The sequence below is a fragment of the Streptomyces sp. NPDC104096 genome (genome assembly GCF_055584385.1).
In genome coordinates this window covers 1-54550 of sequence record NZ_JBVJMD010000019.1, presented here as the reverse complement: position 1 = coordinate 54550, position 54550 = coordinate 1, and the positions used below count along the sequence as shown (strand labels likewise).

General features: G+C 71.2%; 59 protein-coding genes and 2 pseudogenes (1 of these 61 cut by a window edge). 37 read left to right on the top strand and 24 right to left on the bottom strand.

What is annotated here, in order from left to right:
- Window positions 1–336: the 5' end (the start) of a methyltransferase domain-containing protein gene (locus ACZ60B_RS20720; RefSeq protein ID WP_469388936.1), read on the bottom strand. It extends 1170 nt beyond the left edge of the window; 336 of the gene's 1506 nt are visible here — the first part of the coding sequence; the start codon lies at window positions 334–336; its stop codon lies beyond the left edge, outside the window.
- A 163-nt stretch (window positions 337–499) separates the two neighbouring features.
- Window positions 500–1102: a hypothetical protein gene (locus ACZ60B_RS20715; RefSeq protein ID WP_469388934.1), complete on the bottom strand. Its 603-nt coding sequence runs from the start codon at window positions 1100–1102 to the stop codon at window positions 500–502.
- Between the two features lie 124 nt (window positions 1103–1226).
- Between ACZ60B_RS20715 and ACZ60B_RS20710 the strand changes: the two genes are divergently transcribed.
- Entirely contained in the window at window positions 1227–2579 is a 1353-nt protein-coding gene (locus ACZ60B_RS20710) for a tetratricopeptide repeat protein (protein WP_469388932.1), read from the top strand.
- Between the two features lie 152 nt (window positions 2580–2731).
- Here the strand turns inward: ACZ60B_RS20710 and ACZ60B_RS20705 are convergent, their stop codons facing one another.
- On the bottom strand, window positions 2732–4330 hold the full coding sequence (locus ACZ60B_RS20705; protein ID WP_469388930.1) for a TROVE domain-containing protein: 1599 nt from the start codon (window positions 4328–4330) through the stop codon (window positions 2732–2734).
- Window positions 4331–4698: 368 nt separating this feature from the next.
- On the opposite strand from ACZ60B_RS20705, the gene ACZ60B_RS20700 reads away from it, so the two are divergent.
- Window positions 4699–5262 (top strand): dihydrofolate reductase family protein, encoded by a 564-nt coding sequence (locus ACZ60B_RS20700; protein ID WP_469388928.1) that lies wholly within the window; start codon window positions 4699–4701, stop codon window positions 5260–5262.
- A gap of 99 nt (window positions 5263–5361) precedes the next feature.
- Here ACZ60B_RS20700 and ACZ60B_RS20695 read toward each other — a convergent pair whose 3' ends face one another.
- Complete coding sequence (locus ACZ60B_RS20695; protein WP_469388926.1) at window positions 5362–6615, bottom strand: AMP-binding protein; 1254 nt, start codon at window positions 6613–6615, stop codon at window positions 5362–5364.
- Window positions 6616–6813: 198 nt separating this feature from the next.
- On the opposite strand from ACZ60B_RS20695, the gene ACZ60B_RS20690 reads away from it, so the two are divergent.
- Window positions 6814–8037, top strand: a complete 1224-nt coding sequence (locus ACZ60B_RS20690; RefSeq protein ID WP_469388924.1) for an oxygenase MpaB family protein — start codon at window positions 6814–6816, stop codon at window positions 8035–8037.
- Between the two features lie 287 nt (window positions 8038–8324).
- On the opposite strand, the gene ACZ60B_RS20685 is transcribed toward ACZ60B_RS20690, so the two are convergent.
- Window positions 8325–8552: a hypothetical protein gene (locus ACZ60B_RS20685; RefSeq protein ID WP_469388922.1), complete on the bottom strand. Its 228-nt coding sequence runs from the start codon at window positions 8550–8552 to the stop codon at window positions 8325–8327.
- On the opposite strand from ACZ60B_RS20685, the gene ACZ60B_RS20680 reads away from it, so the two are divergent.
- Window positions 8527–9132 carry a GlxA family transcriptional regulator gene (locus ACZ60B_RS20680; RefSeq protein WP_469388920.1) on the top strand — a complete coding sequence of 202 codons (606 nt, stop codon included), beginning with the start codon at window positions 8527–8529 and terminating at the stop codon, window positions 9130–9132. The genes ACZ60B_RS20685 and ACZ60B_RS20680 overlap by 26 nt on opposite strands.
- A 356-nt stretch (window positions 9133–9488) precedes the next feature.
- Here ACZ60B_RS20680 and ACZ60B_RS20675 read toward each other — a convergent pair whose 3' ends face one another.
- Complete coding sequence (locus ACZ60B_RS20675) at window positions 9489–10529, bottom strand: porin PorA family protein (protein WP_469388918.1); 1041 nt, start codon at window positions 10527–10529, stop codon at window positions 9489–9491.
- Between the two features lie 340 nt (window positions 10530–10869).
- Between ACZ60B_RS20675 and ACZ60B_RS20670 the strand changes: the two genes are divergently transcribed.
- From ACZ60B_RS20670 to ACZ60B_RS20655, 4 genes and pseudogenes are all read left to right on the top strand, one after another.
- Entirely contained in the window at window positions 10870–11217 is a 348-nt protein-coding gene (locus tag ACZ60B_RS20670) for a DUF1330 domain-containing protein (protein WP_469388916.1), read from the top strand.
- Window positions 11218–11268: 51 nt separating this feature from the next.
- Window positions 11269–11499, top strand: a pseudogene (locus ACZ60B_RS20665) (DUF3500 domain-containing protein); the annotation flags it as partial.
- Window positions 11457–11609, top strand: coding sequence for a hypothetical protein (locus ACZ60B_RS20660; protein WP_469388914.1), 153 nt, complete (start codon window positions 11457–11459; stop codon window positions 11607–11609). The pseudogene ACZ60B_RS20665 and the gene ACZ60B_RS20660, both read left to right, overlap by 43 nt.
- 37 nt (window positions 11610–11646) lie before the next feature.
- Entirely contained in the window at window positions 11647–12177 is a 531-nt protein-coding gene (locus ACZ60B_RS20655; protein WP_469388912.1) for an SMI1/KNR4 family protein, read from the top strand.
- A 67-nt stretch (window positions 12178–12244) separates the two neighbouring features.
- Here the strand turns inward: ACZ60B_RS20655 and ACZ60B_RS20650 are convergent, their stop codons facing one another.
- Genes ACZ60B_RS20650 through ACZ60B_RS20635 form a run of 4 tightly spaced genes read right to left on the bottom strand, consistent with a single transcriptional unit; the run spans window position 12245 to window position 14320 of the window.
- Window positions 12245–12718: a GNAT family N-acetyltransferase gene (locus ACZ60B_RS20650; protein ID WP_469389083.1), complete on the bottom strand. Its 474-nt coding sequence runs from the start codon at window positions 12716–12718 to the stop codon at window positions 12245–12247.
- A gap of 29 nt (window positions 12719–12747) precedes the next feature.
- Window positions 12748–13170, bottom strand: a complete 423-nt coding sequence (locus ACZ60B_RS20645) for an arsenate reductase ArsC (protein ID WP_469388910.1) — start codon at window positions 13168–13170, stop codon at window positions 12748–12750.
- Window positions 13171–13199: 29 nt separating this feature from the next.
- The gene (locus ACZ60B_RS20640) at window positions 13200–13943 is read right to left on the bottom strand and encodes an aquaporin (protein ID WP_469388908.1); all 744 of its coding nucleotides are present in this window, start codon (window positions 13941–13943) and stop codon (window positions 13200–13202) included.
- Window positions 13940–14320 (bottom strand): ArsR/SmtB family transcription factor, encoded by a 381-nt coding sequence (locus ACZ60B_RS20635; protein WP_469388906.1) that lies wholly within the window; start codon window positions 14318–14320, stop codon window positions 13940–13942. The genes ACZ60B_RS20640 and ACZ60B_RS20635 overlap by 4 nt, the downstream gene beginning before the upstream one ends.
- Window positions 14321–14399: 79 nt before the next feature.
- On the opposite strand from ACZ60B_RS20635, the gene ACZ60B_RS20630 reads away from it, so the two are divergent.
- The gene (locus ACZ60B_RS20630; RefSeq protein WP_469388904.1) at window positions 14400–14879 is read left to right on the top strand and encodes an ArsI/CadI family heavy metal resistance metalloenzyme; all 480 of its coding nucleotides are present in this window, start codon (window positions 14400–14402) and stop codon (window positions 14877–14879) included.
- 126 nt (window positions 14880–15005) lie between these two features.
- On the opposite strand, the gene ACZ60B_RS20625 is transcribed toward ACZ60B_RS20630, so the two are convergent.
- Both ACZ60B_RS20625 and ACZ60B_RS20620 read right to left on the bottom strand, forming a co-directional pair.
- Window positions 15006–15164 carry a BBE domain-containing protein gene (locus ACZ60B_RS20625; RefSeq protein WP_469388902.1) on the bottom strand — a complete coding sequence of 53 codons (159 nt, stop codon included), beginning with the start codon at window positions 15162–15164 and terminating at the stop codon, window positions 15006–15008.
- A 417-nt stretch (window positions 15165–15581) separates the two neighbouring features.
- Window positions 15582–16187, bottom strand: a complete 606-nt coding sequence (locus ACZ60B_RS20620) for an NADPH-dependent FMN reductase (RefSeq protein ID WP_469388895.1) — start codon at window positions 16185–16187, stop codon at window positions 15582–15584.
- A gap of 151 nt (window positions 16188–16338) precedes the next feature.
- Between ACZ60B_RS20620 and ACZ60B_RS20615 the strand changes: the two genes are divergently transcribed.
- The gene (locus tag ACZ60B_RS20615) at window positions 16339–17187 is read left to right on the top strand and encodes a helix-turn-helix transcriptional regulator (RefSeq protein ID WP_469388885.1); all 849 of its coding nucleotides are present in this window, start codon (window positions 16339–16341) and stop codon (window positions 17185–17187) included.
- 101 nt (window positions 17188–17288) lie between these two features.
- On the opposite strand, the gene ACZ60B_RS20610 is transcribed toward ACZ60B_RS20615, so the two are convergent.
- The 4 genes from ACZ60B_RS20610 to ACZ60B_RS20595 form a co-directional block, all read right to left on the bottom strand.
- A complete protein-coding gene (locus ACZ60B_RS20610) occupies window positions 17289–18500 on the bottom strand; it encodes a S8 family peptidase (protein ID WP_469388879.1) in 1212 nt (403 codons plus the stop codon).
- 387 nt (window positions 18501–18887) lie between these two features.
- Window positions 18888–19469 (bottom strand): sugar O-acetyltransferase, encoded by a 582-nt coding sequence (locus ACZ60B_RS20605; RefSeq protein WP_469388877.1) that lies wholly within the window; start codon window positions 19467–19469, stop codon window positions 18888–18890.
- A 95-nt stretch (window positions 19470–19564) separates the two neighbouring features.
- On the bottom strand, window positions 19565–19888 hold the full coding sequence (locus ACZ60B_RS20600) for a hypothetical protein (RefSeq protein ID WP_469388875.1): 324 nt from the start codon (window positions 19886–19888) through the stop codon (window positions 19565–19567).
- Window positions 19889–20129: 241 nt separating this feature from the next.
- The gene (locus ACZ60B_RS20595) at window positions 20130–21047 is read right to left on the bottom strand and encodes a LysR family transcriptional regulator (RefSeq protein ID WP_469389081.1); all 918 of its coding nucleotides are present in this window, start codon (window positions 21045–21047) and stop codon (window positions 20130–20132) included.
- A 137-nt stretch (window positions 21048–21184) separates the two neighbouring features.
- Between ACZ60B_RS20595 and ACZ60B_RS20590 the strand changes: the two genes are divergently transcribed.
- From ACZ60B_RS20590 to ACZ60B_RS20515, 16 genes and pseudogenes are all read left to right on the top strand, one after another.
- Window positions 21185–21268 carry a putative leader peptide gene (locus ACZ60B_RS20590; RefSeq protein WP_350760414.1) on the top strand — a complete coding sequence of 28 codons (84 nt, stop codon included), beginning with the start codon at window positions 21185–21187 and terminating at the stop codon, window positions 21266–21268.
- A 153-nt stretch (window positions 21269–21421) separates the two neighbouring features.
- Complete coding sequence (gene sfnG, locus ACZ60B_RS20585) at window positions 21422–22537, top strand: dimethylsulfone monooxygenase SfnG (protein WP_469388873.1); 1116 nt, start codon at window positions 21422–21424, stop codon at window positions 22535–22537.
- 85 nt (window positions 22538–22622) lie between these two features.
- Window positions 22623–23177 (top strand): NADPH-dependent FMN reductase, encoded by a 555-nt coding sequence (ssuE, locus tag ACZ60B_RS20580; protein ID WP_469388871.1) that lies wholly within the window; start codon window positions 22623–22625, stop codon window positions 23175–23177.
- Window positions 23178–23182: 5 nt separating this feature from the next.
- Entirely contained in the window at window positions 23183–24367 is a 1185-nt protein-coding gene (locus ACZ60B_RS20575; protein WP_469388869.1) for an SfnB family sulfur acquisition oxidoreductase, read from the top strand.
- Window positions 24368–24394: 27 nt separating this feature from the next.
- Window positions 24395–25534, top strand: a complete 1140-nt coding sequence (locus ACZ60B_RS20570) for an LLM class flavin-dependent oxidoreductase (protein ID WP_469388868.1) — start codon at window positions 24395–24397, stop codon at window positions 25532–25534.
- A gap of 65 nt (window positions 25535–25599) precedes the next feature.
- A pseudogene (locus tag ACZ60B_RS20565) lies at window positions 25600–26072 on the top strand (GlxA family transcriptional regulator); the annotation flags it as partial.
- 440 nt (window positions 26073–26512) lie between these two features.
- Window positions 26513–27517: an amino acid ABC transporter permease gene (locus tag ACZ60B_RS20560; RefSeq protein WP_469388866.1), complete on the top strand. Its 1005-nt coding sequence runs from the start codon at window positions 26513–26515 to the stop codon at window positions 27515–27517.
- Complete coding sequence (locus ACZ60B_RS20555) at window positions 27514–28323, top strand: amino acid ABC transporter ATP-binding protein (RefSeq protein WP_469388864.1); 810 nt, start codon at window positions 27514–27516, stop codon at window positions 28321–28323. The genes ACZ60B_RS20560 and ACZ60B_RS20555 overlap by 4 nt, the downstream gene beginning before the upstream one ends.
- 116 nt (window positions 28324–28439) lie before the next feature.
- On the top strand, window positions 28440–29240 hold the full coding sequence (locus tag ACZ60B_RS20550; RefSeq protein ID WP_469388862.1) for a GNAT family N-acetyltransferase: 801 nt from the start codon (window positions 28440–28442) through the stop codon (window positions 29238–29240).
- A complete protein-coding gene (locus ACZ60B_RS20545) occupies window positions 29237–29326 on the top strand; it encodes a putative leader peptide (protein WP_450665554.1) in 90 nt (29 codons plus the stop codon). Before ACZ60B_RS20550 ends, ACZ60B_RS20545 begins: the two co-directional genes overlap by 4 nt.
- Window positions 29327–29401: 75 nt before the next feature.
- A complete protein-coding gene (locus ACZ60B_RS20540) occupies window positions 29402–30655 on the top strand; it encodes an LLM class flavin-dependent oxidoreductase (protein WP_469388861.1) in 1254 nt (417 codons plus the stop codon).
- 19 nt (window positions 30656–30674) lie between these two features.
- Window positions 30675–32048 carry an NtaA/DmoA family FMN-dependent monooxygenase gene (locus tag ACZ60B_RS20535; RefSeq protein ID WP_469388859.1) on the top strand — a complete coding sequence of 458 codons (1374 nt, stop codon included), beginning with the start codon at window positions 30675–30677 and terminating at the stop codon, window positions 32046–32048.
- A complete protein-coding gene (locus ACZ60B_RS20530; protein WP_469388858.1) occupies window positions 32045–33136 on the top strand; it encodes an LLM class flavin-dependent oxidoreductase in 1092 nt (363 codons plus the stop codon). Before ACZ60B_RS20535 ends, ACZ60B_RS20530 begins: the two co-directional genes overlap by 4 nt.
- A 14-nt stretch (window positions 33137–33150) precedes the next feature.
- Entirely contained in the window at window positions 33151–34278 is a 1128-nt protein-coding gene (locus ACZ60B_RS20525; RefSeq protein WP_469388856.1) for an LLM class flavin-dependent oxidoreductase, read from the top strand.
- A 118-nt stretch (window positions 34279–34396) separates the two neighbouring features.
- Window positions 34397–35581, top strand: coding sequence for an acyl-CoA dehydrogenase family protein (locus tag ACZ60B_RS20520; RefSeq protein WP_469388854.1), 1185 nt, complete (start codon window positions 34397–34399; stop codon window positions 35579–35581).
- A 68-nt stretch (window positions 35582–35649) separates the two neighbouring features.
- Window positions 35650–35922 carry a GNAT family N-acetyltransferase gene (locus ACZ60B_RS20515; protein ID WP_469388852.1) on the top strand — a complete coding sequence of 91 codons (273 nt, stop codon included), beginning with the start codon at window positions 35650–35652 and terminating at the stop codon, window positions 35920–35922.
- Between the two features lie 70 nt (window positions 35923–35992).
- Here the strand turns inward: ACZ60B_RS20515 and ACZ60B_RS20510 are convergent, their stop codons facing one another.
- Complete coding sequence (locus ACZ60B_RS20510) at window positions 35993–36304, bottom strand: NIPSNAP family protein (protein WP_469388850.1); 312 nt, start codon at window positions 36302–36304, stop codon at window positions 35993–35995.
- Between the two features lie 289 nt (window positions 36305–36593).
- On the opposite strand from ACZ60B_RS20510, the gene ACZ60B_RS20505 reads away from it, so the two are divergent.
- Window positions 36594–37937: a hypothetical protein gene (locus ACZ60B_RS20505; protein WP_469388848.1), complete on the top strand. Its 1344-nt coding sequence runs from the start codon at window positions 36594–36596 to the stop codon at window positions 37935–37937.
- A 96-nt stretch (window positions 37938–38033) separates the two neighbouring features.
- Here ACZ60B_RS20505 and ACZ60B_RS20500 read toward each other — a convergent pair whose 3' ends face one another.
- Window positions 38034–38948, bottom strand: coding sequence for a LysR family transcriptional regulator (locus ACZ60B_RS20500; protein ID WP_469388846.1), 915 nt, complete (start codon window positions 38946–38948; stop codon window positions 38034–38036).
- A 107-nt stretch (window positions 38949–39055) separates the two neighbouring features.
- Here ACZ60B_RS20500 and ACZ60B_RS20495 point away from each other — a divergent pair, with 107 nt between their 5' ends.
- A complete protein-coding gene (locus tag ACZ60B_RS20495) occupies window positions 39056–39901 on the top strand; it encodes an oxidoreductase (protein ID WP_469388844.1) in 846 nt (281 codons plus the stop codon).
- An 89-nt stretch (window positions 39902–39990) separates the two neighbouring features.
- Here the strand turns inward: ACZ60B_RS20495 and ACZ60B_RS20490 are convergent, their stop codons facing one another.
- Window positions 39991–40920, bottom strand: coding sequence for an ADP-ribosylglycohydrolase family protein (locus ACZ60B_RS20490; RefSeq protein WP_469388842.1), 930 nt, complete (start codon window positions 40918–40920; stop codon window positions 39991–39993).
- A 369-nt stretch (window positions 40921–41289) separates the two neighbouring features.
- Here ACZ60B_RS20490 and ACZ60B_RS20485 point away from each other — a divergent pair, with 369 nt between their 5' ends.
- Window positions 41290–42258: an SGNH/GDSL hydrolase family protein gene (locus ACZ60B_RS20485; protein ID WP_469388840.1), complete on the top strand. Its 969-nt coding sequence runs from the start codon at window positions 41290–41292 to the stop codon at window positions 42256–42258.
- Between the two features lie 138 nt (window positions 42259–42396).
- On the opposite strand, the gene ACZ60B_RS20480 is transcribed toward ACZ60B_RS20485, so the two are convergent.
- Window positions 42397–42825 carry a VOC family protein gene (locus tag ACZ60B_RS20480; protein WP_469388838.1) on the bottom strand — a complete coding sequence of 143 codons (429 nt, stop codon included), beginning with the start codon at window positions 42823–42825 and terminating at the stop codon, window positions 42397–42399.
- A 239-nt stretch (window positions 42826–43064) separates the two neighbouring features.
- Here ACZ60B_RS20480 and ACZ60B_RS20475 point away from each other — a divergent pair, with 239 nt between their 5' ends.
- Window positions 43065–43919, top strand: a complete 855-nt coding sequence (locus ACZ60B_RS20475) for a carbon-nitrogen hydrolase family protein (protein ID WP_469388837.1) — start codon at window positions 43065–43067, stop codon at window positions 43917–43919.
- A gap of 100 nt (window positions 43920–44019) precedes the next feature.
- Here ACZ60B_RS20475 and ACZ60B_RS20470 read toward each other — a convergent pair whose 3' ends face one another.
- On the bottom strand, window positions 44020–44577 hold the full coding sequence (locus ACZ60B_RS20470; protein WP_469388835.1) for a hypothetical protein: 558 nt from the start codon (window positions 44575–44577) through the stop codon (window positions 44020–44022).
- 128 nt (window positions 44578–44705) lie between these two features.
- Between ACZ60B_RS20470 and ACZ60B_RS20465 the strand changes: the two genes are divergently transcribed.
- Both ACZ60B_RS20465 and ACZ60B_RS20460 read left to right on the top strand, forming a co-directional pair.
- Window positions 44706–45365 carry an MSMEG_1061 family FMN-dependent PPOX-type flavoprotein gene (locus ACZ60B_RS20465; RefSeq protein ID WP_469388833.1) on the top strand — a complete coding sequence of 220 codons (660 nt, stop codon included), beginning with the start codon at window positions 44706–44708 and terminating at the stop codon, window positions 45363–45365.
- Between the two features lie 253 nt (window positions 45366–45618).
- On the top strand, window positions 45619–47169 hold the full coding sequence (locus tag ACZ60B_RS20460) for a carboxylesterase/lipase family protein (RefSeq protein ID WP_469388832.1): 1551 nt from the start codon (window positions 45619–45621) through the stop codon (window positions 47167–47169).
- Between the two features lie 78 nt (window positions 47170–47247).
- On the opposite strand, the gene ACZ60B_RS20455 is transcribed toward ACZ60B_RS20460, so the two are convergent.
- Together ACZ60B_RS20455 and ACZ60B_RS20450 are read right to left on the bottom strand one after the other, a co-directional pair.
- Complete coding sequence (locus tag ACZ60B_RS20455) at window positions 47248–47928, bottom strand: NADPH-dependent F420 reductase (protein ID WP_469388830.1); 681 nt, start codon at window positions 47926–47928, stop codon at window positions 47248–47250.
- A gap of 119 nt (window positions 47929–48047) precedes the next feature.
- Entirely contained in the window at window positions 48048–48392 is a 345-nt protein-coding gene (locus ACZ60B_RS20450) for an LLM class flavin-dependent oxidoreductase (RefSeq protein WP_469388828.1), read from the bottom strand.
- A gap of 137 nt (window positions 48393–48529) precedes the next feature.
- Here ACZ60B_RS20450 and ACZ60B_RS20445 point away from each other — a divergent pair, with 137 nt between their 5' ends.
- From ACZ60B_RS20445 to ACZ60B_RS20425, 5 genes are all read left to right on the top strand, one after another.
- A complete protein-coding gene (locus tag ACZ60B_RS20445) occupies window positions 48530–49195 on the top strand; it encodes an RNA polymerase sigma factor (protein ID WP_469388826.1) in 666 nt (221 codons plus the stop codon).
- On the top strand, window positions 49188–50141 hold the full coding sequence (locus ACZ60B_RS20440) for a CU044_5270 family protein (RefSeq protein ID WP_469388824.1): 954 nt from the start codon (window positions 49188–49190) through the stop codon (window positions 50139–50141). Before ACZ60B_RS20445 ends, ACZ60B_RS20440 begins: the two co-directional genes overlap by 8 nt.
- A gap of 94 nt (window positions 50142–50235) precedes the next feature.
- The gene (locus ACZ60B_RS20435; RefSeq protein WP_469388822.1) at window positions 50236–51501 is read left to right on the top strand and encodes an FAD-dependent monooxygenase; all 1266 of its coding nucleotides are present in this window, start codon (window positions 50236–50238) and stop codon (window positions 51499–51501) included.
- 114 nt (window positions 51502–51615) lie between these two features.
- Entirely contained in the window at window positions 51616–52101 is a 486-nt protein-coding gene (locus tag ACZ60B_RS20430) for a DUF1269 domain-containing protein (RefSeq protein ID WP_375983820.1), read from the top strand.
- A 181-nt stretch (window positions 52102–52282) separates the two neighbouring features.
- Window positions 52283–53611, top strand: a complete 1329-nt coding sequence (locus ACZ60B_RS20425) for a hypothetical protein (protein ID WP_469388820.1) — start codon at window positions 52283–52285, stop codon at window positions 53609–53611.
- Window positions 53612–53644: 33 nt separating this feature from the next.
- On the opposite strand, the gene ACZ60B_RS20420 is transcribed toward ACZ60B_RS20425, so the two are convergent.
- Entirely contained in the window at window positions 53645–54493 is an 849-nt protein-coding gene (locus tag ACZ60B_RS20420; protein ID WP_469388818.1) for an aldehyde dehydrogenase family protein, read from the bottom strand.
- Between the last annotated feature and the right edge of the window lie 57 nt (window positions 54494–54550).

Genomic DNA, 54550 nt, shown 5'->3' with positions numbered 1-54550 from the left:
CACGAATCGCAAGGTGATCAGGTCGTAGCCGTCGGCGTGCAGGGGTCCCCCGTCGTCGTCGCCTTCGATGTCGAGGCGAAGCCAGCGAACCGTCTCTCCGTAGCGCGCGCCGGCCTCGGCGAGAGCGGTCGCGGACCAGTCGACGGCGTCCACGGAGTAGCCGAGGCCGGCCAGATGAGCCGCGAGCTCACCGACCCCGCAGCCGACGTCGAGGGCCCGTCCCTCGGCCGGTGGCGGTGCGTGAGCGGCCAGCAGTAGACGTTCGCTGTCGCCGAGCCGGCGATAACGGACACCGTCGGCGTAGCCGCGGTCCCATTCCTCCTGTGTGGTGAACATGTGTGGGCACGTCCCTTCCCGGTGGCGGCGGTCTGCGGACATGTCCTTCCCCGGTGGCGGCGGTCTCAAGAAAGACCGTCGAGCCCACCACGCGCGGTGCGCGGCGGCCGACGAGGTCGCGCATGGCTTCGCCGTGCTCCAGATCCGCCGGATCGAGATCCGGTCAGTGACCGCCGCTCGGGGGCTCACAATTGCTGCCGTCGGGGTAGCCGCCGAAGGCGTCCGCCTCGGTGGAGGCACTGGTCATCGTGCCCTCCACGCACCAGGGCGAGACGCCGATGTCGATGAGGAAGCCGACCCCGGCGGCCGACCCGCCCTGGTAGACCTGTGTCTTGTCGGCGGAGTAGCCGAGGCTGGTGAGCGCCTTGCGGACGCTGTCCGGGGCGAAGTCGCCCCGCTCGCGCAGCGGTTCGAGCACGTCCTTGACGCGTGCGACGGCGGCGAGTCCGTTGCAGCGATTCTGGCCGTGGAGCGGGATGGGCACCCTGAAGCCGTGGTTCTCGGCGTAGTGGTCGACCGGCAGTTCGGTCGACGAGGGAGTGGCCGCGAGCGTGGGTTCCGTCGGCCCGGGGCTGGGGCTCTCGCCGGGGCAGGTGAAGTCGACCGGTGTGCTGGGCGTGGATCTGACGGTCGGCGTTCGATGCGAACTCGGGTACGCGTCGGCGGAGTCCCCCGCCCGCTCGGTTCCGCACCCGGTCGCCGACAGGACCAGCACCGCCGACGTCAGCATCCCGAGCCGGGCTCTCGTCTTCCCTCGCGTCGTCATCTTCCCATCCTTTCCTGCCGCTCGCCGGGCGTCCTGAGTACTGGTACTCATGATCGCCTCGTGGCCTTCGGCGTCGCACCGGGCACCGGCGGGGTGTCAGACAGAGGCATTACGGTACGTCGCTGTGGACGCTGCCGATCTTGACTACCGGGCCCTCACACGGACGGGCTGCATACCGCCGCATCTGGTCTCCCGCCTTCTCGAACTCGGCCATGCCGAGTCGGTGGGGCATTGGGCCGGCCGGGGGGAGTGGTTCTGCGCGCGGGAGTGGGCGCGGCTGCTCGGTGAACAGGGCTCGCAGACCGAAGCGTTGGAGATACTCGCCCCGTACCTTGCTACGGACTGGTGGACGGCCACCACGACCACGGCGGAACTGCTGGAGAGCTGGGGGCGGACCGACGAGGCGATCGTGTTGACTCGGTCCCGTATGGAGCGCGGGCATCCGCATGCCCTGGAGTTCTGCACGAGATTGCTCGCCCGGCACGGCCGGAACGACGAGGCGTTCAATCTGCTGCGGCCACACATCGACGACGACTCCCTCGCCACGGCCCTGGTCGACGTCGCGGCGGGCGCCTGCCGCGACGAGGAGGCCGCGGCACTGCTAGCCGCCCGCATCCCGGACGGGCACCGTTGCGACACGCCGTGGTGCTGCCGCGGCCTCGATCCCGACACGGCGATCGGTCTGCTCGCCGTGATCCGCGAACGCCAGGGGCGCATCGACGAAGCCATCGCCCTGCTCCGGACCCGGAACATCACCTCGGTCAACGGCCAAGACCAACTGGCCGAACTGCTGGCCCGGCACGACCGGACCGAAGAACTGCGTGCCTACGCGGCAACCGACGTGCTGGGGTGCGCTACACGGCGCCTGTCGGCACTGCTGGAGGAACGCGGGGACGTGGAGGGCGCGATCGCCGTGTCCCGACAGTTCGACGACTCGTCCGCGTATCGGGGAATCATGACGGCAGATCTCGCGCAGCTGCTGGCGCGGCACGGTCGTGGGGGCGAGGCGATCGAGGTGATGCGAGCCCTGGCCGATCGAACGGGCCAGGCCGTCGACTGGATCCTCCACGCGCTCTGCACCCTCTGTGCCGAAGAAGGCCGCCCCGAGGACGGTCTGGCCCACCTCGACGCTCTCCTGGAACGCCCGGGCGAGGAGGAGTGGGACCTGTTCTGGATCCGGCTTCCGCTGCTGGCCGCCTGCGGCGGCGTCGACGAAGCGATCGAACGGGCCCGGGCTCACCCCGAGGGCGGCACGTGGTACGCGGCGCCACACATCGCCGAACTGCTGGCCGACGCCGGTCGCACCGAGGAGGCCGTAGCGGCGCTACGACCGCACACCCCCGCGAACAGTCACGAGCTGGCCGGATACCTCATCGACCTCGGCCACGTCGAAGAGGCCGTGGCAGTCCTTCACCAGGCCAAGCCCTCGCCACCACAGTCCTCGACCGTCGCCTGGAGCGAGGAGCCTCCGTTCTGAAGCAGTCGGTGCATCAGGCCCAGCCGCCGACCGCGCGCGTTACGCGACCGAGGAAGAAACGGCAGCCCATGCGGGCGCGTTCCTCGAAGAACACGCCCTCGACGCCGCCGGGCCCGCCCTTCGGGCGGACGACGCCACTTTCGAAACACGCCCTAGAACTCCTCGGCGGTCCACGGCCAGGTGGCCTCGCGGCCGGCCTCGATGAGGCCGACCATCCGGAACGCGGCGTCCGTGAGGCCGCCGAAGGTGTGCCGGTGCGGGCCCGTCGGGCCGTGGGCGGGCCGGTATCCCGCAAGGTTCCAGGTGTAGACCGGGATGTCGGCTGGGACCGATTGCGCCGGTCCGCCGTGGCAGCAGTGGGCCGCCTGTTCGTCGGTGACGATCAAAACCCGGTCGTGCCCCCGGTAACGGGCCCGCACCGCCTCCGTGGTGTTGGTGCCGCCCAGATCGTGGAACCGCTCCAGCACCCCGAGCACCGGCTCGCCCTCCTCGAACGACACCTGAGCGCTGTTCGAGCCGAACTCCACCAGATCCGCCCGCTCGGCGCGCATGGCCAGCGCGGTGCCGAACACGGCCGCCGCGTCCGCCCGGGTCAGCCTGGACCGCTCGGAGACGGTGTCGAAGAACATCGAGCCGGAGCGGTCCACCAGGATCAGGGTCCGTCCGGGCAGGGGCGGTACGTTGGCCAGGGAGTGGCCCAGCGCCTGCTCCAGCGCGGCCGCCCAGCGTCGCGACGGCGCGTGCTGGTAGGCGGCCAGGTAGCGGAAGGGGAACTGCCGGGACCGGGACACCTCGGCGGCGTCCGAGAGCCGGGCGGCCACCTGGGCCGCGACATCGTCGGAGACCCCCGCCTCGTCGAAGTTCCGCAGGTTCCGCAGGAGCGCCATCGGCCCCATCGCCGGGATCACGGCCTCCCAGACAGCGGCGTCCAGCGGTCCCTGGAGCCAGCCCGCCAGGGCCTCCCACGTCATGCCCGCCGCGGCCAGCCGCTCGGAGCCGCCCGGCCCCGTCACCAGAGCGCGCCGCTCGTCCGCAGCCGACTCCATCAGCGCCCGATGGGCGGTCAGCAGACGGTCGGAGGAAGGCGGAACGGCCCGCTCCGGGTGGTGGCGGCGGTCCAGGGCGTACCGGAAGAGCGCACCCTGCCAGGGCTTGTCCGGGTCGGGGGAGGCGTGCACCAGGTTGAGTACGTCGCCGAAGCGCAGGCCCTTGGACGCGGTGTCGTACTTGAGCAGGGACCGCGACGTGTACAGACGGCGTACGCCGTCGGCGACGCCCCGCTTCACCGGCTGCGGCACGTTACGCCCGTACGCCGAGATCCAGTGGGCGAGCAGTTCACCGGGCTCGTCGGCGCGCTGGAGCACCGAGTCGATCACGGACCGGTTGGACGGGCCCCCGGACTTTCCGGCCTTGAGCCGGGCGTGCACGTACGCGGCGGCGCCCACCAGGGAAGCCGTGCGCATGTTGCCCTCGCCGCGCAGCCAGCGCAGCAGGCCGGCCGTCCACTCGGGGTCCTGGAGAGCGAGTTCACCGACGAGACGGACGTACCGGTCGTCCCGCTCCGCACCGCTCTCGTAAAAGGTCCGCTGGGAGACGAAGTTGCCGACCGCGAGGAGGAAGAGCTCCTCACGGGGCTCACGGGCGAAGGCTTGGCCGCCCTCGTAGGTGCAGACGGGCGGCCAGGACTGGTGACCGAGTCCTGGTGGACGCAGGGAGACGGCGGCCGCCGAGACATGCGGGGCCACGAGCATCTCGGACCAGATCTTGGAGACGCGTGGGGCGTAACGAGGCAGCGAATCCCCCTGGATTCAAAGGAATGGACGGCCCCGGCCACACGGTCCGACGGGGCGAAGGCGCCCGCGCCTGCCGAGATCAGAGGTGGCGGCGGCGTAACTTGGTTTCGAAAGGAAGTAGCCGCAGCCGAGCGCATCGGAGGCGCGGTCGCGACACCAACGTACAAGCGCCACCGGATCGCGCACCATCGATTTATGCGGGCCCGCGAACCTGCCCGGCGCTCGGACGCCAGGCGGGCGGTTGTTCCGGGTGTCCCGCGAACCGCGATGAGTTCCGCGGCGTTTGGCGGTCTTACTGTCGAATCCGCGACCGAGGAGGACTTCCGATGCGCAGCGTGACCTATTCGATGAGCGTCTCACTCGACGGCTACATCGTCGGGCCGGACGGTGGCTTCGACTGGTCGGAGCCCGACGACGAGGTCTTCCGTTTCTGGATCGACGATATTCGGGACGTCGGCGTGCACCTGCTGGGACGACGGCTGTACGAGACGATGCTGTACTGGGAGACCGCCGACCAGGATTCCTCGCTGGACGACGCCCAGCTCGAGTGGACCGCGCTCTGGAAGCCGCTCCCGAAGGTGGTGTTCTCGACCACGCTGTCGGAGGTGCAGGGCAGCGCCCGTCTGGCCTCCGGCGGCGTGGCGGAGGAGATCGAGCGGTTGCGGTCCGAGCCGGGGGAGGGTGAGATCGCGATCGGCGGCGCGACGCTCGCCGCCGAGGCGGCCGCGTCGGGTCTGATCGACGAGTACCGGGCCGTCGTCTACCCGGTGCTGGTCGGCGGCGGCATTCCGTTCTTCCCGCGGAGTGAACGTCGGGTGGATGTCGAACTCGTCGACACCCGTACCTTCGGTTCGAAGTTCGTCTACCTCCGCTACCGCGTGGTCCGCTGAAGGCCGACCTTGATGGGTCTGTCCGTGACGGGGTCGGTCCGCGACGGGTCTGCGGAGTCTGTCGACGACGGGTCCGTCCGTGCGGGGTGCCTGCCGGGCCTACGGCTCCGCGTCTGCGTGGCCGGGCCCACAGGGCCGTCCGACCGGGCCGGCCGCGAACGTTCTGGGGGTGCCGACCGTCGCCGCGCCGGTGGTCCCGCTCAGCTCCCACGCCTCGTACACCGGCAGCCCCACACTCGCCAGGAACTCCAGGACACCGGTGGGAATCGGCGCCGCGCCGCTGAAGGCCCGGTGACATGCGTCGAGGCCGAGGAAGGCCCGCAGGGGCAGCAGCACCTGTCGGTCGAACTCCTCCAGCGCGCCGGCCGTCTCGGCGGAGACCTCTTCGCCTGCCGAGCGAAGGCGGTACGCGTGCAAAGCGGTTCGCTGGGCCTGCGCGACGGCCGTGGCACGGTCCGCGGGAAGGGCCGCGATCCGCGTCAGCAGGTCGCCGGCGAGCTTCTCCCAGAGCCGGGGGACGCCGAAGACGTCGTGGGGGCGCACCGCGAGCAGCGTGGGCAGGAGTCGGTCGTCGTCCGGGCAGATGGTGACGTGCCCGGCGTTGTGGATGGGCAGGTGGATCCCGAGCACGCGCTCGGTGAAGTGTCCCGTCGGCAGATGGGCGACGGTCCGCGGATGATCCGGGACGGGGGCGAGCCGGTCCAGCATCGCGAACTCGTGGATCACGTCGCGGTGGGAGAGCACCGCGCCCTTGGGGCCGTCGGGGGAGTCCGAGGTGTACACCAGGGCCAGCGGCTGGTCGGGAGCGGCGGCGTCGGTGAGCGCCTCGAACGCGGCCTCGTCGGGCGGCAGCGCGTTGCGTACGGCCGCGTAGCCGACGAAGCGCGGGTCGTCGGCCGGATCGTCGCTCCCGTCGAGTACGACGACGGCGCGAAGGTGCGGCAGGTCGTCCAGTACCGGCCGTCGGCGCCGTAACTGCTGCTCGTCCTCCAGGACGATGACCGTAGCCGCGCTGCGCCGGGCCAGGGCGCCGAACTGCTCGGTGCTCAGTGTGTCGTACGTACTGCACGGCAGTGCGCCCAGGTGCACGGCGGCCAGGTCCGTGACCCAGTGCTCGGGCCGTCCGGACATCGCGACGAGCAATCGGTCGCCCCGACGCAGGCCGAGCGCGGCCAGGCCGCGGGCGAGGGCCGCGACCTCGGAGCGCAGCTGGGCCCAGGTCAGGGTTTCCGCGTCCGGGCCGGGGTCGGTGGTCAGTGCGGGCCGTCCGGCGAACTCCCGCGCGTTGCGCCGCAGTAGCGCGGTGATCGTCAGCTCCTCGACGTACGGGTGTAGCGGCTCTGCTGTGGTCACGGCGGGTTCCCTCCATCACGAAACCGTGTGCGGACGGTGCGCGGCGAGCTCACAAGACCCGGGAGACCACAGGCGTCTCCCTGGTTCGGTGAAGACTCTGGCGCTCTTGCCCGGCCTGTGCTCCCCTAGGGGTGATACGAGGAGCCTCAATGTGTTTCATCGTATCAAGTCATCGAACTCGAGGAGGAGTTCAGCGCAATGGACGCGATCAGCAGGCGCAAGATGTTGATGACAGGAGGGGCCCTGGGGGCCCTCGGGGCGCTGGGTCTGGCCACGCCTGCCAACGCCCGGACCCTGTGGACCTGGGCGCCGGACACGTCGGTGGCCGGCTCCGGATCGGGGCTCGACCCGCAGTGGGTGTGGGACGAGGAGGCCGACCCGGTGCTCGCGGCCGTACTCGACCGCGGCAACGTGTCCGCGATCAACGAGCAACTGGCCACCTGGACCCGCAACGACCAGGAGCCGCCCGCCGGACTCCCGTCAGACTTAAGGGAGTTCATGGACCACGCCCGCCAGTTGCCGTCCTGGGCGGACCGGGCGAAACTCGACCGCGCCTCCCGGATCAACTCGAAGAAGGGGATCTACATCGGAGCGCTCTACGGCCTCGGCAGCGGCCTGATGAGCACCGCCATACCCCGGGAGTCGCGCGCCGTCTACTACTCCAAGGGCGGCGCCGACATGAAGGACCGCATCGCCAAGACGGCGAAACTCGGCTACGACATCGGGGCCACGGACGCCTACCTGCCGCAAGGCTCGATGATCGTGACCGCGGTGAAGACGCGGATGGTGCACGCGGCGGTACGCCATCTGCTGCCGCAGTCCCCGGCCTGGACCCAGACCAGCGGCGGCCAGACGATACCGATCAGCCAGGCCGACATCCTGGTCACCTGGCACAGCCTCGCCACGTTCGTCATGCGCAAGATGAAGGAGTGGGGTGTCCGGGTCAGCACCGACGACGCGGACGCGTATCTGCACGTATGGCAGGTCAGCGCCCACATGCTCGGGGTGCGCGACGAGTACATCCCGGCCTCCTGGGACGCGGCCAACGCCCAGTCCAAGCAGCTCCTCGACCCGGTGCTCGCCCCCACCCCCGAGGGCAAGGCGCTGACCGACGTCCTCCTGGGCATCGTGGCGCAACTCGACCTCGGTCTGACCCGTCCCCTGATCAGCGCGTTCTCCAGGTACACGCTCGGCGACCGGATCGGCAACATGATCGGCCTCTCCCAGGAGCCGATCCTGGAGCCGCTGATCGCGACGGCCTGGCCGCTCCTGGTGGCCTTCCGGGAGGGCCTGATCCCCCTTCCCGCGATCCCGGCGATCGCCTGGACCGTGGAGGAGGCGCTGCGCCAGTTCGTGCTGTTCTTCCTCAACGAGGCGCAGCCGATCGCCATCACGATCCCGGACATGAACCGCCCTGCCTGAACATCCTCGCCCGAACCGCACAGCAACCCCGACACCCCGGTGCCGTACCTCTGCCGGGCCCCGTCCGCTGCCAGGGGCGGCCGTCAACCCCACCGCCCACCGCCCCTGGCAGCACTCCCCGACCTGGTACGCAGGCCTTGGCCGAACCGACGTGGGCGATGAAGCGCGGACCCTCGGTCCGATGCGCGCCTCCGCAGCGCGCGGGACCGTGCGGCGAACGTCGAGCACGTCGCGCACCTCATGTCCAGGTGTGGGCGGGCCGGGAGCTCCGGCCCTCGCACCGCGGATCAGACCGCCACCAGCGCCGCCGCGACGTCCTCCGTGTACGAGAACGAATGCGCCGCGTCGGGATCGCCGTGGACGAGGGCCAGTTCACCCTCGCGGACCCGAGGCGCGACCGGCAGCGTGAACGCCGAGACCGCTCCAGGGCCCAGGTACTGGCCTGCTCGCACTTCGGTGACCCGCAGCCGCCCCTCGTCGTGGGCGTCCTTGCGGGAGGCGGCCGCCGAGGGCAAGCGTGTCGCCTCGATCTGCAGTGGTGCCTTCGTCCTCGCCCAGGCCGGGCTCCTCGACGGCCGTGTCGCCACGACCCACTGGACCCTGGCCGAGGAACTGCGGCGCGCCTTCCCCGCGGTGCGCGTGGACGCCGACCGGCTGTTCGCCGAGGACGGGCCGATCGTCACCGGTGCGGGCTCGGCCGCCGGGATCGACCTGTGCCTGCACCTGATCGGTTCCGACTACGGCGCGGCCGTGGCCGACGCGGCGGCCCGCGCCGCCGTTGTCACCCCGGTGCGCCACGGCGGGCAGGCGCAGTTCGTGCATACCCCCCTACCGGCCGGGACCGACTCCTCGTTGGACGCGGCCCGCATCTGGGCACTGCGACATCTGGACCAGTCGATCTCCCTGCGCGATCTGGCCGGTCGGGCCAAGGCCAGTGTGCGGACCCTGACCCGCCGCTTCACGGCCGAGACCGGTGTGACCCCGTTCCAATGGCTGCTCCAGCAGCGGCTGTTGCGGGCCCGCGAGCTTATGGAGACCACCGATCTCACCGTCGACCACGTGGCCGACCGCAGCGGCCTCGGCTCCGGCGAGTAGATCCGCCGGCATCTGAGCCACCGGATCGGCGTGACCCCGGCCGCCTACCGAAGCGCCTTCGCGCACCGCCCGAGGGTGAAGACCGGTCAGTGACCGTGCGCGCCCGGGTCCGGAAGTGGCGTTCGTAGGTGGTCGCTTGCGAAACACCCGGGCTGGTCGCTTGTGAAACACCCGGACTCCGGCGGTCCACCTGTGGTGGCCACCGCCAAGTCGCACGTCTCACGTCTCACGCCCGCTCACCGAACCGGGCGCCCGGGACCGGGCCCAACAGGTCGTCACCGCCTACGGGACGGGGCTCGTCACCCCGCCTCGCCGATGCCGTCCCGTACGGTGCGCAGGAGCCTGACCGCAGCGGGTCAGGCGGTCGACGCCGGTGCGCCCTCGTGCTCGTTCCCGGTCGGCTCGCGGCCGGCGACCGGGCGGCGGGCGAGCCGAATCGCGAGGGCCGCCAGCAGGATCGCGACGGCGAGCAGACCCAGCGGGATGCCGGTGCTCAGCCACCACCACACACGCTCTGCGGTGGCGGCGTCGTGAGCCTGCTTGTGCACCGAGGCGTCGATGCCCTTGACGGCGACGTCGGTCACGGGGAACAGCGTGACCGGGCCGCCCGCGCCCTCCGTCCGGGCGAGCACCGTCTGGTGGAGGGCGCCGTTCAGAGCCAGACCGGTGCTCGCGTCGACCCAGCCGGTGCGCACGGTGGTGGAGGTGTAGGTGAGGGGGACGGTCTCGGGCAGTGCGGCGAGCACCGCCTTGTCGGGCTGTCGGGCCGCGGGCAGCGCGGCGGAGAGGGCCGTCACCGCGCTGCGGGGGAGCGCCTTGGGCAGGACGTCGACGGTGGCGGGATCGGCGAGGGAGCCCGTGGCCTTGACGTCGTACCGGTAGGCGTCGCGGCCGTTCACCGACTCCTGTCCGGTGTACCGGGCGGGCACCGTCTTGCGGATGCCGGTGTCCCAGAAGCGGTAGTCGCGCCTCTCGGGGTCCAGCGGCCAGGAGAACACCAGGCCCGTGTGCTTCTCGGCGCCGGAGCCTGCGGGCGCCGGGCGATCCGCGAGAGTGCGCCGGTCCACCGCCCAGACGTGCTTGGCGGAGTTCAACGGCTTGCCGTCGGGACCCCGCAGCACCGCGTCGTCGAGGACCACGGCGGTGCTGCCATCGGTGTCCTTGACGGCGATGCGCCAGTCCAGGGTGACCGGCAGATCCGTGAGGAACGCATGGGTTTGATCACCGGCCGCCAGGGCCGGGGCGTTGAGCAGGGATGCGGTGCCCTTGTAGTGGAACGTGGTGTCGGCGCCGGACGGTATCTGGTGCAGGTCGGGATAGACGGCGAACCGGGTGAGCGCCGACGCGGCCACCAGGACCGCGGCCGACCCGGTCAGAATCCAGCTGCTCTTGCGCATGGCGTTCTCCTCGGGACGGGATGCCGATGGGCTGCCACTCGACGTGCTGTGCTTTCATCCGTACTTAGCGAGCGCTAGGTAAATTATGAGCAACGCGTCGAGGGGTCAACACTTCGCGCGAACTCCAACTGCCCGGTTTTCAAGCGCTACTTGGTGACACTCACCCAACAAGTGATCCTTTTCGGAAGAGGGGCATTCCTAGCGATCGCTAGTTAAGACCGCGCGTCGCGCATCAGCGGTCGCCACGAGTGCGGGACCCCTGGCCGGTGGGCCGTCACCCCGGGCGCTCTCGCATGCCATGATCGGTGACGTACGGAGCCCGACCGAAGGGAAGGACACCATGCCCGCCTATGCGATAGCGCACCTGCAAGAGGCCACCCCGGTCCCGGAGATCGCCGAGTACATCGAGCGCATCACCGCCACCCTCACACCGCACGGCGGCCGGTTCCTGGTGCACGCCGCACAGCATGAGGTGAAGGAGGGCAGCTGGCCCGGGCACGTCGTGGTGATCGGTTTCCCCGGGATCGCCGAGGCGCGGGCCTGGTGGGACTCGCCCGCGTACCAGGAGATCGCACCACTGCGCTCGCGGCACATCGAGGGCGACATCATCCTGGTCGAGGGCGTCCCCGAGAGCTACGACCCGGCTACGACCGCCAAGGCGATGCGGGAGAGCCTGCCGGCCGAGTAGTCCCAGGTCCGGGCCCGGCGCAACGGCGTCGGGCCCGACCGGTCGGAACTCGACGCGACCTACGTCTCGTACTCCGGCAGCTCCGCCCTGAGCAGCCAGGGTGACTACGTGCGCATCGACGGGCCCGGCGTCCGGGCCGAGTTCGTCTGCCGGAACGGCGTGGTCTACCGCAATCGGGTCCACTGCCACACCGTGTACCGCCACCACACCCGCGACTACGGCGGAGAGTTCTCGTTCCGATGGACCGCCCACCGCTCCCGCTGTCATCGGCACTGCGCATGACGGTCGGGGTCGCGGTGGCGGTACTGGCGGCGCTGCTCCTGACGGCGCCGGCCGCCGCGCATCTCATGGCGCACTCGCTGCTACTGCTCGACGCCGCCGGTCAGGGATGAGGCCGGACGCCCGCAGCCCGCTCGTATGATGCCGGGCATGGCGCGCTTCGAGGACCTCTGCGGCTCCCTGTGGGACACCGACGGCGAGGCCGTCGTCCAGCCGCCGCTGACGGACGAGGCGATCGTGGAGGCCGAGCGGCTGCTGGACGTCACGCTGCCCGCTTCCCTGCTCGACCTGCTGCGTCATCGCAACGGAGGCGTGGTCGCGGAGAGCCGCGACGCCTTCCCGACGAGCGAGCCGACGTCGTGGAGCGCCGACCACGTTCCGTTCGACTTCGTGATGGGCATCGGCGGCCGTGAGGGCACGCTCTCCCTGCTCGACAGCCCGTACCTGATCGTGGAATGGGGACTTCCGGGCGCGGTGGTCCTGGTGTCCGCCGCCGGCGCGGCGTGCTTCATCGGGCTCGACTACCGAGCCTGCGGCCGGCACGGCGAACCCTCGGTCGTCTGGTTCGACGCGGACCGCGGTACCGAACTGACCCTCGCCCCGGACTTCCGCTCCTTCGTCGAAAGGCTCGTCCCCGCGGGCGACTTCGAGAACGAGGACGAGGAAGAAGTCCCCGACTGAGCCCCGCCGGTGCCAGGGCTCCGGAAACCCCGCGGGAGGCGGTCTCGGGGCGGCCGACCTGCCGCGCCTATGCGACAGCAGGACTGCGGCGCTCGATCAGCACCACGTCGCGCCAGACGCCGTGGTGCTTGCCGATGCGCTCGCGCGTGCCGATGACGCGGAATCCGGCCCGCTGGTGGAGGGCCAGGCTGCCGGTGTTCTCGGGGAAGACGCCGGACTGGACGGTCCAGACGCCCGCCGCCTCGGTCGAAGCGATCAGGGCGCTCAGCAGCGCCGAGCCGATGCCGCGGCCGCGGGCGTCGGGATGGACGTACACCGAGTGCTCGACCACCCCCGCGTAGACGCACCGGTCCGACACCGTCACCGCCGCGACCCAGCCGAGTACCCGGCCCGAGTCGTCGACGGCGACGTGCCGGTGGCCGGGCAGCTTGGTGGCGTCGAAGTGTTCCCAGGTGGGCGCGGTCGTCTCGAAAGTGGCGTTGCCCTCGTCGATGCCGAGTTGGTAGATCGTCAGGACCTCGGTGGCGTGTTCGGGGCCCATGGCCGTGATGCGCGGGCCGGGCGGAACGCTCACGCTCGGCCCACCGGGGCGATCTCGTCGATCAGTTCGCGGACGCGCTTTTCGATCTCGTCGCGAATGGGCCGCACGGCGGCGACGCCCTGCCCGGCCGGGTCCGGGAGCTCCCAGTCGAGGTAACGCTTGCCGGGGAAGACCGGGCAGGTGTCGCCGCAGCCCATCGTGATGACGACGTCCGAGGCGTGCACGGATTCGACCGTGAGCACCTTCGGGACCTCGGCCGAGACGTCGATGCCGACCTCGGCCATGGCGTCGACGACGGCCGGGTTGACCGTCGTGGCGGGAGCGGACCCGGCGGAACGCACGTGGACACGTTCGCCCGCGAGATGGGTGAGGAACGCGGCGGCCATCTGGGAGCGCCCGGCGTTGTGCACGCAGACGAAGAGCACGGACGGCCGTTCGGCAGGGATGTTCATGGCGGTTGCGCTTTCTGGCGGCGGGCCGGTCAGGGGAGTACGGGGGCAGCGAGTTCGGGTTCGCCCTGGGGACCGGCGGGGGCGGCTGGTGCCGGTGCCGACTGCCCGAATATCGCGCGCAACAGTCCCAGCCCCATTGCGGCGCCCAGCAGTTGGGCCGCGATGAACGGGCCGACGGAGCCGGGGGAGATTCCGGCGAAGGTGTCGGTGAAGGCCCGCCCGATGGTGACCGCGGGGTTCGCGAAGGAGGTCGACGACGTGAACCAGTACGCCGCGCCGATATATGCGGACACGGCCACGGGTGCGTGGCGGGCCTGACCGGTGCGGGCCAGGCCGAGGATCAGCAGGACGAGCCCGGCGGTCGCGACGACCTCGCCCAGCCACAGATGACCGGCGAAGCGGTCGTGGGTGGACCACTGCGCGAGCGGCCTGCCGAACATCGCGTCCGCCAGGACCGCACCCGCGACGGCTCCCGCGACCTGGGCCGGTATGTACGCGGCGGCCTCACGCGCGGTCGGTCCGCCCCCGGTGCGGCGGCCGTCGACCCAGGCGGCGAGGGTGACGGCCGGGTTGAAGTGCGCTCCGGACGCCGGCCCCAGGAGCAGGATCAGCACGCCCAGGCCGAAGACCGTGGCCAGTGAGTCGGCGAGCAGTCGCACGCCCACGTCATGGGTCAGTTCGGTGGCTTGGACGCCGGAGCCGACGACCACCGCGACCAGGGCGGCGGACCCGACCGCCTCGGCGGCGACCCGGCGGCCCAGCGGGACGCTCACGCGGTCGCCCCGGCCGTGCTCGATGTCCGCAGGAAGGCGGCGAGCCGGTCGAGGGTGGCGGGCAGCGCCCAGTAGTAGACCCAGGTGCCGCGTCGCTCGCAGTCGATCAGACCGGCCTGCCGCAGCAGCTTGAGGTGGTGCGAGATCGTCGGCTGGGACAGCTCGAAGGCCGGGGTCAGGTCGCAGACGCAGACCTCACCGCCCGCCCGCGACGCGATCATCGACAGCAGTCGCAGGCGCACCGGGTCGCCCAGGGCCTTGAACAGCCTGGCCAGTTCGGCCGCCTGCCCGTCGTCCAGCGGGGCGGTCACCAGGCCGGGGCAGCATGCGCCGCTCTCGTCGTCCTGGCCGAGGACCACAAGTTCTTGCTTTGACATACGTCTATGTTGACATCCTTCGATACAGACCGCAAGGTTGCATCGATAAACGTCAATGCAAGTCGATGGGAGCCCAGTGATGTCCCGTGCTCAGCTCGCCCTGCGGGTCGGCGACCTGGAAGCGTCGATCGCCTTCTACTCGAAGCTCTTCGGTACCGAACCGGCCAAGCGGCGCGAGGGCTACGCCAACTTCGCCATCACCGAGCCCCCGCTCAAGCTCGTCCTGATCGAAGGCGGCCCTGGTGAGGAGACCCGGCTCGACCATCTCGGCGTCGAGGTCGAGTCCACCGACCAGGTCCACGCCGCCACCGGCCGCCTCAAAGACGCGGGCCTGGCCGCCTTCGAGGAGAACGACACCTCCTGCTGCTACGCCCTCCAGGACAAGGTTTGGGTGCACGGACCCGGCCGGGAACCGTGGGAGGTCTATGTCGTGAAGGCCGACGCGGACACCCTCGGAAAGAGCGCCGACCCCGACCCCGCCGGTGCCACCGGCGACGGCTGCTGCGCCGACCGGGCCACCGGACCTGCCGCCGAGTCGGCAGGCTGCGGCTGCGGATGAACCGGCGGTTCACGGGCTTGCCGCTGTCCCGTGAACGAGAGAGCCGTCCGGCGAAGCGCCTGCCTGTGACAGGCGGGCATGGCGGAGCCCCCTCACCGCTCGGCAGGGGGCTCCATCAGTGCTCGCTCAGCAGACCGCGGGCGGGATGCTCTGGTCGTACTGGAGGACGTTCTGCGGGTCGTACTTCGCCTTGATCCTGCGCAGGCGGGCGAAGTTGTTCGGCCAGTAGGCGGTCTCCCAGTCCTGCGTGCCGATGTTCGGCACGCTGACGTAGGCGCCGTCCACGTACGGGCGCAGCTTCTGGCTGAACTCGGCGATCCAGGCCTGGGCCTGCGGGGTGAGCGGATCGCAGATGCCCGGCTGGTCACTGCGCTTGCCCCAGCCGACACCCGGCTCGGCGTAGAAGAGCGCGTCGCGGTGCGGGAACGCCGTCCCGCCGCGGGGGCTCTTCCTGACCGCCCCGCCGAACGCCTGGACGAAGTAGTTGCTGTCGTCCGTGGGCGCCGTTGGCGCGTCCTGGGCCGTCCAGGCTGACGCTCATGCTGATCCGGTGGCGGGTGAACGCCTCGCACCAGGCGTCGTCGATCAGGGTGGCATCGGTCTGTACGGCGTGAGTGACCCGGTCGTCGTCACCGCCGCCCCTGGGGCCGAACCGGACGATCTGCTGCCTCGCTCGCGATCCGGGCTCGCGCCGAAAAGGCCCTACCGGCCCGCGATCTGCGGGCGGTCGCGGCGAGCGTCGTGCAGGACCGAACCCCACCAGAGCAACTGGTCGAGCATGGTCCTGGCGGCGTTCTCGGGGCCCTGCGGGTCCCGGAGCGTGCCGTCGGGGGCGAAGAGGAGGTAGTAGCTGGGGAAGGAGACGTAGTCGCGCACGGTGTGGGCGTGCAACTCGTTGAAGACCTGGCGCAGTTGCTCGATCGCCAGCAGCCCGCCGCTGAGGCCGCTGTAGCCGACGAAGCCGATCGGCTTGGCCTTCCACTGGGTGTAGTGCCAGTCGATGGCGGTCTTGAGGGAGGCCGGGAAGCTGCGGTTGTAGTCGGGCGTCACGATGACGACCGCGTCGGCGGCGTCGAGCCGCCGGGTCAGTTCGGCCATGCCCTCGGGACGCGGCGGGTCGGGCTGCATGGCCGGCGATGTGGGCGGCAGTGCGAGCGGGAGGTCGACGTCCGCCAGATCGATCAGGCTGATCGTGAACTCGTCGTGGCGCTTGGCCTGTTCGACGAACCAGTCGGCCACCACCGGGCCGAAGCGGCCTTCCCGGACACTGCCGACGATCACTGCGAGATTCAGTCGTGCACTGGACATGGCTGTGCTTCTCCTACGAAGGGGTCGGTGCCGCCCCGGGCCGGGGCGTGCGCTCCACGGTGTCGGAGAGGCGGAGGACGAGGGAGACCGGGCGGAGGGTGGTAGGGACAGGGCCACGATCCGCCGGGGCCGCCGGTGCTACGTTCGAGGAATGAGCGACAGCGAGCTCGGTCTCTTCCTGCGGCTGCGCCGGGAAGCCGTCACACCGGCCGAGGTGGGACTGCCCGCCGGGCCGCGGCGCCGTACGCCGGGACTGCGCCGCGCGGAAGTGGCGACGCTCGCCGGGATGAGCGTCGAGTACGTCACCAGGCTGGAGCAGGGGCGCGACCGCAGGCCCTCGGTGCAGGTGCTGGCGGCCCTGGCGGACGCGCTGCTGCTCACCCCCGGTGAACGGGTGCATCTGCACCGGCTCGCCAAGGGGGCCGACCCCGGCTTCAGCTGCCGGGGCGGGGCGGGACCGAACAGGGCGGTCAGGCCCACGGTGCGGGCGCTGCTGGAGCGGCTGGAACCGGCGCCCGCCGTGCTGGTGAACCGGCTGAGCGAGATACTGGCCTGCACCGACGGGTACCGGCGGCTGGCCGAACCGCTCGGCATGCTGGACGGGGTCCGGCCCAGTCTCGCCCGCTTCGTCTTCACCGACCCGCGGGCACACACGGTCTACCCGGACTGGGACACGGTCGCCGACGAACAGGTCGCGTCCCTCAAGCAGGGGCCGGGGCGAACCGACGCCCAAGTAGGCACGCTGATGGACGAGTTGACGGTGTCCTGCGGGAAACCGTTCGCCGAGCGGCTGCGGACGCTACCGGGGCTGCCGCGGGCGAACGGGGTCGTGCGCATGGTCCATCCGCAGGTGGGAGAGGTACGGCTGGCGTACGAAACCCTCGGCCTGCCCGCCGACGACGACCAGCACCTCGTCGTCCACCTGGCGGCCGACGAGGCGAGCGCCGCCGCCCTCGACCGTCTCACCGGCCGCCGCCCCGGGGCCTTGCGGGCGGTCTGAGCGGTACCGCCGCCGCCCGCGAGGCGCCCGGCCGGAAGTTCCCGGCCGGGCGCCTGAGGGAGCCGCTGGTCATGCGATGCCTATGGCGTCGGTGACGCGGTCTACTGCGTGAGCTTCAGCAGCTTGTTGGGCGAGCCCGAGCCCACACCGCTGAGGACTCCGCTGGTCGCGCCGTCGACCAGCGCGCTGCCGACGGTCGCCGGGGACGCGCCCGGGTGGGCGGTCAGGTAGAGGGCGGCCGCCCCGGTGACGTGCGGGGCGGCGAAGGACGTGCCGTTGCCCGTGTACGTGGCCGAGTCGGAGGTGTTCCAGGCCGCCGTGATGCCGGAGCCGGGGGCGAAGAGGTCCACCCCGGAACCGTAGTTGGAGTAGCTCGCCCGCGCGTCGCCGCTCGTCGTCGCGCCGACGGTCAGCGCCTGGGTGACCCGGGCGGGGGAGTAGTTCGACGCCGGGGCACCCGAGTTGCCCGCCGCTATGGAGTACGTGACCCCGGAGGCGATGGAGTTCTTCACCGCGGTGTCCAGCGAGGTGCTGGCACCGCCGCCGAGGGAGACGTTGGCGACGGAGTCGGCGACGTGGTTGGCGGTGATCCAGTCCACGCCCGCGATGACCCCGGCGGTCGTGCCGGAGCCGTCGTTGCCGAGGACCCGGACGGCGACGATCTTCGCCTTCTTGGCCACGCCGTAGGTGGTGCCGGCGGCGACGGTCGCGACGAAGGTCCCGTGGCCGTAGCCGTCCTGCGCGGTGGCGTCGTTGTCGACGAAGTCCCATCCGTAGGAGGCTCTGCCCGCGATGTCCTGGTGGGTGATGCGCACACCGGTGTCCAGGACGTACACGGTTGCACCGCTGCCCCCGTCATCGGGGTAGGTGTAGGTGCCGCTCAGGGGAAGACCGCTCTGGTCGATCCGGTCCAGACCCCAGGGGGCGTTGCTCTGGGTGCCGAGTGCGTGGACGACCTGGTCCTGCTCGACCGAGGCGACATCGGGGTCGGCCGCCAGCCTTCTGGCCTGGGCGCCGGTGAGGCTGACGGCGTAGCCGTTGAGCGCGGAGGTGAACGTTCGCTTGACGCTGCCGCCGTACTCGGCCGCCAGGTTCCTGCCGCGCGCGGTGGAGGCCCTGAAGCCGACGTCCTTCTTGAGCGTGACGATGTAACTGCCGGGCACGGCGTCCGCGGAGTCCGCCCCCAGCACGGTGCCCTCGGCCGGTGCGGCCTGGGCGGGGAGTGCGGAGAGGGCGCCCAAGGCGGTCGCCACCGCGGCCGTGATGGCGACCGCCGCGGTGACGCGCCGCTTCTTGGTGGGCACTGCTGCCATGTGGAGTGGTCCTTTGCGATCAGGCACGGAATCCTGGTGGGTGTCCGCGCCGAGCGGTGTGCGGCACCCGGTCGGTGCCACGGAGCGACCATGCGTCCGCGGCCGACGACGGAACAGCGATTACATGCGCATGCCATACACCTGCCATGCGATGCCATCGTGTGCAGTGCTGTGGACACAGGGGGTCATGTCCGCGTATCCGACAGGTCGTCAAGTGTGCCTGCGAACAAGGGAGTTCGGTATCCGCATCGAAAGTCGCCGCGGCGCCGGCCGGACATCGCACAGCCCCTCGAGCATGACGCCGAGGCGCGGTGGGTCATCGATTCCGGACGGGCGCCCCGCGCGGCGGTGTCCCGGTGCCGGAGACGGGCGTCGCCCTTCTCCGGCTCACAGGCTGCGTACCACGCGGGCGGGGTTGCCGACGGCGACGACGTTCGCGGGTACGTCCTTGGTGACGACGGCGCCGGCGCCGATGACGGAGTTGTCGCCGATGGTTACTCCGGGCAGCACGATGGCGCCGCCGCCGATCCACACGTTGTCGCCGATGACGATCGGCCGGGCCGCTTCGAGCTTGTCGCGCCGTGGCTGCGGCTCCAGCGGATGGGTCGGGGTCAGCAACTGGACGCCGGGGCCGATCTGGCAGTCCTCGCCGATGGTGATCGCCGCGACGTCCAGCGCCGTGAGGTTGTAGTTGACGAAGGTGCGCGCCCCGATGGCGATGTTGCTGCCGTAGTCGACGTACAGGGGCGGACGCAGATGGGCCTGTTCACCGAAGGACCCGAGCAGTTCGCGCAGCAGTGGCTGGGCGGCGTCGGCGTCCTCGGCGTAGGCGGCCTGGAAGCGGGCGGCCAGCCGGACGGCGCGCTGCTGACGGCGGCTGATCTCGGGATCGTCCGCGATGTACAGGTCGCCTGCCTGCATGCGCTGGAGGTTCGTGCGTGGGTCCTGGGCGAAGTGGTCCGTCTGCATGCGCCAGTCTTTCCCTGGGCGCGCACGGACATACCCGAGTCCATTCGTCCGGCCCGTTGCTGGACGCGTCCGTCGAAGGTGATGTCGGTGCGGTGTCAGTGCCGGACGGCCACCCCGATGCGGTCGCCCCTGTGCAGCCTCGACAGCACGGGTCCGGAGTCGTCGAGGTCGATCCGGCCGGACACGGAAGGGGGGCCTGCGACCTCGACCCGGTACTCGGCGCCACGACCGGAGTGGTTCTCCAACTTCCTGACCACGCCAGGGATGCCCCGGGTATGCGACGCGGCTTCGTAGGCCCGCACGGTGGCAAGACTGTGCCGATACGGCACCGCGAGCACGGCGGCTCCGCCGAGGAAGGCGAGCAGCGCCAAGGCCGCCAGTCCCCAGGCTCGTTGCCGGGCGTCCCAGGTTCTGCCCATCTGCGCCTCCCCGGGGATTCGACTCGCAGCGGGCGGGGAAGGTTGCGCGGGCCCGGCCCGAACAGCACGTCATCGTCGGCGGTGGTCCACGGCGTACTCCAGCGGGTGGTCGTCGGCACTCCGCACGGGTGTGGGCCAAGACCTGGACGTCGTCCGGGAACCACACCGTCGCCCTCGTCGCTCTCGGCACGACCGACCGACCGACCGACCGCCCGACGATCGGCGTCGACGCCATGACCCGCTACCGACGCACGGCGGCGTCCATGAGTTCGCGGGCTCGGCGCACGAACGTCTCGTGCAGCTCCCCGGCCGCCCGTGGCACGGATTCCGCCCGTCGGCGTTGCAGCATCAGCAGCACCCGGGCGGAGTCGCCGGCCAGCGGGCGGCACACGATCGCGCCGCCGCGCTCCAGCGGGTCGCCGAGCACACTGAAATCGGGTAGCACGGTCACCCCGAGCCCCTCCGCGACCATCAGCTTGCCCATCTCCGCGCCGTCGGTCGAGTAGGAGATCGCCGGGGCCCGGCCCGCCAGCAACCGGTGCACATAGCGGTGCATCACATAGCCGGTGCGCATCGCGATCAGCGGCTCGGTGAGCAGCTCGTCCACCGACACCTCCGCCAGAGCCGCCAGCGGCCTGTCCGGCCGTACGCACACCACCGGCCGTCCGCGCAGTAGTTCGGTGGTCTCGAAACCGGCGGGCAGGTCGTCGCCGTCGAGATGGTTGACCAGGCCCAGGTCGAAGCCGCCCTCGGTGAGGCCTCGTTGGATCTCGGTCTGTCGTGCGCCCACCACCTCGACCTGGGTGAGCGGGTGCGTCGCCCGGAACGTCCGAAGCACCGGGATGAGCAGGGGTACGGTCGCGGCGTTCACCGTGCCGACCCGCACCAGCCTGCTCAGGCGGTGCTGTTCACCAGCCGCGGACCGCAGCCGGTCCACCGCCTCCAGCACGCTCACGATGTGCGGCATCAACTCCTGCCCCGCCGCGCTCATCGTCGCCCCGGTGCGTTTGCGCTCCAGCAGATCGACGCCCAGTTCCCGCTCCAGATTTCGCACCGTTTCACTCAACGCGGGCTGAGACAGGTTGAGTTCGTCGGCCGCCCTGCGCAGTGAGCCGAGCCGGGTCACGGCCGTTATGTATTCCAGCTGTTCGGTCCGCATCCCGGCAGAATGCGTCGGCATACGGGGCACGTTCAAGGGTTCTCCTGTCACACCTTCGTGAAATGCAATGGTCCGCGATACGAGAACGGTCGGGTTTTCCTTGACGATGTTCGGCACCGGCTGCCACCATCGACGGCATGAAGATGCGACTGGACCTCACGCGGCGACGCCACGTCGACCTCGCACGTGTCTCCAGCGCCTCCTGTTGCGCCGCGGCCTGATCATTTCGCCGCATCCCTCCCTTCACCGCCTGGACCAAGCATCCCGGTAGGCCCGTCGCGGCGCCGGTGCATCCGTTCACGGCCTCTTTGTGTTCCCGTGCGCGTCGTGGATTCCGGCGTGCCCGAAAACAATTCCGCACCAGGAGTCACGCAATGTCCGCAGCGCCCGTGAAATTCGCCTACTGGGTCCCCAACGTCAGCGGCGGGCTCGTCACCAGCACGATCGAGCAACGCACCGACTGGGGGTACGAATACAACCGAGAACTCGCTGTCCTCGCCGAGAACAACGGCTTCGAATACGCGCTCAGCCAGGTCCGCTACATGGCCGGCTACGGCGCCGAGTACCAGCACGAGTCCACCAGCTTCAGCCTCGCCCTGCTGCTCGCCACCCAGCGTCTGAAGGTCATCGCCGCCGTCCACCCCGGCCTCTGGCACCCCGGGGTCCTCGCCAAGCTCGGCGCCACCGCCGACCACCTCTCCAACGGCCGCTTCGCCGTGAACGTCGTGTCCGGTTGGTTCAAGGACGAGTTCACCGCCCTCGGCGAGCCCTGGCTGGAGCACGACGAACGCTACCGCCGCTCCGAGGAGTTCATCCGAGCCCTGCGTCAGATCTGGACCGAGGACCACACCGAACTCGCCGGGGACTTCTACCGGTTGCGGGACTTCTCCCTCAAGCCCAAGCCGCTCGACACCCCTGGGCGACCGCACCCGGAGATCTTCCAGGGCGGCAACTCCACCGCCGCCCGCGCGATGGCGGGCCGGGTCTCCGACTGGTACTTCTCCAACGGCAAGGACTTCGACGGAGTCGCCGAACAGATCGAGGACGTACGCGCGTCGGCGGCCCGAGCCGGGCGCCAGGCGCCGAAGTTCGGCCTCAACGGCTTCCTGATCGCCCGCGACACCGAGGCCGAGGCCCGCGACACCCTGCGCGAGATCGTCGCCAAGGCCGACACCGAGGCGGTCGAGGGCTTCGGAGCCGCGGTGAAGCAGGCCGGCCGGTCCACCGCCGACGGCAAGGGCATGTGGCAGGACTCCAGCTTCGAGGATCTCGTCCAGTACAACGACGGCTTCCGGACCGGACTGATCGGCACCCCTGAGCAGATCGCGCAGCGCATCGTCGCCTACAAGAGGCTCGGCGTCGACCTCCTCCTGCTCGGCTTCCTGCACTACCACGAGGAGGTCGCGTACTTCGGCCGCCACGTGCTGCCCCTCGTCCGCGAGCTGGAAGCCCAACTTCCCGACGCGGAAACCGAGTCCGTTCTCGTCTGACCGGATCAAGAGACAGAGCGACCCACCTCCCTTCCCTCCGGGCGCCCGCTCCGTAGCGCCCCGGCTTCCAGAAAGAAGCAGCCTCATGGCCACCGTCCTTTCCCTCTCCGGCAGCCCCTCCGCCTCCTCCCGCACCGGTCGCCTCCTGCGTCACCTGGACCAGCGGCTGATCGCCCAGGGCCACGAGGTCGTGCCGCTCGACGTCCGCACCATCCCCGCCCAGGCTCTGCTGGGCGCGGACCCGCGCCACCCCGCGATCGTCGAAGCCGCCGAGCTGTTCGCCCGAGCCGACGGGCTTGTCGTCGCCACCCCGGTCTACAAGGCCTCGTACTCCGGTGTGCTCAAGGCGCTGCTGGACCTGCTTCCGCAGTACGCGCTCGCCGGCAAGACCGTGCTGCCGCTGGCCACCGGCGGCTCCGTCGCCCACGTCCTCGCCATCGACTACGCCCTGCGCCCGGTCCTGACCTCGATGGGCGCCGCCCACATCGTCCAGGGCTGGTTCACCCTCGACAAGGACATCACCGTCCGCGAGGACGGCACCCTCGCCCTCGCACCGGCGGTCGTCGAAGCCCTGTCCCCGATCGTCGACCAGTTCTCGGCCGCGCTCGGACGCCGGCCCGCACTGTCCGCGGCGGCCTGACCCCGATGACCGCCCACGTCATCGCCGACGACGCCGAAGCGCTCGCCGTCGCCGCGGCCCTGGCCGACGAGTTCCGTGCCGGGGCCGCCGACCGCGACCGCGACCGCAGGCTTCCCACAGCCGAGTTGGCGCGGCTTTCGGCCTCCGGCCTGCTCGCCGTGTCCGTGCCCGCGGAACACGGCGGCGCCGACGTCAGCGCCCTGACGCTCGCGGAGATCTTCCGGTTGCTCGGCTCGGCCGACGGCAGCCTCGCCCAGATCCCGCAGAGTCACTTCGTGTACGCCAACGTCATCCGCCGGCAGGGCAGCGAGGAGCAGCAGAAGTTCTTCTTCGCCGAACTGCTGGCCGGGCGGCGGTTCGGCAACGCCCAGTCGGAGGCGGGCACCCGGCACGTCCAGGACCTGCGCACCCGCCTCGCCCTCCAGCCCGACGGCACCTACTTGCTCGCCGGGGTCAAGCACTACTGCACCGGCGCCCTCTTCGCCGACTGGATCCCTGTCCTCGCCCTGGCCGAGGACGACCGTCCGCATGTCGCCTACGTTCCCCGGGACGCCGACGGTCTCACGGTGATCGACGACTGGGACGGCATGGGACAACGGACGACCGCGAGCGGAACGGTGCGCCTGGACGGCGTCGCGGTGCCCGCCGACCGGGTGCTGCCGCACCACCTGACCTTCCAGGGACCCCAACTGCACGGAGCTACAGCGCAGTTGCTGCACGCCGCCATCGACGTGGGGATCGCCCGGGGCGCCCTGGCCGAGGCGGCGGAGTTCGTGCGGACGAAGAGCCGTCCCTGGTTCGAGAGCGGGCTCGACACCGCCGCCGAGGACCCGCTGCTGATCCAGCGATTCGGCGAACTCGCCCTGCTGGAACGGGCGTCGCAGGCGCTTCTGCGTGAAGCGGCCCGCGCGGTCGACGCCGCCCGCAGTCACCTCACCGACGAGTCGGCCGCCGAGGCGTCCGTCGCCGTGGCCGCCGCCAAGGTGAGTGCGGCCGAGGCCGCGTTGACCGTCGCCGACGCGCTCTTCGAGGTGTCCGGCACCCGCTCGGCGCTCAACGCCTTGAACCTGCACCGGCATTGGCGGGACGCCCGCACCCACACCCTGCACGACCCGACCCGCTGGAAGATCCAGCACATCGGCCGGTACGTGCTCAACGGCACCCTGCCGCCCCGTCACGGCCTGCTCTGACGGACCCTCGCGATCGGAGTACCCCTCGTGTCCCTCACCTTCCACTGGTTCCTGCCCACCAACGGCGACAGCCGCCACGTCGTCGGCGGCGGCCACGGCACCCCGGCCACCGCCTCGGGCCGGGACCGGCCGCCCACGGTCGCCTATCTGAGCCAGATCGCCCGGGCGGCCGAACACCTCGGCTTCGTGGGGGCGCTCACCCCCACCGGCGCCTGGTGCGAGGATGCCTGGCTGACCACCGCGATGGTCAGCCAGAACACCGAGCGGCTGAAGTTCCTGGTGGCCTTCCGGCCAGGCTTCGTCTCGCCCACGCTCGCCGCGCAGATGGCGTCCACGTTCCAGCGGCAGTCCGGCGGACGGCTGCTGCTGAACGTGGTGACCGGCGGCGAGAGCCACGAGCAGCGCGCCTACGGGGACTTCCTCGACAAGGACGCCCGCTATCGCCGTACCGGTGAATTCCTCCAGGTCGTACGCGAGTTGTGGGCGGGCGGAACGGTCGATCTGCGAGGTGAGCACATCCAGGTCGAGGGCGCGAGGCTGGCGCGGGTGCCGGATCCCGTCCCCGAGGTGTACTTCGGGGGATCCTCACCGGTCGCCGGCGAGGTCGCGGCCCGGCACGTCGACGCGTATCTCACCTGGGGCGAGCCGCCGGCCCAGGTCGCGCAGAAGATCGCGTGGATCCGCGGCCTGGCGGCGAAGGCCGGGCGGACCGTGCGGTTCGGGATCCGGCTGCACGTCATCACCCGGGACACCTCCGAGGAGGCGTGGGCCGAGGCGCGGCGACTGCTCGACGGGTTCGACCCGCACACGGTGCGGTCCGTGCAGGAGGGGCTCGCGCGCAGCGAGTCCGAGGGGCAGCGACGCATGCTGGCCCTGCACGCGGGCCGACGCGACGCGCTGGAGATCCACCCCAACCTGTGGGCGGGAATCGGGCTGGTGCGGGGCGGCGCGGGCACGGCCCTGGTCGGCTCGCACGAGGAGGTCGCCGAGCGGATCAAGGAGTATGCGGCACTGGGGATCGAGGAGTTCGTGCTGTCCGGCTACCCGCATCTGGAGGAGGCCTACTGGTTCGGGGAAGGGGTGCTGCCCCGGCTGGCGGCGGAGGGGCTGTGGCGCCATCCGTCCGCGGCGCCGACCGTCCAGGAGGCGCTGGTGCCCTTCGCGTGACGGGCGCGGGGCGTGCTCGGTGGTCCTCGCCCCGCGTTCGGTGACATCGCGCACGCCACCGCTGACGCGACCACGGCAGCGAGATCGCCGACCAGGTCGCCCGCCTGTGCGTGGTTCCGCCGCGGCGGGACGGCGGACAGACCCAGTACGTCGCCCGGCCCGTCCCCGAGGCGTCCGGCAGCAACACCGCCGAGGCCCGCGAATGGGCGCTGCGACACCTCCATGAGCCCATCCAGCTGGGCCGGCCGCCGAGGCCGGCATGAGCGTGCGCACCTTCAGCCGTCGCTACCTCGCCGAGACCGGCCGGACCCCCGGCCGGTGGCTCACCGTCCACAGGCTCGAACTCGCCCGCAGGCTGCTGGAGTTCAGCGAACTGCCGGTGGACCGGGTGGCGGAACAGGCCGGGTTCGGCAGCGCCTCCTCGCCGCGCCAGCACCTGGCCGCCGCGATCGGTGTCTCGCCCGCCGCGTACCGGCCTACCTTCCAGGGCCACGACCACGGCCCGGCCGTCCGTCAGCCGGGCGACGCGGGCGACTGACCAGGGCTGCGCGGCCGTTCCTCGACGCAGGTCGCGGTCTCACCTGGTGGTCAGGCGCATTGACATTCTTTTCGGGGCATGTCTAACTTGCGGCGCAGACCGAGATGCCCCAGGGCCGGAGAAGTGATGGTGACAGCGATGCGCGCAGCCGAAGGGACGGCCGCATGGCGGCGTTCCAGCTGCGTCCCGCTGTGCGCGGACCGCTCCGTCGACCTGCTGCGCGTCAACAGCGCGCTGTGTACGGCCGCTTGTTGCGCCCTCTGCCGAGGCTGACGGCTTTTCTGAGTCACTGACGGCCACCGCTGCCGCGGTGGTCCATCTCCCCGCCCAGCCCCTGTTTCGCGTGTACCCGTGCCTCGCCGTGTGCCGAGCCGCTCCCGCTCGGCGCGCACAGTGCCGCATCACGTGATCCGGGGTGTCCGAATCCGCTGGAGCCCACCATGAGTGAATCTCCGGGTATCGCTGTGTCCGCCGGATCAGCACCGCCCGCCGAGGCGATCCCTCGCCCCGCCGCCCCCGTCGAACCGAAGCCCCTCGCGGCGCAGCGGGTCCTTCCGCTCCGGCGTCCCGGCCGCTGGATCAGCACAGCCGTCGTGCTGGTGCTGGCCGCCCAGATCACCCACGGGCTGGTGACCAACCCGTTCTACCAGTGGGACCGCTTCCGCTACTGGTTCCTGCGCCCCACCGTCCTCGACGGGCTCGTCATCACCCTCGAAGTGACCGCCCTGAGCGCGGTGTCGGGGCTGCTCGGCGGGATCCTGATCGCGCTCGGCCGGCTCTCCGCGAACCCGGTGCTGCGTGCCGTGACCTGGCTCTACACCTGGCTGTTCCGGTCCGTACCGCTGATCGTCCTGCTGGTCTTCCTCTACAACTTCAGCGCCCTGTACAAGACGCTGAGCCTCGGGGTGCCCTTCGGGCCCGCCTTCTTCACCTTCGACGAGTCGAAGCTCGCCACCGACATGGCCATCGCGGTCGTCGGACTCAGCCTCAACGAGGCGGCGTACGCGTCGGAAGTGGTGCGCGGCGGCATCCTCTCCGTCGACCAGGGGCAGCACGAGGCGGCAGCCGCGCTCGGTCTGCCCAAGGGCTACCAGTTCACCCGGATCGTCTTCCCCCAGGCCCTGAGGTCCATCACCCCGAACTACGTCAACCAACTGATCGGACTGATCAAGGCCACCTCACTGGTGTTCTACGTGTCGCTGCTCGACCTGTTCGGCACGGTGCAGATGATGGGCAGCACCTACCCCGGCGACATCGTGCCGCTGCTGCTGGTCGCCACCGTCTGGTACCTGATCCTCACCAGTGCCGTGTCCGTCGTCCAGTTCTACGTCGAGCGGTACTTCGCCCGGGGCGCCACCCGCACCCTGCCGCCGACCCCGTTGCAGAAACTCCGCGCCGGCCTGGGGGAGTTGCGGGCGCGAGCGCGCAGGGAGGCCGCCGTATGAGCACCGAGACCACCGAGTCCGCCGAGATCCCGACGACGGCGGCGGCGCCCGCCGCCGTCGAGGTGCACGACGTGCACAAGTGGTACGGCGCCCACCGGGTGCTGGACGGAGTCGACCTGACCGTACGGCCCGGCGAGGTCACCGTCATCCTCGGCCCTTCCGGCTCCGGCAAGTCCACGCTGCTGCGGGTCATCAACCACCTGGAGAAGCCCGAGGTCGGCTATGTCAGCATCAACGGCGAGCTGATCGGCGTGAAGCGCCAGGGGGAGAGGCTGAAGGAGCTGAGCGAGCGGGCGATCCTGGCGCAGCGCGGCCGTATCGGCTTCGTCTTCCAGAACTTCAACCTCTTCCCGCACCTCACCGTGCTGGACAACGTGGCCGCCGCCCCGGTCGCGACCGGGAAGCTCACCAGACCCGAGGCTCAGGAGCTGGCCCGGGAACTGCTCGGCCGGGTCGGCCTGGCCGACAAGACCGGTGCGTATCCAAGGCAGTTGTCCGGCGGACAGCAGCAGCGGGTGGCCATCGCGCGCGCCCTGGCCCTGCGGCCCGGCGTGATCCTCTTCGACGAACCCACCTCCGCCCTCGACCCCGAGCTCGTCGGCGAAGTCCTGGCCGTCATCAAGGACTTGGCGACCAGCGGCACCACCCTCGTCATCGTCACGCACGAGATCGGCTTCGCCCGCGAGGTGGCGGACCGGGTCGTGTTCATCGACGACGGCCGGATCGTCGAGCAGGGCCCGCCGTCCGAGGTCCTCGACCACCCGCAACACGAGCGGACCAAGGACTTCCTCAGCAGAGTCCTCTGACCGCCGCCTACCGCTCGACAACTCTCGGCCACCGGTGGCCCGTCGGACCGCGCCGTGACACGGCCCGGTCCCGACCGCGCCCCGTAGCGCTCCAGACAAGGGAGACTCCGCACCGCATGTCCACCAGCGTCCACCACGCCCCGTCCTCCTCCCCGAGCCCGACGCAACCGCACATCCTGGACAACGCCGCCTGGGCCGCGCTGACCGGCCCGCACGCCCACCTCGCCGAGCGCGTCGGCCGGGCCGCCCGCTACCCCACGGACGTCTCCCCGTTCACCGCCCTGGAGGACCCCGCCGACCCCCGGGCCTGGGACGACCTGGCCGCACTGGTGGGTCCCGGCACCGTCACCGCGGTCACCGCGGTCCAGACCGTGCCCGAGGGATGGGAGATCGAGGACAGCGGTGTCGGCGTCCAGCTGGTCGACACCGCCCTCTTCGCCGAACCCGCACCCGAAGCCGTACGACTCGGACCCGCCGACGTGCCCGAGATCCTCGACCTGATCGCGCTCACCCAGCCGGGCCCCTTCCTGCCCCGCACCGTCGAACTGGGCACCTATCTCGGCATCCGGGACCGAGGACGGCTGATCGCCCTGGCCGGCGAACGCCTCCGCCCGCCGGGCTGGACCGAGATCAGCGCCGTGTGCACCCACCCGGACCACCGCGGCCGGGGCCTGGCCACCCGGCTGGTCCGCGCCGTCGCGGCGGGGATCAGGGAACGCGGCGACACCCCCTTCCTGCACGCAGCGGCGAGCAACACCCGAGCGATCCGGCTCTACGAGTCCATCGGCTTCACCCTGCGCCGCCGTACCCGGTTCACGCTGGTCCGCACACCGGGCGCACAGCCGGGAAGAGAGGGCCGGGACGGTGCGCGGGGCCGGGACGAACGCGTAACCGGACGGGCGGAAGAGAAGGCATGAACCCCGCCCCGCCCCGCCGCCTGCACCTGTACTCCCGGCCGCACATCGATCTGCTGCGCACGGCCGGCGCGCTCTGTCGCTCCTGACCCGTCGTCCTCGCAGCCGCCCCCTGCCCACCGGGCCGGCTCCCTCGTACAGCTGATCAGGAAGGCACCGATCCCGTGTCCTCGTCACCCTCCCCGCTGCACCTCGCCGTCGCCCTCGACGGCGCCGGCTGGCACCCGGCCGCCTGGCGCGAGCCCGTCGCCCGCCCCACCGAACTGCTCACCGCCGCCTACTGGACCGACCTCGTCACCGAGGCCGAGCGCGGACTGCTCGACTTCGTGACCATCGAGGACGCGCTCGGCCTCCAGTCCTCGTCTCCCACCGAACCCGACGACCGCACCGACCAGGTCCGCGGACGCCTGGACGCCGTGCTCATCGCCGCGCGGGTCGCCCCGCTGACCCGCCACATCGGTGTGGTGCCGACAGTGGTCGCCACCCACACGGAGCCGTTCCACATCTCCAAGGCGATCGCCACCCTCGACTATGTGAGCGGCGGCCGCGCGGGTCTGCGCGTCCAGATCTCGGCGCGCCGCAACGAGGCCGCACACTTCGGACGCCGTACGTTCCCGCCGTTCCGGATCGAGGACTACGACACACCTGCCGTGCAGGAAGTGGTGGCGGACGCCTTCGAGGAGGCGGCCGACTACGTCGAGGTCGTGCGCAGGCTGTGGGACAGCTGGGAGGACGACGCGGAGATCCGGGACGTCGCCACCGGCCGCTTCGTCGACCGGGACAAGCTGCACCACATCGACTTCGAGGGCCGCTTCTTCGACGTCAAGGGTCCTTCGATCACGCCCCGCCCGCCCCAGGGCCAGCCGATCGTCAGCGCACTGGCCCATGCGACCGTCCCCTACCGACTGGTGGCCCGGGCCGCCGACATCGGTTACGTCACCCCGCACGACGCGGGCCAGGCCCGCGCCGTCGTCGAGGAGATCCGTGCCGAGCAGTCCGCGGCCGGCCGCGCCGACGACATCCTGCATGTCTTCGGCGACCTGGTGGTCTTCCTCGACGACGACCCCGCCGAGGCCGCGGCCCGCCGGGAGCGCCTGGACGCCCTCGCCGGACACCCGTACACCGGCGACGCCCCGATCTTCACCGGCACCCCCGTCCAACTCGCCGATCTCCTGCAGGAATTGCAGTCGGCCGGGCTGAGCGGCTTCCGGCTGCGGCCCGCCGTCGCCGGCCACGACCTCCCGGCGATCACCCGCGGCCTGGTTCCCGAACTTCAGCGCCGGGACGCCTTCCGCCGGGCCTACGAGGCCGACACCCTGCGCGGGCTGCTGGGGCTCGCCCGCCCCGCCAACCGCTACTCCCCCGAACTCTCGGCTTCGCTCGAGCCCGGGGGGACCCCCATCGCCGCGAACGCCTGAGCCGGAGGGACCGTACGACATGAGCAAGCCCCTGAAGCAGATCCACCTGGCCGCCCACTTCCCCGGCGTCAACAACACCACGGTGTGGAGCGACCCCGAGGCCGGCAGCCACATCGAGTTCAGCTCCTTCGCGCACTTCGCGCGAACCGCCGAGCGCGCCAAGTTCGACTTCCTGTTCCTCGCCGAGGGCCTGAGGCTGCGCGAACAAGGCGGGCAGATCTACGACTTGGACGTCGTCGGCCGCCCTGACACCTTCACCGTCCTCGCCGCGCTCGCCGCCGTCACCGAGCACCTCGGGCTGACCGGCACCATCAACTCCACCTTCAACGAGCCCTACGAGGTGGCCCGCCAGTTCGCCAGCCTCGACCACCTCTCCGGCGGCCGGGCCGCCTGGAACGTGGTCACCTCCTGGGACGCCTTCACCGGCGAGAACTTCCGGCGCGGCGGCTTCCTGCCGCAGCAGGAGCGCTACTCCCGGGCCAAGGAGTTCCTGGCCACGGCGAACGAACTGTTCGACTCCTGGCACGGCGACGAGATCCTCGCCGACCGGGCCACCGGCACCTTCCTGCGCGACGCGAAGGCCGGAGCCTTCGAGCACCGGGGCCGACACTTCGACATCCACGGCCAGTTCAACGTGCCACGCTCGCCCCAGGGCCGCCCGGTGATCTTCCAGGCGGGCGACTCCGAAGAGGGCCGGGAGTTCGCCGCCGCCGGCGCCGACGCCATCTTCAGCCGGCACAGCACCCTCGACGCCGGCCGCGCCTTCTACACCGACGTCAAGTCCCGTCTCGCCAAGTACGGCCGCCGGGCCGACCAGTTGCTGATCCTCCCGGCCGCGACCTTCGTGCTGGGCGACACCGACGCCGAGGCGGAGGACCTGGCCAAGGAGGTACGCCGTAGTCAGGTCAGCGGCGCCACGGCCATCAAACACCTCGAGTTCGTATGGAACCGGGACCTGTCCTCGTACGACCCGGACGGACCGCTGCCCGACATCGATCCGGACGTCGGCGACCACCACATCTCCCAGGGGCGCGCCCAGGTACGCATGTACCGCGACCCGCTGGCCACCGCCCGCGAGTGGCGCGAACTCGCCGCGGCCAACCGGTGGTCCATCCGCGACCTGGTCATCGAGACCGGCAACCGGCAGGCCTTCATCGGCTCACCGGCCACCGTCGCGAAGACCATCAACGACTTCGTCCAGGCCGACGCCGGCGACGGCTTCATCCTCGTCCCGCACATCACCCCCGGCGGTCTCGACCCCTTCGCCGACAAGGTGGTCCCGCTCCTCCAGGAACAGGGCGTCTTCCGCACCGATTACGAGGGCCCCACCCTGCGCGACCACCTCGGCCTGGCTCACCCCGACGAGGCGCGCGACGAGCGGGCGGCATCGTGAAGTTCCTCGCCATCACCCTCATCGTCCACGCCCCGCACCCGGTGACGGGCATACGCAAGTCCACCCAGGACCGCTTCCGCGAGGTGCTCGACAACGCGCTGCTCGCCGAGGAACTCGGCTTCGACGGCTTCGGCGTGGGGGAGCGGCACGAGAGGCCCTTCATCTCCTCCTCGCCGCCCGTCGTCCTCAGCCACATCGCCGCCCTCACCTCCCGGATCCGGCTGTTCACCGCCGTCACCACGCTCAGCCTCCTCGACCCGGTGCGGGCGTACGAGGACTACGCGACCCTGGACCATCTCTCCGGCGGACGCCTGGAGCTGATCATCGGCAAGGGCAACGGGGCCGCCCAGCGGGACCTGTTCCAGGTCACCCCCGAGGACCAGTGGGACCGCAACGCCGAGAGCTACGAGGTGTTCCGCAGGCTCTGGCGTCAGGACAAGGTGACCGCCGAGACCCGCTTCCGCCCGCAGCTCAAGGACGCGGAGGTGTGGCCCCGGCCCCTGCAACAGCCGATCCGGGTCTGGCACGGCAGCGCGACCAGCAAGGAGTCGGTCGACCTGGCCGCCCGCTACGGCGACCCGCTCTTCTCCGCCAACGTCACCAACCCCATCGAGCCCTACGCCGAATTGATCCGTCACTACCGGGAGCGCTGGGAGCACCACGGCCACGATCCGGCCGCCATCGCGGTGGGCGCCGGGACGGCCGGCCTCTACGCGGCCCGCACCTCCCAGGAGGCGCTCGCCGCCTACCGGCCCGTGTTCGAGGGAAACCTGGCGTTCCAGAAACGGCTGGGTCTCGAACCGGTCTTCGCGACCCTGGAGGACTTCGTGGAGCACAGCTCCGCGCTGATCGGCAGCCCCCAGCAGATCACCGAGAAGGTGCACCGCTACCACGAACAGTTCGGGCACACCGTACTGCACCTGCAGGCGGACGCCGGCGGCCTGACGGACCGCCAGCACCGCGACTCCCTCGCCCTCTTCCAGTCGGACATCGCGCCCGTGCTGCGCCGCGAGATCCCCGACCCGCCGTTCCCCTGGGGCCCGGTCCTCGCGCAGCCCGCACCCGCGCCCGTACCCGCCGATCACTGAGGAGCCCTCCACACATGTCCGACATCCCCCTCGGCGTCCTGGACCTGATCCCGATCCCGACCGGCTCCAGCGCCACCGAAGCGCTGCGCAACTCCATCGACCTGGCCCAGCAGGCCGAGAGCTTCGGATACGCCCGGTACTGGGTCGCCGAGCACCACCTCAACCCCGGCGTGGCCGGCACCTCGCCCGCGGTCGTCCTCGCGCTGACCGCCTCCGCCACTTCGACCATCCGGCTCGGCTCCGGCGCCGCCCAACTCGGCCACCGCACCGCCCTGTCCACGGTCGAGGAGTTCGGCCTGATCGACGCCCTGCACCCCGGGCGCCTGGACCTGGGCCTCGGCCGCTCCGGCGGACGGCCGCCCGGCGGGGCGGCCACCCCGCCGCCGACCGCCACCGGGGCCGTCGACGGGTACGCCCCCAACGGCCTGCGCATCCCGCCCCGGTTCTCGTTCGAGCACCTGCTCGGCTCACCGCGCGTGGCACTCCAGCGCAAGCTGCTCCATCTGCCGAACGCCGAGTCGCAGGACTACGGCGAGCAGATCGACGACATCCTGGCGCTGCTGGCGGGCACGTACCGCTCCGCCGCAGGCATCGAGGCCCACGTCGTGCCGGGAGAGGGCGCCGACGTCGAGATCTGGATCCTGGGCAGCAGCGGAGGCGAGAGCGCCGCGGTCGCGGGTCGCAACGGTCTGCGGTTCGCGGCGAACTACCACGTCAGTCCGGCCACGGTGCTCGAAGCGACGGAGGGCTACCGAGCCGCGTTCGAGCCCTCCGACGTCCTGGACAAGCCGTACGTCAGCGTGTCCGCGGACGTCGTGGTCGCCGAGGACGACGAGACCGCCCGCGAACTCGCCACGGGATACGGCCTGTGGGTGCGCAGCATCCGTACGGCCGAGGGCGCGATCCGGTTCCCCACACCGGACGAGGCCCGCGCCCACACGTGGTCCGACACGGACCGGGCACTGGTCCAGGACCGCATCGACACCCAGTTCGTCGGCTCCCCGGGCCGGGTCGCCGACCAACTGGCCCAGCTTCAGGAGGCCACGGGCGCGGACGAACTGCTGATCACCACGATCACCCACGACCACGCGGACCGCGTGCGCTCCTACGAGCTGCTGGCCGAGGAGTGGCGCAAGCGGTGAGGCGGGGAGTCGAGGCGGCGGGAGGCGAGGTGCCGGGGAATCCGACGCGGCGTTGACAGCCGTCGGGATCGGCGCGACGGTGAGGGGTCTGCTGTGGCCCGAGACCGGAGGTCGCCCCGTGGCCGGTTCGTCAGCACCTCGCTCGGACACCGACCTCGTCGAACGCGTACGAGACCTCCAGCCGCTCATCCGCTCGCACGCCCTGCGCACGGAGCAGCAGCGCCGGGTGACGGACGAGGTCGTCGAGGCCCTCACGGGTGCCGGGATCCACCGCATGAACGTCCCACGTCACCACGGGGGTTACCAGTCCTCGCTGCGCACTCAGGTCGACGCCCTGAGCGAGGTCTCCGCCGCGTGCGGGTCGGCCGGGTTCATGGCGTTGATCCAGGCCGGGTGTGCCTTCATCGCGGCCCTGTTCCCCGATGAGGCACAGGATGAGATCTTCACCGGCCCCGACGTACGGGTCGGTGGCACGCTCATCCCGAGCTCGAAAGCCGTCGCGGTGGACGGCGGTTACGTGGTCAGCGGAAACTCGCCCTTCGCGACCGGCTGCCAGGACGCCGACTGGCATCTGCTGACCGCGCTGTCCGACACCGGACAAGGCCCGCCGGAGATGCTGTGGTCGGCGATCCCCATGACCGACCTCAAGGTGCTGGACGACTGGAACGTCTCCGGTCTGGCCGGGAGCGGCAGCAACACCGTCGTCGCCCAGGACGTCCACGTGCCCGCCCATCGGGTGCTGCCGGTGGGGCCGTTGCTGGCGGGCGAATTCGCCTCGGTGCGCAACAGCGCCGACCCCTTCTACCGGATGCCGGTGCTGCTGCTGTTCTGCGCCTGGTCGGCCGCGAACGCGCTCGGCCTGGCCCGGGCGGCTCTGACGGAGTTCGGCGAGCGCATCCACCAGCGGGGCATCACGTACACCGTCTACGAGCGCCAGCACGACGCCCCGCTGACGCATCTCCAGTTCGCCGAGGCCGCGATGAAGGTATCCGCCGCGGAACTGCTCACCGCCGACTTCGTGGGGCTGATCGACTCCAGGGTGGCCGAAGCGGCGCCCTACACGACGCAGGAGCGGGCCCGGATCCGGGCGCAGTGCGGGTATCTGGTGCGGTTGTGCAAGGAGGCCGCCGACCTGATCGGGTCGGCCTCCGGCGCCTCGTCCCTCCAGCGGGAGGTGCCGATCCAGCGGATCGTGCGGGACCTGAACGCCCTGAGCCTGCACTCGTTCGTCAACCCGGCCGCCAACCTGGAGCTTTATGGCAGGGTGCTGTCGGGCCTCGACGCCGGGACACCGTTCCTCTGAAGCACGTCGCCCTCGACCGTCCGATGTGGAACGTAAGGACTCGACCGCAGTGATCACCACGGAAACTGGTGGGAGCACAGTTCGGCGAGACCGAGATCGGCTGGACCTTCGCCCGCGCCCATTGGGGGCGAGGCTATGCGACGGAAGCGGCCCGAGCGGTTCTCCGTTGGGGCTTCGGGCCGCTGGGGCTCAAGCAGATCACCGCCATGATCCATCACGGCGACACCGCCTCGACCGACGTCGCCCGTCGCCTCGGCTTCACACCCCTGCGCGAGGACACGGTCCTCGGCCGCCCCTGCACCGTCCATGCCCTGGCCCAGGAGGACTTCGAGTCCCCCTGAGCCTGTTCTTCACCTGCCGGGAGACGAGTCAGGCCCCTGGGTGCTCAATGGCCGCACGGTCTGCGCCGGCCTACGACTCGACGTCGAGCGGTCGCAGGAAGCGGCGCTCGTAGCGCTTGATGCAGCGGGTGGTACGAGCCAGTTCGATGGCGTCCTGGCACTCCGGGTCGGTCGCGCTGTCCTTGCGGTACTGCTCGTACGCGGCGAAGCCGGGAAAGGAGAAGAGGGCGTAGGCGATGTCGCTGTCGCCCTCGCTCGGCAGGAAGTAGCCGTGGTGTGTCCCGCCGAACCGGTTGACGAGCCCGACCCAGCGGCGGCCGTACTCCTCGAAATCCTCGAGCTTGTCGGCGTCGATCTCGTACTTCAGGTGAATGGTGATCACACCTACATGATGCTGCATGCCGGTTGGGGCTCGAAGACGGCCCCCGAGTCCGAACGGCTCGGTTGCCAAGAGGAGCCGTGTCGGGCACCATCCACGTCATGACTACGCGAAAGGGCCGTCGGCCCTCCGGTCGTTGACCGGCTCGTGGTGGGTGCGCAGCGGCGGTAGCGCCGACGGGAGTCCCACCCTTCTCGACCATGCACGGACCCTTCGGGGCCGTTACGGTTCCGGTCCGTGGCCCGGATTCGGCGATCCGCTCCCTGACACTCGCCCGGACAGTACCGACCTCGTGTTCGTCGGCGGCGGTGACGACGCTCTGCTACGACGTACCCCGGACGGGAACGGGGTCGGTCCACCCACCGGCGTCGAACTCGCCGACCACCTCGAACACCTGCTGCCGGCATCCGCGCCCGACGTGAGCGGCGACGAACTGAGGGGTCTGCACGACCTCCTCGCCACCTGCTCGCCGATCGAGGTCGCCGACGAGCTCAGTGCCGAGGTCCGCCGCCGCGGTCTGCCGTACGACGGCCTGCGCCGACTGGGGCGGCAGCTGGCGGAGCACGGTACCCACCGAGCCCCGGTGAAGATCGGCCTGGTGCTCCTGGGCCTGGGCGGGGACATCCGCGACCGAGAACTGCTGCTTCTGCTCGGCACCTTGGACGAGCTCACCCTGTACGCGGCCATCGCACTGCACCGCTCCCAGCCCGACGGAGACCGGGCCGTCCACGCCCTGGCTCGACAGGTCGCGGGCTGGGGCCGCATCCAGGCGGTCCGAACGCTGCGCGGCACCACCGATCCCGGCATCAAGGCATGGCTGCTGCGCGAGGGCTTCCGCAACGCCGTCATGGACGAGTACCTCGCCCACCTGGCCGCGACCACGGGCGACCTGCACGGCGCGTTGAGCCAACCCCATGTCGACACCGCGCTCCTGGACGGCTGCGGCGGCATCCTGGCCGCGATGGCCGACGGCGAGGGAGGGCCCGCACCCGGCCTGGCCGACTACGCGCACGCCGTCACCGTGCTGCACCGCTACGCCGACCTGGCACTGGCCCGGACGCCCGTCATCGGCATGCTTCGCGACCTGATCAGTATCACCATGTTCTTCCGCCACCCGCCCCGGGAACCGCCCTGGACATCCGTCGACATCGAGTGCCTGACAGCACGCTACGAGGGCCTGCTCCACGAACCCCGGTGGCAGGTACTGGTCCTGGACCACCTCGACGACCCAGGACGCCCTGACTTCCACCTCGCCCTGCGGCCCGCCGAAGTCCTGCACCTGAACCCGACAGCCCGACTCCTGGCACATCTGGAGACCGGACCGTCCCTGCTCGACCCGGCCTGGGGCCACGCGCTGCGCCACAGCCACCACCGGCACGCCGCACACATCCTCGACCTGGCCGAACGACGCCTCGCCGCCACCCCCCGTCCCGAACGCGACCACGCCCTGCTGCTGTTCGCGCATTTCCTGCGACGCCATCCTGAACACGGCTGGCCCCTGCTGCGGGCGGCCCTCACCACCAGCACGCCCGAAGCACGCCGCACCGCGTTGACCACCCTCGCCGGATGGCCCGCAGCCGCTCTCACGCAGGAGGCCGCCGATCACCTGCGCGCTGCCCAGGGCACACGCCCCTGATCGTGATCGCTGGCAACGTCGAGGCTTGCCGGGTCGTGAGCCCCGCATTTTCCTGTGCCGACAGGGGCGGTGCCGCCGGCAGCGCCGAACGGGTGGTCAAGGGGCGCCTGCTCCCACCCTCTCCGCCGCGGCCAGATAGGCCAGCACGGTGGGCCGCCCGTCGTCCTTGCGCGCGGCCACCGCCAGTCGGGAGGGGGAGACGCCGCGGACCGGTACGGCGATCACCTCGTCCCGGACGACCAGCGAAGCGTTGCCGGCCGCGAGCAGCGCCACCCCCTGGCCGTTGGCGACCGCCTCGTGGGTCTCCTCGGCGCTGGCCACCACCCCGCCTATCCGTGGCGCGCGATCACCACGGGAGTCCAAGGCCAACCAGTAGTCCCGCAGCGGACCGGCCTCCGGGGGAAGAGCCAGGAACGGCTCGTCGAGGAGATCGGCGAAGTCCACAGCACCCTCGTGATCGGCTGCGGCCCGTGCCGCCAGGGGATGTCCGTGCGGCAGTGCCACCACGCGTGGTTCCCGGGCCACGACCGCGTACCGGTAGCGTTCGCCGTCCGGGAGCGGCAGCCAGACGAACGCCACATCGCTGGACCCGTCCGCCAGTCCGGCACTGGGGTCGGCCCAGTTGACCTGCCGCAGGACGGGCCGGGCGTCCGGGTGCAGGGAGACCAGCCGGGTGCGGAGGGCGGGCAGCAGTCCGCGGCCCGGGCTGGTGGACATGCCGATGACCAGGGTGTTCCGTTCGGCGGCCTTGGCGTCCTCCACCGCCGCCTCGGCGGCCTGCCAGACGGCCAGTAACTCGCGGGCGTGCGGCAGCAGGGTTTCCCCCGTCGCCGTCAGCCGCACCGCCCTGCGGTCCCGGTGGAACAGACCCGCGCCGAGCTGTTTCTCCAGCATCCGGATCTGCTTGCTGAGCGCGGGCTGGGAGACGAACAGCCGTTCGGCGGCCCGCGTGAAGTTCAGTTCCTCGGCGACCGTGACGAAGTAGCGCAGATCGCGTCCGTGGACGTCCATAACGCATGGCTATCACAGCAGATCTTGGACGTGGTCCCGGATTCCGGCGAAGGATGGGGGCTGTCGGCGGGGTGGTCCCGTACGGCAGGTGATGGGGGAGACGAGAGATGACCGAGAACGGCAAGGTCTGGCTGGTCACCGGCGCGAGCAGCGGCTTCGGGCGGGCCATCGCCGAAGCCGCGGTGGCGGCCGGCGACACGGTGATCGGTACGGCCCGGCGGCCCGAGGGCCTGGCGGACCTGGTCGCCGCGTACCCCGACCGGGTGGAGGCGATCGGCCTCGACGTCACGGACGGCCCGCGGATCGACGAGGTGGCCGCCGACGTCCTGGCTCGCTACGGCCGGATCGACGTGCTGGTGAACAACGCCGGGCGCACACAGGTCGGGGCGTTCGAGGAGACCACCGACGACGAGCTGCGCGACCTGTTCGAGCTGCACGTGTTCGGCCCGGCCCGGCTGACCCGGGCGCTGCTGCCGCAGATGCGGGAGCGAGGCAGCGGATCGATCGTCAACATCAGCAGTTTCGGAGGGCAGTTGTCCTTCGCCGGATTCTCCGCGTACAGCGCGACCAAGGCGGCGCTGGAGCAGCTTTCCGAGGGCTTGGCCGACGAGGTGGCGCCGTTCGGCGTCAAGGTGCTGATCGTGGAGCCCGGTGCCTTCCGCACCAACCTGTTCGGCAAGGGCGCGGCCTACTTCTCCGAGGAGCACCCGGCGTACGCGGAGAAGGTCGGCGCGACCCGGAAGCTGGTGCAGGAGGGCGACGGCACGCAGCCCGGGGACCCGGCGAAGGCCGCGGCGGCGATCCGGCTGGCCCTGGACGCCGAGAACACCCCGTTGCGGCTCGCCCTCGGCGGCGACGCGGTGGACTTCCTCGTCGGGCACCTGGATTCGGTGCGGGCCGAACTCGCCGCGTGGGAGAAGGTCTCCCGGGGGACGGGCTTCGACACGCAGTGACGCGCTCGCGCGGTGCGAAGCAGGGGCAGGGGCAGGGGCAGGGGCAGGGCAGAACCAGAGTCCGGTGCCGCTGCGGAGCAGGACCCGGTTCAGCCTCCGAGGCGCTGGGCGAGGTGGAGCAGGTCTGCCAGGTGCAGGACCCGTCCGTCGAAGCCCGGGAGGGGGACATGGAGCGGCCGGGTCCAGCGGGCGGGGATGGCGTCCAGCCCGTAGTACGCCCCTGCGAGACCTCCGGTCACCGCGGCGACGGTGTCCGTGTCCCCGCCGAGGTCGATCGCCGCGCGCAGGGCGTCCTCGAAGCCGTCGGTGGTGCGCAGGGCCCAGACGGCGGAGCCCAGACAGGGCCAGACGGCACCGTTGAACTCGGTGGCCCGGTCGGGGTGCCAGTCGGGTGCGAGGACGACGGCGTACCGGTCGCGGTGGTCGGGGTGGACGAGGGTCAGGACGTCCGGGAGCGCGGCGAGGGGATCGGCGCCGTCGAGGGTGAGGCGGACGAGTTCGTGGAAGATCGCGCTGCCTTCCCAGGCCGCGCGGTCACCGTGGGTCAGGGCCGCGATGCGACGGGCCGCGTCCATGGTGGCCTCCTGGCCGGCCGCGGCGAAGTGGACCGCGGAGGTCGACGCGCGCATCAACGAGCCGTTTCCCGCCGCTCGTCGGTTGACCTGGAAATGGATCGCGGCGGCGAGGTCCCAGGGCATCCCGTTGGTCAGCACGTCCTCGGTCTGCAAGCCGATGTCCTTCGGCTCCGACGCTGCCCACCGCTGGAAGCGGGCGAAGACGTCCGGCAGATCCAGGCCGCCCCGCCCCAGCAGCGACTCCGCGACCAGGACGGCCATCTGTGTGTCGTCAGTGGCCTCGCCGGGGTCCCAGCCACCGCCTCCGCACATCTCGTTACCGGCACCGGGGGCGGGAGACCGCGCGGAGAACGCTCCCTGCGGGCCGAACTCGAAGGGGGCGCCCAAGGCGTCCCCCACCGCTGACCCGACGACCGCGCCGGCGACCCGCTGCATCCGCTCCATCCGCGCAGGCTATCCGTGCCGCGCCGTTCCGGTTCTCCAGGACCTGGAGGTGCCCGGTGGCGCTGCGGCCGAGGTTGCTGCGCGTCATCGGGGCGGGGGAGTGAACGCGTCCCACGCCTGCGACGTGTTACTGAGAGTGACTGATTGGATGCCTGGTGCGGTATCCCTTTCGTTCGGTCTCTCGGGGAGAGGTACATGGTCCACACCAGGACGTCCAGGTCGTCGGCCCGCGGGCGAAGGGCCGTCGTACGAGCGTTGCCGGGCGCTGTTGCCGTTCGCGGCATCGTTGCGGGTGCGCTGGCCGTACTGTCGGTCGCGACCGGTGTTCCGGTCCACGCGTCGGCGGCCCCGGCTCCGGTGCGGTGGGCCGTGCTCGGCGACTCGTACACGGCAGGAGTTTTCGTCGGCGATCCCAGCCCGCCGTTGGGCGACGCGGGCCGGGACGGCTGCGACCGGACGACGGGCTCGTATCCGAACCTCGTCGAGCGGGGGCTCGCCGCCAGGCCGCCCGCGGGCCGGGAGGTGCGGCGGACCGATGTCAGCTGTGGCGGCGCCACCGTCCTCGAGGTCGCCTCGGCCCGGCAGACTCCCGTCAGCCCCGTGCGGCCTCCCCCGGACGGCTGGCCCGGTCTGGCCCCGCAGGCGGACCGCGCCGAGCTGGGCGCGAACACCGATGTGGTCACGATCGGTGTCGGAGGCAACAGCCTGCCCATCGACAGGCTGTTCACCTCCTGCCTGCTCGCGGGGATCGGCCGGCCGGACGAGGCCACGCCCTGCCGGGACGCCTACGAGGCCGACGGCCCGTTCCTCGACCGCGAATCGATCTACGACAAGTACGACCGGCTCACCCGGGAGTACGCCACCATGCTGCGGAACGTGCGCCAGAAGGCACCCGACGCAAAGATCATCACGGTCGGTTACCCCACGGTCCTTCCCGAGGACCCCAGCGGCTGTGACCGCGAGGACACCACGGAGCTGGCCGTCCGCCTCAAGGGCGTGGGACTGCTGTCGGTCACCCGGGGGGACGTCGTCTGGCTGCACGAAGTGATCACCCACCTCGACGCCGTCATCCGGGCCGTCACCGTGGTGAGCGGTGACGAGTACGTCGACACCGCCACTGCCAGCGAAGGCCACGACGTGTGCCGCCCGCAGGCGAAGAAGTGGGTGGAAGGCGTCTGCGGGCAGGCGGGCTCGTACTGGCCCGACCACCTGGACTTCGGCCCGCTCTCGCTGGAGTGCTCCGACGGGAGGAAGGCCACGTTCGTGCACCCCAACGCCGCCGGTCACGCAGCCATTGCCAGGCAGGTCGAAGCTGCCGTCCGCAAGGCACTGAGCTGACCGGAACAGGTGGTCAGGACGCCTCCCCGACCAGGGCGGCGCGCGCCTCGGAGTCTCCCCGGAGACGCGCGCGTACCAGGCGTGAGCAACCGCTCCGAGCGGGACCGGGCCGTCTCTCGAGCACGGCCCGGGCGCGCCCTAGGGACGGACGTAAGGTCGGGTCATGACCTCCATGTTGTGGCCGTCGGGGTCGTCGAAGTAGGCGCCGCGGCCGCCGAACAGGCGGTTGATCCTGCCGGGTTCGGTGTGGCCGGGGTCGGCGTAGTAGGTCACCCCGACCACCTCCAGGCGGGCGATCACCGTGTCGAACCGCTCGTCCGGTACGAGGAAGGCGTAGTGCTGCGACTGGATCGGCTCGTCCCGCTTCTCGTAGTAGTCGAGCGTCACGCCGTTGCCGAGGTCGACGGGCAGGAACGGGCCGAACGGGGCACCGACCTTCAGGCCCAGAATCGCGGCGATGAACTCGGCGGACAGGCTCCGGTCGCTCGCGTAGACGGCAGTGTGGTTCAACTGGACGCCGGTCGCTGTCGTTCCGGGTTCCTGCGGGTACGGCTGGACATGGGACATCAGTGGTGGGTCTCCGGTCTTGGGACTCGTGTGAAGGAGGCGCCGTACGCGGGCGCCGGGAGCGAAGACGCGAAGAAGGGTGGCGGGGCTCGTGCCCGCCTCGTGCTCAAGCCGAGGCCGGGAACCTCACTCGTGCATGGCCCATGGCCGACCCGGCAGTCACCCGGCCGACTCTAGTGAGCACGGCAGGCCGGGGCAACACCGATCCGGTCGAGCCTGCTCGGGTAGTTTGATCCGCCATGGATGATCTTCACGCCCTGCCCGCCGCCCCGCTCACCGTCGCGGCCGGTCAGGCGGCCTGTGCCGCGTTGGACGTCGCCGCCAACGTCGCCGCTGCCGCGGACCTCGTACGCCGCGCCGCCGACCAGGGCGCCGAACTGCTCGTCCTGCCGGAGCTCTTCCTCACCGGCTACGAACTGCCGGGAATCGTGGCCGACCCCGCGACCTGCACGCTGAGCCCCGCGGACGCCCGGCTGGACCCGTTGGCCACCGCCTGCGCCGAGACCCGCACCGCCGTGGTGGCCGGGGCACCCACCCGCGACTCCGACACCGGCGAACTGCGCATCTCCGCCGTGGTCCTGGACCGTGACGGCCGCTTCGCCGCTCGGTACGACAAGCAGCACGTCACCCCGAGCGAGCGCGCCGCCGGCTTCAAGGCGGGTACTCGTGGTTGCACCATCGCCCTGGACGGCTGGCAGCTCGGACTCGGCATCTGCTGGGACTCCGGCTATCCCGAACACGCCCGGGCCGCCGCGCTTGACGGCTGTCACGCGTACCTGGTCGGCGCGATGTTCGGCCGGGGAAGCGGTGAGCGCCAGCGCGCGACGGTCTTCCCCGCGCGGGCCCTGGACAACACCAGCTATGTGCTGCTCGCCAATCACAGCGGGCCCAGCGGCCCGTACCACGGCTGCGGCGGCAGTGCGATATGGAACCCGGACGGCACGCTGCTCGCCGACGCCGGCACCGCCGAACCCGGTCTGGCCACCGTCAGTCTCCGCCCCGACGTCCTGGCGCGGGCCCGGGCGGAAGAGCCCGTACTGGTCGACCCCTCGCTCACGGCCCCGGCACGCCCCCGCAGCGGCGCCGACGTATGAGACAGGCACGGTGCCCGACATCAGGCCGCGGGACGGTTCGGGGGACTTGCAGTACGACGTCTCCGGCCCCGGGGTGTCGCGACCGTCCAAAGGGCGTTGGCTACGTGGTGTGCTCGACCACCTGGACCCCGGGCGCGAAGTACGCGACGGCGGCGGTGAGGCGGGTTCGGTCCAGCCGCCAGCCTGTCACGGCCCGGGACGCCCGCAGCAGGTCGGCCGACACGGGGGTGAGCGCCTCGCCGATGGAGCGGGCGATGGGTCCCTGTCCGGCCCCGGGCAGCGGCGGGGCGCCCTCGCGCCGGGCGACGCCGACCCACGGGACCACACTGCGCGGCACCGGTTGCTGCCACAGCACCACAGCCGTGATGTCCTGCCACGGCACATGCGCCGTGGTGGCGCGGTAGCGGACGGGGGAGCCGCCGAGGAGTATGCCTGTGGCGTCGACTCTGAACGCGGCCTTCCGGGTCAGTGCTCCTACGGCCATGAGCAGTCCGCCACCGCCGAACAGCAGGAGGCCCACGATCCGCAGGCCCAGCGGCATGTCGAGGGAGGGCACCAGCAGCAGCACACTGAACAGGGCCGCGGTCGCCAGGACCGAGGTCGTCCGGCGGTCGAATCCGTACCGCGCCTCGTACACGGGCGCTTCGCTGTCATGCATGTCGAGATCATGGCTCTGAATCTCGACCGGGACCACCCTGACGAAGTACACGGTTGCCCAAAGGTGTCTCCATGTTCCCGTGCCCACCGGCCGAGTTCGATCGAGGGTCGGCCCGTTAGGGTCGGGGTATGACGTCACCTCTTGTGGACAGTGCCTTTGACTCGCTCCGTCTCGACGCCGTGTCCGATCAGGATGCGCTGCGCCAGGTCTACGAGCTTCCCGGCGACGCGGCTGTGCGCAAGCAGATGACCGAACTCACCGAACAGACGCGGCGGTTGATCGGCTGCTCGTCGCTGGTCCTGGTCGCCAGCGCGGACGCCGAGGGCAACTGTGACGTCTCCCCGCGCGGCGGGCCGCCCGGGTTCGTCGCCGTCCTCGACGCACGGACGCTGGCGATACCGGACGCGACCGGCAACAAGCGGCTGGACACCCTCCAGAACGTCATCGCCACCGGGCGGGCCGGGCTGCTGTTCGTCATCCCCGGGCGCACCACGACGCTCAGGGTGAACGGGCGGGCCTGCGTCTCCACCCGCCCGGAACTGCTGTCGCAGCTGACCGCCGTGGGCAAGCCGCCGGCCAGTGCGCTGGTGCTGGGGATCGAGGAGGTCTACCCGCACTGCCCCAAGTCGCTTCTGCGCAGCGGTGCCTGGAAGCCGGAGCAGTGGCTGCCGGCGGATGCCCAGCCGACCTCGGCCGAGGTGACGCTGGCTCAGCTGCGGAGACCGGAGCTGACGATCGCCGACATCGAGCAGGCGGAGGCGGATTCGCTGAAGTACCGGTACGAGTGACGGCGCGACCGGGACGATTGCCGAGTGCTCGGACCGGCGCCTCCAGGACCGTGCCGCTGTCGGATACCGGGAAGTCCGTGGACCTGCCCGCAGTAGCCCGATGGGAGGCTGACGGCCATCTCGAGTGGTTACGCTCCGTACATAAATGAATTCATGGGGTAATCATGGTCGTGCTCGGTCGTTCTGGCCCGGGCCGCCACGGGACGGGGCCGGCGTGCCCGTCGGCGTGGCGTTCTCCGGCCCTGGGAGTCGCGTGTCCGAGCAGAACGCCGTCGAAGTCGAGACCACCTACGGCAAGATCTCAGGCCTGGAGCAGGGCGGCATCGCCCGCTTCCTGGGCATCCCCTACGCGGCGGCGCCCCTCGGCGACCTGCTGTTCGACGCCCCGCAGCCACCCGAGCCCTGGGCCGGGGTGCGCACCGCTCACACCTACGGCCCTACCGCTCCCAAGCCGCCGCTCGCCGGTCGGCTCGGTGAGATCGTCGCAGACCCGGACCATGAGGGCGACGAGTGGCTGAACCTCAACGTGTGGACCCCCGACCCCCAGGCCTCGGGACTGCCGGTGCTGGTGTGGATCCACGGCGGCGGCTTCACCACCGGATCGTCGGCCGTGCCGACCTACGACGGCGCGACCTTCGCCCGTGACGGCCTGGTGTGCGTGAGCTTCAACTACCGGCTCGGCGTGTACGGCTTCGGCTACCTGCCGGACGCGCCGGCGCCTGCCAACCGCGGTCTGCTCGACCAGGTCGCGGCGCTGCGGTGGGTGCGCGAGAACATCGCCCGCTTCGGCGGCGACCCGGACAACGTCACCGTCGCCGGAGAGTCCGCCGGCGCGATGAGCGTGCTCGCGCTCCTTTCCCGTGACGACGGACTGTTCCACCGGGGCATCGTCCAGAGCGGCAACGGTCACATCGGTCAGACGCCCGCCGACGCGACCAAGGTCCTCGCGGCCGTCGCCGACGAACTCGGCATCGCCCCAACCCTGGAGGCCTTCACCGACGTCGAAACCGAGGAACTGATCAAGGCGCAGGCCACGGTCGGTTCCGACATCAGCCAGAAGCCGGACACCGCGAAGTACGGCGCGAGCACGATGGCCGCCTGCGGGCTGTCCTTCATGCCCGTCGTGGACGGCACCACGCTGCCCAAGCGCCCCATCGACGCGATCGCCGACGGTGTGGGCGATGGCATCCCGCTGCTGATGGGCACCACGACCGAGGAGTTCCGCCTCTTCATCGTCTCCACCGTCCTGGTCGCCTGGAACCTTCCCGCCCTGTACAACGGCCACCTGACTGCCTACGGCGTTCCCGCGGGCTCTTGGGACGAGTACAAGAAGGGCGACACGAACACCTACCCCCGCGACGGATCCTCGGGCGTGGCCAGCGCGCTGTTCACCGACCGGATGTTCCGCATCCCGACCTACCGCGTCGCCGAGACCCGCAGTGCGCGGTCCGGCGCCGCCACCCACCTCTACGAGCTCGGCTGGCGCTCCCCGGTGACGCCCAACAACATCGGGATCAAGCTGGGCGCCTGCCACAGCGTGGACCTGCCGTACGGCTGGGACACCACGGAACTGGCGGAGAGCAAGAAGTTCACCGGCCCCGACCCGTCGAAGCCGCTGGCCCAGGTCCTGCACAAGGCGTGGGCGGACTTCGCCAAGACCGGCGCCGTCTCCTGGGCGGCCTACGACACCGACAAGCGCCCTGTGATGATGTACGCCCACAACAACACCGCGACCCACCAGGTCGTGGAGGATCCGCGCACGAGCGAGCGCACCTGGTGGGACGGCCACCCCGCCACCCGCTGACCTGTTCGTGTCGCACGCACGCCGCCCCGCCGGGCAACCGGCGGGGCGGCGTGCGTGTCCGGGCAGGCGCGCCAGGCGTCAGCGGGTGGCGGCCTCGACGCGGGCGCGGACGACGTCGGCCCCGGCCGGGGTGGCCTCGGCGTTCATGAAGTCGGCGGCGTCGCCGGCGTACGGCAGCCCGTACACCGGGGTACCGGGCTGCGAGCGCCAACTGTCGGCGAGGCCTCCGTAGGCCAGCGTGTCGAAGCCGAGCAGGTCGAGCAGTTCGGTGGCGTGCGCCACCGCCGCCGGGTCGTCGCCCGCGAGGGGCAGCGCGGTGCGGTCCGGCGCTCCCTTCGGTCGGGCCAGCGCGCCCAGGTGGCGGAAGAAGATGTTGTTGAACCCCTTCACCACCTGCGCGTCCGGCAGATGGCCCTGGAGGAGTTGGCTCTCCGTGGTGGAGCCGTCCTTCAGCGCGGGGATCTCGCCGTCCCGCTCCGGGTAGTAGTTGCCGGTGTCGATGACCGTCTTCCCGGCCAGTGGAGCCACCGGGATCTGGTCGAACGCCTTGAGCGGCACGGTCACCACCACCCAGTCGCCCGCCGCGCCGGCCTCCGCCGGGGTTGCCGCGCGGGCCCGCGGGCCGAGCTCCGCGACCAGGTCGCCGAGTGTCTCGGGGCCGCGCGAATTGCTGAGCACCACGTCCAGGCCGGCGTCGACCGCCAGCCGGGCCAGTGTGCCGCCGATGTGTCCACTGCCGATGAGTCCGAGAGTAGCCATGGTTGTCACAACCTCGCGGCACGGCCGTGGATTCCGTCTTCGACCGGGTTCTTTCGGACCAGGGGGCCGTCGACGCGGGCCGCGGTCACGCGACCGGCCCGGTCTTCCCGGCCGAGGCGTCAGGTGAGCTGCGGTGCCACCTCGGCCGCGACCCATTCCATGGCCCGCTCGACACGTTCGGCCGCGAGCGGCAGCCACGGGGTGCAGGCGGTGAGCCCTGCCTCGGCGAGCCGGCCGAGGTCGTCGGCGACGCTCGCCGCCTGGTTGGCGGGCACCGGCGCCGGGTAGCACGGCGCGACGAGCACGGAGGTCAGCAGTCGCAGACGGGTGGTCGCTCCCGCGACGGCCGACAGCAGGACGAGCGGGTCCGTGTCGAGGCCGAAGCCACTGCCCGGTCCGACGGCGACGCGACGACCGACGATCGCCCCGTCGCCACCCTCGACTCCCGCACCGTCGCTGTTCATCCCGGCTGGGATGCGGTGGACCACCTGGTGTGGCGCGGGTCACATGGCGAAGGTGGAACTCGCGCGACGGCATCGGCGAACCACAGGTGTCCACGCGAACGACTTCAGGGGAAGCACATGAACCGAAGAGGCAACGAGTGACGCTCTCGCCGGGCGTCGGTGCCTGGTCCGACGCCCGGGACGACCAGGGGTACGACTCCGACGCCTCGGTCGTGGAGAAGTCCTGGGAGACACCGGACGTGTTCGCCGTGCTGTTCGACCGGTACGCGGACGACATCCACCGCTACGTGGCCAGACGGCTGGGCGTCGACGCGGCCGACGATCTGATGGCCGAGACATTTGTGATCGCGTTCCAGCAGCGCCGCCGCTACGACCTGGCGCAGCCCCAGGCGCGCCCGTGGCTGTACGGCATCGTGACCAATCTCGTAGGCCGTCATCGGCGGGTCGAGGCCCGCAGGCTGCGCGCGCTGTCGCGTGCGGCGTCCCTCGCGGCCGACGGGGGGAACGCGGAGGGCGAGCCCATGGAGGACCGGGTCGCCGAGAAGGACAGTGCCGAACGTGCCGCGCGCGTCCTGGCGGGCGCGCTCGCCGAACTGCCCGCCCGCCACCGTGACGTCCTCCTCCTCGTCGCCTGGGGCGGCCTCGACTACGCGGAGACGGCGCGGTCCCTGGGCATCCCCGTCGGCACCGTGCGCTCACGCCTGCACCGGGCACGGGCCCGACTACGCCGATCCAGCGGCTCCATAGACACCCAGGACGCCCTTCGCGCGGCTGCACCCCACAAGGAGCACGATCATGGATGAACTCACGGGGCTGCCCGAATGGGAAGCCGGCAACGTCCAGCTCGCCTCCGGGGCACGCGCCGCCGCCCGGGCGCGCCTTCTCGACGCGATCGACCAGGAGACGCGTCACGGCGCACGGAGCGGGCTGCCCCGACGCCTGGTGCTGCGCGGCGCCTTCGTCGGTGTGGCCGCTGCCGCCGCGGCAGGCGTCACGGTCGCGCTCACACGGGGCGGTGACGACGCGAGCACGCCGAACCTCACCACGCTCAGCGCGGCCCAGCTCCTGCGCAAGGCCGCCGACACCACGCGGGCCGACCGTGGCCGACTGCCCATCCCGCGTGACGACCAGTACTTCTACACCAGGACGTACACCGAACGGACGTATCGCGACGGAGGCAGAAGACGTACCTGGACGGACGAGAGCTGGATGTCCGTCGACGGATCCAAACCCTCCAGCCGACAGGAGTACGGGAAGGTCCACCACGATCCGCCGCTCGGCCCCCATGAGGTGGCGTGGCCGCCCACCGTCTACTCCGAGCTCGAGAAGCTGCCCGCCGACCCCGACGAACTCCTCGCCCTGTTCCATCGCGACATGCCCGACTCGCCGATGCGGGACATGACGACGTTCAGCGATGTGTGTCTCCTCATGCAGGGACCGCGCGTGATGCCGCCGGGACTTCAGTCCGCCGCCTTCGAGGCGCTCGCCGAGATCCGGGGGGTGCGCATCGACAAGGACGAGGTCGACGTCCTCGGCCGGCCCGGAATCGCCGTGTCCCAGCCGGGCTCCCAGTTCGCCTTCCTCTTCGACCGCGACACCTACGCCTACCTCGGCCTGCGCGTGCGAGGCGGCTTCACCACGAAGGTCGTGGACGGGGAGTGGCGAGAGACCAACGTGTACGACGAGACAAGGAGCCTCCAGCGGATCGCCGTGGTCGACCGCATCGGCCGACGACAGCCGTCCCACTGAGGGGAACATTCGTCCAATCCAGCGGCGGGGGCCGGCGGACACAGTGGACCCGTGGTCGGTTCCGACGGCGGAACCGACCGATTGGGGGAGTGTCATGCGGATCCTCGTCTCCGGCGCCGGCGTCGCCGGTCCGGTGCTGGCGTACTGGCTCACCCGGCACGGCTTCTCGGTCACCGTCGTCGAGCGGGCACCGGCCCTGCGCAGGACCGGCGGTCACGCGGTCGACCTGTTCCGGCCCGCGGTGAACATCTCGGAGAGGATGGGCGTGCTCCCGCGGATCGAGGAGCGGGCCACCGGCACGAACCGGATGACCGTCCACCGGGAGGGCTCACGGCATCCTGTCCGGGCGGACCTCGCCAAGATCTTCGGTGCCACCTCCGACCGGCACCTCGAGATCATGCGCGACGACCTGAGCGAGATCTACTGCGACGCCACCCGCGACGACGTCGAGTACGTGTTCGGCGACTCGATCACCGCCATCTCGCCCGACGGCGAGGTGCGGTTCGAGAACGCCGCGCCACGCCGCTTCGACCTGGTCGTCGGCGCGGACGGGCTGCACTCCGTCGTGCGCCGTCTCGTCTTCGGCGAGGAGTCCCGCGCCGACGTCTTCATCGGGGCCCACTTCGGGGTGCTGACCCTGCCGAACGCCACCGGCCTCGACGGCGAACTCGTCCTCCACGTCGGCGTCGGCCGCACGGCCGGCATGTACGGCGCGCGGCACCTCGGCGAGGCTCGGGCGCTGTTCCTGTTCCGCAGCGAGCGCGAACTCGAACACCACCATCACGACGTGCCCCGGCAGAAGGAGTTGCTGCGCGGCGCGTTCGCCGGTCTGCACGCCGACGTGGACGGCTGGCTCGAGGAACTCGACCGCACCCCGGCGTTCTACTTCGACTCCATCACCCAGCTCCGCATGGACACCTGGTCGAGAGGGAGGGTGACGCTCGTCGGCGACGCGGGCTACTGCCCCGGCCCGGCCGTCGGCGGCAGTACCAGCCTGGCCGTGGTCGGTGCGTACGTCCTCGCCGGAGAGCTGGCCCGGGCGGGCGGCGACCACGAGCGCGCCTTCCCCGCCTACGAGCGCGTGATGACGCCGCACGTGCACGGCAGCCGCGCGGTCGCGCTGGGCGCGGCGAAGACCCTGATCCCCACGTCCCGCCTCGGCGTGTGGGGACTGGCCCAGGGCGCCCGCCTGATCTCCGCCCTGCCCGCCCGCCCCAGCCGCGCCCTCGTTCGGCTCACCACCAGGAGCGCGCGCTTCCACGACTCCGTGAGCGTCGACGACTACCTGCCGTCGCCCGCCGCGGCAGGAGACCGGGGCGGCCTCGCAGGCGACCCCGGCGGCGGCCTCGCGGCGACGTGAGGAGGGCTCGCCGCCCGGCTTCGTACCCTGTGCCCCGAGATGCGTCATTTCAGGCTGGACCGTTTACTGGTCGCACCGACCTTGGGCATCTCCCCTTCGTACTGGAGGAAAAACGTGGCGACTCTTACCGTCTGGAAGTTCGACTCCTTCGATCGCGCCGACAAGGCGGAGGACACTCTGCTCCGCTTGCAGAAGCAGGAACTGATCAAGGTGGTCGACGCCGCCGTCGTCAGCTGGCCCGAGGGAGCGAAGAAGCCCAAGACGAGGCAGCTGCGCAACCTCACCGGCGTAGGCGCCCTGTCGGGCACGTTCTGGGGCATGCTCTTCGGCCTGATCTTCTTCGTGCCGCTGCTGGGCGCCGCGATCGGGGCCGCGGCGGGCGCGCTGGGCGGCAGCCTCGCCGACGTCGGTATCGACGACGACCTCATCGACACCGTGAAGGCCGAGGTGACACCCGGCACCTCCGCCCTCTTCCTGCTCACCCAGGACGCCGTGGTGGACCGGGTGAAGGCGGAGCTGCCGGGCGGCCACGCACAGCTGATCCGCTCCAACCTCAGCGGTGAGCAGGAAGCGAAGCTCCGCGAGGTCTTCGAGGGCTGACCCCGAGTGTGCCGTGCGTCCACGACGAAGGCGGGCTTGTCCCGGGCTCGCCGTGGACGCACACGCATCTACGCACACGCATCTACGTGCAGACACGCAGACATCCACGTGCAGACAGGCGTCATCAGCCTGACGGCCCGCCGCGGTGCCCCTGCCGCCGCCCGCTGTGAAAGGCCCCTCCATGTGTGCCCAGCCCGCCCCCTCCCGCCGCGTCCTCCTGCGCACCACCATGGCCGCCGGCCTGGGCGCCGCGGTCCCCGGCCTGACCCTGGCGGGCTGTGCCGGCCCCCGGCAGACGGAAGCCGCCGCGGCCTCGCCGAGCCCCACCGGAACCGGCCCACGTGCAACGGCAGGCGGCCTGACCTCCAACGGCTACGGCCACACCGACGCCGACTACGCCCGCGTGGGGCTGCAACCCGACCGGATCCAGCAGTGGGAGGACGGCTTTCGCACCGCCGGCCAGAACGACGACCCGAACGTCTTCGAGTGGTGGTACTCCGACTTCACCGGCGACGACGGCACCGTCGTCTCGTTCACCCTGAGCACCCGGCTCGACGACGGATTCGTTCCCGAGCCCGGCGAGGCCGGACGCAAACCCAAGTCCGCCGTCATCGTGACCGACCCCGACGGCACCAGTCACGGCGGAACGCACACGTACGAGTGGAGCGACTTCTCCAGCGCCAAGGACCGCTGCGACGTCCGTCTGGGCCCCTTCACCTTCACCGGCGACCTGAAGACGTACCGCATGAAGGGCCAGTCGGGCGATGTCGGTGTGGACCTGACACTGACCAGCCTCGTACAGCCCTTCCGCCCCGGCACCGGCATCATCTACTTCGGTGACACCGACTACCACTTCGGCTGGCTGTGCGTGGTGCCGTCGGGCACCGCGACCGGCACGGTCACGGTCGACGGGAAGCAGCGCTCCTTCACCGGACACGGCTACCACGACCACAACTGGGGCAACCGCCCCTTCCCCTACGGTGTCGCACACTGGCGTTGGGGCCGCGGCAGCGTCGGCCGGTACGCGGTCATCGGAGCCGACCTCCATCTGCGCAAGGAGTACGACTCGGCCACGGTCCCCGTCTTCCTCGTGGAGGACACCGACTCCGGCAAGCGCGTGGTCGGCGCGTACGGCACCGACACCGTGACAGCCGTCGAGTCCGACCCCGAGCCGCACCCCGAAGCCGCCTACCCCGACGACTACTACAGCAAGGTCCACTGGACCTATCACAGCGGCGACGACAAGGCCGACTTCACCTTCACGGACACCGACCAGCTCATCGTCGCCCGGCAGTACGTCACCAAGCCCACCCAGGCCCAGAAGACCGCCATGGACAAGCTCGGCATCGACGAGATCTGGTACACCCGCTACGCCACCACCAACGACCTCACCCTCGACCTGGCCGACGTGCACGCCTCGGGAACCGGAACAGGAACCCTCGAAGCCGCCCAGTTCGGCCTGGCCGGCGCGCCGCCGAAAACCGGCGGCACCCCTTCGCCTTCCGCCTGACCACCCGTATCCGCGGCCGGGTGGCCGGCCAGCTCACGCGACGACCACGGTACGGACGTCGGTGAACTCGCGGATGCCCTCGACCGACAACTCCCGTCCGTAGCCGCTGCGGCCGATGCCGCCGATCGGCAGCCGCGGGTCGGAGGCCACGACCGCGTTGACGAAGAGGGCGCCCGACCGGATGCGCCGGCCCACCGCGAGCGCGTGCTCGGTGTCACCCCACACGGCACAACCCAGCCCGAACGCGGTGTCGTTGGCCAGCTCGACCGCGTGCTCGTCGTCGCGGGCCCGGACGATCGCGGCCGCCGGCCCGAAGGTCTCCTCGACGAAGGCGGTCATGCCCGGGGTGACATGGTCGAGGACGGTCGGCGCGACGAAGTTGCCGGGGCCCTCCAGCGCCTCCCCGCCGGTGACCAGGGTGGCGCCCTGCGCCACCGTCTCCCGGATCTGGCGCAGCAGTCCGTCCCGCAGGTCCGCCCGGGAGGCGTAGCCGCGGGCCGGCCCCGCCCGCCGGTCCGCCTTCGCACCCAGCGGCCGGGCCGGCCGCGCGGTGATCGACGCGATCTGCCCGCGCGGCCACCCCAGTTCGGTCGCCTGCCCGCGCCGGGCCAGCGCCCACTGGTCATGCGTGGCCTTGGTGATACTGCCCGCCCACCTGGCGGACGAGACCCCCGTCAGCTCCCGCTTGCGCACCGCCCAGGCAGCCGGATCATGCTCCGCCCCCTGCCGTGCCCGGGTCGAGAGATCACACGCGGCCAGCGAGCCGAGGAACACCCCGACCTCGGCCAGCACCGCCGCGTCCGCCCGCGACACCCGCAGCCGGGCCCGGATGGCCACCCCCGTGGGGCCGGGCACCACGCACGACGCCGCCACCTCCCGCACCCCACCCACCCCCCCCCCCGCACCGCACCTGCCCGGTCACCCCGCCCACCGAACCCC

What these genes read in the sequence shown, in the direction of transcription:
- ACZ60B_RS20655 (WP_469388912.1), top strand. Translation starts at nt 11,647, where the DNA reads ATGGCGCGCTTCGAGGACCTCTGCGGCTCCCTGTGGGACACCGACGGC.
- ACZ60B_RS20560 (WP_469388866.1), top strand. Translation starts at nt 26,513, where the DNA reads ATGAGTGAATCTCCGGGTATCGCTGTGTCCGCCGGATCAGCACCGCCC.
- ACZ60B_RS20440 (WP_469388824.1), top strand. Translation starts at nt 49,188, where the DNA reads ATGGATGAACTCACGGGGCTGCCCGAATGGGAAGCCGGCAACGTCCAG.
- ACZ60B_RS20645 (WP_469388910.1), bottom strand. Translation starts at nt 13,170, where the DNA reads ATGAACATCCCTGCCGAACGGCCGTCCGTGCTCTTCGTCTGCGTGCAC.
- ACZ60B_RS20500 (WP_469388846.1), bottom strand. Translation starts at nt 38,948, where the DNA reads ATGGACGTCCACGGACGCGATCTGCGCTACTTCGTCACGGTCGCCGAG.
- ACZ60B_RS20450 (WP_469388828.1), bottom strand. Translation starts at nt 48,392, where the DNA reads ATGAACAGCGACGGTGCGGGAGTCGAGGGTGGCGACGGGGCGATCGTC.
- ACZ60B_RS20605 (WP_469388877.1), bottom strand. Translation starts at nt 19,469, where the DNA reads ATGCAGACGGACCACTTCGCCCAGGACCCACGCACGAACCTCCAGCGC.
- ACZ60B_RS20690 (WP_469388924.1), top strand. Translation starts at nt 6,814, where the DNA reads ATGGACGCGATCAGCAGGCGCAAGATGTTGATGACAGGAGGGGCCCTG.
- ACZ60B_RS20670 (WP_469388916.1), top strand. Translation starts at nt 10,870, where the DNA reads ATGCCCGCCTATGCGATAGCGCACCTGCAAGAGGCCACCCCGGTCCCG.
- ACZ60B_RS20705 (WP_469388930.1), bottom strand. Translation starts at nt 4,330, where the DNA reads ATGCTCGTGGCCCCGCATGTCTCGGCGGCCGCCGTCTCCCTGCGTCCA.
- ACZ60B_RS20595 (WP_469389081.1), bottom strand. Translation starts at nt 21,047, where the DNA reads ATGCGGACCGAACAGCTGGAATACATAACGGCCGTGACCCGGCTCGGC.
- ACZ60B_RS20475 (WP_469388837.1), top strand. Translation starts at nt 43,065, where the DNA reads ATGGATGATCTTCACGCCCTGCCCGCCGCCCCGCTCACCGTCGCGGCC.
- ACZ60B_RS20425 (WP_469388820.1), top strand. Translation starts at nt 52,283, where the DNA reads ATGTGTGCCCAGCCCGCCCCCTCCCGCCGCGTCCTCCTGCGCACCACC.
- ACZ60B_RS20660 (WP_469388914.1), top strand. Translation starts at nt 11,457, where the DNA reads ATGGACCGCCCACCGCTCCCGCTGTCATCGGCACTGCGCATGACGGTC.
- ACZ60B_RS20600 (WP_469388875.1), bottom strand. Translation starts at nt 19,888, where the DNA reads ATGGGCAGAACCTGGGACGCCCGGCAACGAGCCTGGGGACTGGCGGCC.
- ACZ60B_RS20590 (WP_350760414.1), top strand. Translation starts at nt 21,185, where the DNA reads ATGAAGATGCGACTGGACCTCACGCGGCGACGCCACGTCGACCTCGCA.
- ACZ60B_RS20495 (WP_469388844.1), top strand. Translation starts at nt 39,056, where the DNA reads ATGACCGAGAACGGCAAGGTCTGGCTGGTCACCGGCGCGAGCAGCGGC.
- ACZ60B_RS20480 (WP_469388838.1), bottom strand. Translation starts at nt 42,825, where the DNA reads ATGTCCCATGTCCAGCCGTACCCGCAGGAACCCGGAACGACAGCGACC.
- ACZ60B_RS20610 (WP_469388879.1), bottom strand. Translation starts at nt 18,500, where the DNA reads ATGGCAGCAGTGCCCACCAAGAAGCGGCGCGTCACCGCGGCGGTCGCC.
- ACZ60B_RS20470 (WP_469388835.1), bottom strand. Translation starts at nt 44,577, where the DNA reads ATGCATGACAGCGAAGCGCCCGTGTACGAGGCGCGGTACGGATTCGAC.
- ACZ60B_RS20615 (WP_469388885.1), top strand. Translation starts at nt 16,339, where the DNA reads ATGAGCGACAGCGAGCTCGGTCTCTTCCTGCGGCTGCGCCGGGAAGCC.
- ACZ60B_RS20675 (WP_469388918.1), bottom strand. Translation starts at nt 10,529, where the DNA reads ATGCGCAAGAGCAGCTGGATTCTGACCGGGTCGGCCGCGGTCCTGGTG.
- ACZ60B_RS20630 (WP_469388904.1), top strand. Translation starts at nt 14,400, where the DNA reads ATGTCCCGTGCTCAGCTCGCCCTGCGGGTCGGCGACCTGGAAGCGTCG.
- ACZ60B_RS20535 (WP_469388859.1), top strand. Translation starts at nt 30,675, where the DNA reads ATGAGCAAGCCCCTGAAGCAGATCCACCTGGCCGCCCACTTCCCCGGC.
- ACZ60B_RS20435 (WP_469388822.1), top strand. Translation starts at nt 50,236, where the DNA reads ATGCGGATCCTCGTCTCCGGCGCCGGCGTCGCCGGTCCGGTGCTGGCG.
- ACZ60B_RS20555 (WP_469388864.1), top strand. Translation starts at nt 27,514, where the DNA reads ATGAGCACCGAGACCACCGAGTCCGCCGAGATCCCGACGACGGCGGCG.
- ACZ60B_RS20465 (WP_469388833.1), top strand. Translation starts at nt 44,706, where the DNA reads ATGACGTCACCTCTTGTGGACAGTGCCTTTGACTCGCTCCGTCTCGAC.
- ACZ60B_RS20490 (WP_469388842.1), bottom strand. Translation starts at nt 40,920, where the DNA reads ATGGAGCGGATGCAGCGGGTCGCCGGCGCGGTCGTCGGGTCAGCGGTG.
- ssuE (WP_469388871.1), top strand. Translation starts at nt 22,623, where the DNA reads ATGGCCACCGTCCTTTCCCTCTCCGGCAGCCCCTCCGCCTCCTCCCGC.
- ACZ60B_RS20575 (WP_469388869.1), top strand. Translation starts at nt 23,183, where the DNA reads ATGACCGCCCACGTCATCGCCGACGACGCCGAAGCGCTCGCCGTCGCC.
- ACZ60B_RS20715 (WP_469388934.1), bottom strand. Translation starts at nt 1,102, where the DNA reads ATGACGACGCGAGGGAAGACGAGAGCCCGGCTCGGGATGCTGACGTCG.
- ACZ60B_RS20545 (WP_450665554.1), top strand. Translation starts at nt 29,237, where the DNA reads ATGAACCCCGCCCCGCCCCGCCGCCTGCACCTGTACTCCCGGCCGCAC.
- ACZ60B_RS20455 (WP_469388830.1), bottom strand. Translation starts at nt 47,928, where the DNA reads ATGGCTACTCTCGGACTCATCGGCAGTGGACACATCGGCGGCACACTG.
- ACZ60B_RS20550 (WP_469388862.1), top strand. Translation starts at nt 28,440, where the DNA reads ATGTCCACCAGCGTCCACCACGCCCCGTCCTCCTCCCCGAGCCCGACG.
- ACZ60B_RS20620 (WP_469388895.1), bottom strand. Translation starts at nt 16,187, where the DNA reads ATGTCCAGTGCACGACTGAATCTCGCAGTGATCGTCGGCAGTGTCCGG.
- ACZ60B_RS20525 (WP_469388856.1), top strand. Translation starts at nt 33,151, where the DNA reads ATGTCCGACATCCCCCTCGGCGTCCTGGACCTGATCCCGATCCCGACC.
- ACZ60B_RS20650 (WP_469389083.1), bottom strand. Translation starts at nt 12,718, where the DNA reads ATGGGCCCCGAACACGCCACCGAGGTCCTGACGATCTACCAACTCGGC.
- ACZ60B_RS20635 (WP_469388906.1), bottom strand. Translation starts at nt 14,320, where the DNA reads ATGTCAAAGCAAGAACTTGTGGTCCTCGGCCAGGACGACGAGAGCGGC.
- ACZ60B_RS20700 (WP_469388928.1), top strand. Translation starts at nt 4,699, where the DNA reads ATGCGCAGCGTGACCTATTCGATGAGCGTCTCACTCGACGGCTACATC.
- sfnG (WP_469388873.1), top strand. Translation starts at nt 21,422, where the DNA reads ATGTCCGCAGCGCCCGTGAAATTCGCCTACTGGGTCCCCAACGTCAGC.